At 70.6% G+C, this 57,671-nt stretch carries 49 protein-coding genes (1 of these 49 running past the window's edge); 31 read left to right on the top strand and 18 right to left on the bottom strand.

What is annotated here, in order from left to right; translation table 11 throughout:
- The 4 genes in view from IMZ11_RS06325 to IMZ11_RS06310 are tightly spaced (each overlapping or abutting the next) and all read right to left on the bottom strand, a layout consistent with a single transcriptional unit that may run on beyond the window.
- On the bottom strand, positions 1-463 hold the start of the coding sequence (locus tag IMZ11_RS06325) for a hypothetical protein (protein ID WP_228638419.1). Its footprint begins 4,427 nt before the window's first position; 463 of the gene's 4,890 nt are visible here — the first part of the coding sequence; the start codon lies at positions 461-463; its stop codon lies off the left edge, out of view.
- Positions 460-3,450 carry a hypothetical protein gene (locus IMZ11_RS06320; RefSeq protein WP_228638417.1) on the bottom strand — a complete coding sequence of 997 codons (2,991 nt, stop codon included), beginning with the start codon at positions 3,448-3,450 and terminating at the stop codon, positions 460-462. The genes IMZ11_RS06325 and IMZ11_RS06320 overlap by 4 nt, the downstream gene beginning before the upstream one ends.
- Positions 3,447-6,905, bottom strand: coding sequence for a DUF6603 domain-containing protein (locus IMZ11_RS06315; RefSeq protein ID WP_228638415.1), 3,459 nt, complete (start codon positions 6,903-6,905; stop codon positions 3,447-3,449). The genes IMZ11_RS06320 and IMZ11_RS06315 overlap by 4 nt, the downstream gene beginning before the upstream one ends.
- Complete coding sequence (locus tag IMZ11_RS06310; RefSeq protein ID WP_228638413.1) at positions 6,902-9,409, bottom strand: M64 family metallopeptidase; 2,508 nt, start codon at positions 9,407-9,409, stop codon at positions 6,902-6,904. The genes IMZ11_RS06315 and IMZ11_RS06310 overlap by 4 nt, the downstream gene beginning before the upstream one ends.
- 692 nt (positions 9,410-10,101) lie before the next feature.
- Between IMZ11_RS06310 and IMZ11_RS06305 the strand changes: the two genes are divergently transcribed.
- Positions 10,102-11,880, top strand: coding sequence for a hypothetical protein (locus IMZ11_RS06305; protein ID WP_228638411.1), 1,779 nt, complete (start codon positions 10,102-10,104; stop codon positions 11,878-11,880).
- A gap of 317 nt (positions 11,881-12,197) precedes the next feature.
- On the opposite strand, the gene IMZ11_RS06300 is transcribed toward IMZ11_RS06305, so the two are convergent.
- Complete coding sequence (locus IMZ11_RS06300) at positions 12,198-13,547, bottom strand: MFS transporter (RefSeq protein WP_228638409.1); 1,350 nt, start codon at positions 13,545-13,547, stop codon at positions 12,198-12,200.
- A gap of 330 nt (positions 13,548-13,877) precedes the next feature.
- Here IMZ11_RS06300 and IMZ11_RS06295 point away from each other — a divergent pair, with 330 nt between their 5' ends.
- A complete protein-coding gene (locus tag IMZ11_RS06295; protein ID WP_228638407.1) occupies positions 13,878-14,741 on the top strand; it encodes an LLM class F420-dependent oxidoreductase in 864 nt (287 codons plus the stop codon).
- Between the two features lie 68 nt (positions 14,742-14,809).
- Positions 14,810-16,069 carry an amidohydrolase family protein gene (locus tag IMZ11_RS06290; RefSeq protein WP_228638405.1) on the top strand — a complete coding sequence of 420 codons (1,260 nt, stop codon included), beginning with the start codon at positions 14,810-14,812 and terminating at the stop codon, positions 16,067-16,069.
- 54 nt (positions 16,070-16,123) lie between these two features.
- Here IMZ11_RS06290 and IMZ11_RS06285 read toward each other — a convergent pair whose 3' ends face one another.
- Entirely contained in the window at positions 16,124-16,903 is a 780-nt protein-coding gene (locus IMZ11_RS06285) for an SDR family NAD(P)-dependent oxidoreductase (RefSeq protein ID WP_228638403.1), read from the bottom strand.
- 135 nt (positions 16,904-17,038) lie between these two features.
- Between IMZ11_RS06285 and IMZ11_RS06280 the strand changes: the two genes are divergently transcribed.
- Positions 17,039-17,566, top strand: a complete 528-nt coding sequence (locus IMZ11_RS06280) for a MaoC family dehydratase N-terminal domain-containing protein (RefSeq protein WP_228638401.1) — start codon at positions 17,039-17,041, stop codon at positions 17,564-17,566.
- A gap of 27 nt (positions 17,567-17,593) precedes the next feature.
- Positions 17,594-18,040 carry a MaoC/PaaZ C-terminal domain-containing protein gene (locus IMZ11_RS06275; RefSeq protein WP_228638399.1) on the top strand — a complete coding sequence of 149 codons (447 nt, stop codon included), beginning with the start codon at positions 17,594-17,596 and terminating at the stop codon, positions 18,038-18,040.
- A 230-nt stretch (positions 18,041-18,270) separates the two neighbouring features.
- Here the strand turns inward: IMZ11_RS06275 and IMZ11_RS06270 are convergent, their stop codons facing one another.
- The 5 genes from IMZ11_RS06270 to IMZ11_RS06250 form a co-directional block, all read right to left on the bottom strand.
- Positions 18,271-19,209, bottom strand: a complete 939-nt coding sequence (locus IMZ11_RS06270; protein WP_228638397.1) for a VOC family protein — start codon at positions 19,207-19,209, stop codon at positions 18,271-18,273.
- Positions 19,210-19,219: 10 nt separating this feature from the next.
- Complete coding sequence (locus IMZ11_RS06265; protein ID WP_228638395.1) at positions 19,220-19,555, bottom strand: hypothetical protein; 336 nt, start codon at positions 19,553-19,555, stop codon at positions 19,220-19,222.
- A 21-nt stretch (positions 19,556-19,576) separates the two neighbouring features.
- On the bottom strand, positions 19,577-20,998 hold the full coding sequence (locus IMZ11_RS06260; protein WP_228638393.1) for a carboxyl transferase domain-containing protein: 1,422 nt from the start codon (positions 20,996-20,998) through the stop codon (positions 19,577-19,579).
- A complete protein-coding gene (locus IMZ11_RS06255) occupies positions 20,988-21,842 on the bottom strand; it encodes a 3-hydroxyacyl-CoA dehydrogenase family protein (RefSeq protein ID WP_228638391.1) in 855 nt (284 codons plus the stop codon). The genes IMZ11_RS06260 and IMZ11_RS06255 overlap by 11 nt, the downstream gene beginning before the upstream one ends.
- A gap of 67 nt (positions 21,843-21,909) precedes the next feature.
- Positions 21,910-23,079 (bottom strand): thiolase family protein, encoded by a 1,170-nt coding sequence (locus IMZ11_RS06250; protein ID WP_228638388.1) that lies wholly within the window; start codon positions 23,077-23,079, stop codon positions 21,910-21,912.
- A 226-nt stretch (positions 23,080-23,305) separates the two neighbouring features.
- On the opposite strand from IMZ11_RS06250, the gene IMZ11_RS06245 reads away from it, so the two are divergent.
- Together IMZ11_RS06245 and IMZ11_RS06240 are read left to right on the top strand one after the other, a co-directional pair.
- Positions 23,306-24,331, top strand: a complete 1,026-nt coding sequence (locus IMZ11_RS06245) for a LacI family DNA-binding transcriptional regulator (RefSeq protein WP_228638387.1) — start codon at positions 23,306-23,308, stop codon at positions 24,329-24,331.
- Positions 24,332-24,485: 154 nt separating this feature from the next.
- Positions 24,486-25,352, top strand: coding sequence for an FAD-binding protein (locus IMZ11_RS06240; protein WP_228638384.1), 867 nt, complete (start codon positions 24,486-24,488; stop codon positions 25,350-25,352).
- 19 nt (positions 25,353-25,371) lie between these two features.
- Here IMZ11_RS06240 and IMZ11_RS06235 read toward each other — a convergent pair whose 3' ends face one another.
- Positions 25,372-25,758: a helix-turn-helix transcriptional regulator gene (locus tag IMZ11_RS06235; protein ID WP_228638382.1), complete on the bottom strand. Its 387-nt coding sequence runs from the start codon at positions 25,756-25,758 to the stop codon at positions 25,372-25,374.
- A 334-nt stretch (positions 25,759-26,092) separates the two neighbouring features.
- Here IMZ11_RS06235 and IMZ11_RS06230 point away from each other — a divergent pair, with 334 nt between their 5' ends.
- The 17 genes from IMZ11_RS06230 to IMZ11_RS06150 all read left to right on the top strand — a co-directional run bounded on the left by IMZ11_RS06230 (position 26,093) and on the right by IMZ11_RS06150 (position 43,945).
- A complete protein-coding gene (locus tag IMZ11_RS06230; protein WP_228638380.1) occupies positions 26,093-27,220 on the top strand; it encodes an acyl-CoA dehydrogenase family protein in 1,128 nt (375 codons plus the stop codon).
- Between the two features lie 22 nt (positions 27,221-27,242).
- Positions 27,243-28,481, top strand: a complete 1,239-nt coding sequence (locus IMZ11_RS06225) for an acyl-CoA dehydrogenase family protein (protein WP_228638378.1) — start codon at positions 27,243-27,245, stop codon at positions 28,479-28,481.
- Between the two features lie 33 nt (positions 28,482-28,514).
- Entirely contained in the window at positions 28,515-30,029 is a 1,515-nt protein-coding gene (locus tag IMZ11_RS06220; RefSeq protein ID WP_228638376.1) for a class I adenylate-forming enzyme family protein, read from the top strand.
- A gap of 101 nt (positions 30,030-30,130) precedes the next feature.
- Positions 30,131-30,901 carry an SDR family NAD(P)-dependent oxidoreductase gene (locus IMZ11_RS06215; RefSeq protein ID WP_228638374.1) on the top strand — a complete coding sequence of 257 codons (771 nt, stop codon included), beginning with the start codon at positions 30,131-30,133 and terminating at the stop codon, positions 30,899-30,901.
- Between the two features lie 261 nt (positions 30,902-31,162).
- Positions 31,163-32,392 (top strand): CaiB/BaiF CoA-transferase family protein, encoded by a 1,230-nt coding sequence (locus IMZ11_RS06210; protein WP_228638372.1) that lies wholly within the window; start codon positions 31,163-31,165, stop codon positions 32,390-32,392.
- Positions 32,389-33,225 (top strand): NAD(P)-dependent oxidoreductase, encoded by an 837-nt coding sequence (locus tag IMZ11_RS06205; protein ID WP_228638370.1) that lies wholly within the window; start codon positions 32,389-32,391, stop codon positions 33,223-33,225. The genes IMZ11_RS06210 and IMZ11_RS06205 overlap by 4 nt, the downstream gene beginning before the upstream one ends.
- Positions 33,222-34,103: an NAD(P)-dependent oxidoreductase gene (locus IMZ11_RS06200; protein ID WP_228638368.1), complete on the top strand. Its 882-nt coding sequence runs from the start codon at positions 33,222-33,224 to the stop codon at positions 34,101-34,103. Before IMZ11_RS06205 ends, IMZ11_RS06200 begins: the two co-directional genes overlap by 4 nt.
- Before the next feature lie 29 nt (positions 34,104-34,132).
- Complete coding sequence (locus IMZ11_RS06195; protein WP_228638366.1) at positions 34,133-35,599, top strand: aldehyde dehydrogenase family protein; 1,467 nt, start codon at positions 34,133-34,135, stop codon at positions 35,597-35,599.
- 36 nt (positions 35,600-35,635) lie between these two features.
- Complete coding sequence (locus tag IMZ11_RS06190) at positions 35,636-36,496, top strand: mycofactocin-coupled SDR family oxidoreductase (protein ID WP_228638364.1); 861 nt, start codon at positions 35,636-35,638, stop codon at positions 36,494-36,496.
- A gap of 138 nt (positions 36,497-36,634) precedes the next feature.
- Positions 36,635-36,826 carry a ferredoxin gene (locus IMZ11_RS06185; protein ID WP_061252681.1) on the top strand — a complete coding sequence of 64 codons (192 nt, stop codon included), beginning with the start codon at positions 36,635-36,637 and terminating at the stop codon, positions 36,824-36,826.
- A 33-nt stretch (positions 36,827-36,859) separates the two neighbouring features.
- Positions 36,860-38,233 carry a cytochrome P450 gene (locus IMZ11_RS46100; protein ID WP_228638361.1) on the top strand — a complete coding sequence of 458 codons (1,374 nt, stop codon included), beginning with the start codon at positions 36,860-36,862 and terminating at the stop codon, positions 38,231-38,233.
- Positions 38,234-38,320: 87 nt separating this feature from the next.
- Positions 38,321-38,650: a ferredoxin gene (gene fdxA, locus IMZ11_RS06175; RefSeq protein ID WP_228638359.1), complete on the top strand. Its 330-nt coding sequence runs from the start codon at positions 38,321-38,323 to the stop codon at positions 38,648-38,650.
- Positions 38,647-40,335 (top strand): OB-fold domain-containing protein, encoded by a 1,689-nt coding sequence (locus tag IMZ11_RS06170; RefSeq protein WP_228638357.1) that lies wholly within the window; start codon positions 38,647-38,649, stop codon positions 40,333-40,335. The genes fdxA and IMZ11_RS06170 overlap by 4 nt, the downstream gene beginning before the upstream one ends.
- 58 nt (positions 40,336-40,393) lie before the next feature.
- The gene (locus IMZ11_RS06165; RefSeq protein ID WP_228638355.1) at positions 40,394-41,860 is read left to right on the top strand and encodes an NAD-dependent succinate-semialdehyde dehydrogenase; all 1,467 of its coding nucleotides are present in this window, start codon (positions 40,394-40,396) and stop codon (positions 41,858-41,860) included.
- Between the two features lie 54 nt (positions 41,861-41,914).
- Positions 41,915-42,220, top strand: a complete 306-nt coding sequence (locus IMZ11_RS06160; protein WP_228638353.1) for a hypothetical protein — start codon at positions 41,915-41,917, stop codon at positions 42,218-42,220.
- Positions 42,221-42,224: 4 nt separating this feature from the next.
- Positions 42,225-43,439 (top strand): NAD(P)/FAD-dependent oxidoreductase, encoded by a 1,215-nt coding sequence (locus IMZ11_RS06155; RefSeq protein WP_228638351.1) that lies wholly within the window; start codon positions 42,225-42,227, stop codon positions 43,437-43,439.
- On the top strand, positions 43,436-43,945 hold the full coding sequence (locus tag IMZ11_RS06150) for a DoxX family protein (RefSeq protein WP_228638349.1): 510 nt from the start codon (positions 43,436-43,438) through the stop codon (positions 43,943-43,945). The genes IMZ11_RS06155 and IMZ11_RS06150 overlap by 4 nt, the downstream gene beginning before the upstream one ends.
- Before the next feature lie 159 nt (positions 43,946-44,104).
- Here IMZ11_RS06150 and IMZ11_RS46095 read toward each other — a convergent pair whose 3' ends face one another.
- From IMZ11_RS46095 to IMZ11_RS06125, 5 genes are all read right to left on the bottom strand, one after another.
- On the bottom strand, positions 44,105-45,106 hold the full coding sequence (locus tag IMZ11_RS46095) for a DUF2889 domain-containing protein (protein WP_228638347.1): 1,002 nt from the start codon (positions 45,104-45,106) through the stop codon (positions 44,105-44,107).
- Positions 45,107-45,195: 89 nt separating this feature from the next.
- Positions 45,196-45,534, bottom strand: coding sequence for a helix-turn-helix transcriptional regulator (locus IMZ11_RS06140; protein ID WP_228638345.1), 339 nt, complete (start codon positions 45,532-45,534; stop codon positions 45,196-45,198).
- An 8-nt stretch (positions 45,535-45,542) separates the two neighbouring features.
- Positions 45,543-46,340, bottom strand: coding sequence for an enoyl-CoA hydratase/isomerase family protein (locus tag IMZ11_RS06135; RefSeq protein ID WP_228638343.1), 798 nt, complete (start codon positions 46,338-46,340; stop codon positions 45,543-45,545).
- 347 nt (positions 46,341-46,687) lie between these two features.
- The gene (locus tag IMZ11_RS06130; protein WP_228638341.1) at positions 46,688-48,139 is read right to left on the bottom strand and encodes an amidohydrolase family protein; all 1,452 of its coding nucleotides are present in this window, start codon (positions 48,137-48,139) and stop codon (positions 46,688-46,690) included.
- Positions 48,136-49,530 carry a CoA transferase gene (locus tag IMZ11_RS06125; RefSeq protein WP_228638339.1) on the bottom strand — a complete coding sequence of 465 codons (1,395 nt, stop codon included), beginning with the start codon at positions 49,528-49,530 and terminating at the stop codon, positions 48,136-48,138. The genes IMZ11_RS06130 and IMZ11_RS06125 overlap by 4 nt, the downstream gene beginning before the upstream one ends.
- Before the next feature lie 159 nt (positions 49,531-49,689).
- Between IMZ11_RS06125 and IMZ11_RS06120 the strand changes: the two genes are divergently transcribed.
- The gene (locus IMZ11_RS06120) at positions 49,690-50,739 is read left to right on the top strand and encodes an enoyl-CoA hydratase/isomerase family protein (RefSeq protein ID WP_228638337.1); all 1,050 of its coding nucleotides are present in this window, start codon (positions 49,690-49,692) and stop codon (positions 50,737-50,739) included.
- Positions 50,740-50,754: 15 nt separating this feature from the next.
- Here IMZ11_RS06120 and mftR read toward each other — a convergent pair whose 3' ends face one another.
- Positions 50,755-51,351, bottom strand: a complete 597-nt coding sequence (gene mftR, locus IMZ11_RS06115) for a mycofactocin system transcriptional regulator (protein ID WP_228638335.1) — start codon at positions 51,349-51,351, stop codon at positions 50,755-50,757.
- A 113-nt stretch (positions 51,352-51,464) separates the two neighbouring features.
- Here mftR and mftA point away from each other — a divergent pair, with 113 nt between their 5' ends.
- From mftA to mftF, 6 genes are read left to right on the top strand one after another with little or no spacing between them, the layout of a single operon-like run.
- Positions 51,465-51,581, top strand: coding sequence for a mycofactocin precursor MftA (mftA, locus tag IMZ11_RS06110; protein WP_228638333.1), 117 nt, complete (start codon positions 51,465-51,467; stop codon positions 51,579-51,581).
- A 19-nt stretch (positions 51,582-51,600) separates the two neighbouring features.
- A complete protein-coding gene (mftC, locus tag IMZ11_RS06105) occupies positions 51,601-53,190 on the top strand; it encodes a mycofactocin radical SAM maturase (RefSeq protein WP_228638331.1) in 1,590 nt (529 codons plus the stop codon).
- A 12-nt stretch (positions 53,191-53,202) separates the two neighbouring features.
- Entirely contained in the window at positions 53,203-54,384 is a 1,182-nt protein-coding gene (mftD, locus tag IMZ11_RS06100) for a pre-mycofactocin synthase MftD (protein ID WP_228638328.1), read from the top strand.
- A gap of 13 nt (positions 54,385-54,397) precedes the next feature.
- Positions 54,398-55,144: a mycofactocin biosynthesis peptidyl-dipeptidase MftE gene (gene mftE / locus IMZ11_RS06095; RefSeq protein WP_228638326.1), complete on the top strand. Its 747-nt coding sequence runs from the start codon at positions 54,398-54,400 to the stop codon at positions 55,142-55,144.
- A gap of 39 nt (positions 55,145-55,183) precedes the next feature.
- Entirely contained in the window at positions 55,184-56,023 is an 840-nt protein-coding gene (locus tag IMZ11_RS06090; RefSeq protein WP_228638324.1) for a mycofactocin-coupled SDR family oxidoreductase, read from the top strand.
- Positions 56,020-57,474, top strand: coding sequence for a mycofactocin biosynthesis glycosyltransferase MftF (gene mftF, locus IMZ11_RS06085; protein ID WP_228638322.1), 1,455 nt, complete (start codon positions 56,020-56,022; stop codon positions 57,472-57,474). Before IMZ11_RS06090 ends, mftF begins: the two co-directional genes overlap by 4 nt.
- Positions 57,475-57,671: the final 197 nt, after the last annotated feature.

Raw genomic sequence — 57,671 nt, 5'->3', positions numbered from 1 at the left:
CGGCGCCGAGCTCGACCAGCGGATTCTCGCCGGCGCGGAAACCGATGACCACGAACCGCTGCGGCATCAACAGCACCCGCGGCGCCCGAGACCAGGCGTCCTGCTTGGTTTCCACGTCGGGAAAGACCGGCGGGCCGGACGGGTTCACGGGCCGGTGCACGGCCTGCAGCCAGGTGGACCGGCCGGAACCGTGCGCGGTGACCAGCCGCCGCCAGGCCGTCCGCCGCTGGGCCTCGGTGCCGGCCTCGCGCACCTCGGTCCAGTAACGGCGTACGTTGTCCACTTCTGACGCTGTCAGCGCTTCGTCGAAGGTGGAGATGTTGCAGCCGTCCGGATAGATGCGGACCAGCAGCGTGGAGTCCTTGGCGAACCGGGTCTCCAGACGCACCGGCATCAGCAGGATCGGTGATTTGTCGTCGAGGTTGGTGATGCCCTCTCGCGGGTCGGTCGTGAGCCGGCTCATGCGGATTCCCCTGAAGACGTGGTGAGCATCTGGCTTGCGTGCACCCCGACGAGCACCGGGGCCTGGAAGAGGATGTAGGCGAGGTCGGCGGAGGTCATCGACGAATCCCACGCGACGTGGACGTCCTCGGCGTGCTGCGCCGTCTCCGGCGACCCGGCCGGAGGCGTGAGCGGCAAGGATGCCGGGGCGGTGGCGAGGTCGATGTAGCGGCCGGCCGGTCCCGGTTGGACCTCAGGCCAGGACAAGTCGTTCCACACGGTGAGCTCCGGGCTCGGCTCGGTGTCCAGACCGAACCTGGGCTCTCCGGGGCGCTCCTTGATGACGAAGAACCAGCCCGGATCCTCACCGATGTCGTCACCGCCGATGGCCTCTTCCGCGGTGAGGTCGAATCCGAGGATGGTGATGTCCGGATCGATCTTCGCGGCGTACCGCGGCGTGCGGACCGCCTCCGGATCGGCCGACAGCCGTCGCGATCCCGTCTCGTCCGGTTCCGGCCATCGCGCCCGATGCGCGTAGACGACCGCGCTCGGATAACGCTTGAGCAGCTCGCCGCGGATCACCAGGACGAGCTCGTCCCGCCCGCCGCCGGTATCGCGATGATCATGGCTGCCCAGGGCCGAGGTGACGGCCCACGCGTGCAGAGGCGGGATGTCGCGGAGTGATTCCCTGCTCGCCTCGTCGGACAGCGTGCCACGCACGTCCCAGAACTGGCGGAACGACGAACCGCGCTGGTCGGTCGGGTACTCGCGCCACAGCAACTCGCGGGCGAACTCGTGGTTGACCCCGACCAGGTAGGCCTCGATGAACCGCTGGTCGGTCTCCAGCAGGCTCACTGTGTTGGAAGCGATCAGGTTGGCGTTGGGCAGGAACAGGTCGGTGCCCAGGTCACGCAACGGCTCGTACATCGGCTGGTCGATCACCGGGTACGCCATCGGTTCGACCAGGCCGGAGCCGACCTCGTCGCGCACCATCTGGGGAATGCCGACGGTCGAGTCGATCCGGCGCGGGATGGTCACGTCCGGATCCAGCGCGTCCACCGCCGTCTGGGCCATGCCATCCAGATCGAGGTCGCGCAACACCGGTGGGCTGCCCTCCTCGACCGCGGTCTCGCGGAAGTCGAAGCTGTCCTCCAGGGCCTCCTTGAACTCCTGCGCCTCCGGGCTGTCCACACCGCCACGGCCGGGTCCGCCGGGCTTGTCGAGCGTGCCGACGGTGAATCCGGATGCTCCCGGCAGCCCCGTCACCCATGCGACGGTGAGGCTGGACTCCCGCACGATCTCGGCGGCCTGGGGGTTGACGACCAGCGTCGCGGCCGCGTCCGCGACAAGGACGCCGGGCGGCGCGAGGTCCGGTGGGGCCGGGTCGGCCTCGCCGGAGTTGACCCGGTCCAGCAGGACCAGCGGTTGGTGGTGCTCGCCGAACGGCAGCAGCCCGAGCATCCGGCCCCGCGGGCGCAGCATCCGGCGCAACGGCGCCGAGGACAGGGTCGGGGAGACCCGGGCGGTGGTCTGCGCCTGACGCAGCGTCTCGCCTTCGGACACGATCCTGCGGTGCAGCGGGGCGGTGAGGTGCAACGCCCGCTGGGACGACGACAACGCGGTGACCAGATGCCGTTCGTGCCAGACCTTGCTCACCTGCCGGCCGAACTGGGCGTTGCGAATGCGACGCTGGGCCGCGAGTACCTCGCCGATCTGCTCCCAGGCGGCCTGCATGTACCGCTCCTGGTTTTCGCGCACCGCCTTGGCGCCGAGGCCCGCGGCGATCCGGTATCGGGGATCGAGGTTCAGCCGCTGGACCCAGCCGTCCGGTGGTTCGTCGGTGCGCACCCGGGCGGTCAGCGCATGCCATCGCCCGTACAGCGGGGGCGAGATGACCGGGTCCTGGTCGGCCTCGGTGCGGTAGTCGTCGGCGAGGTTGATCAGACGGGCCAGGTCCTCTTGCAGGGGGCGCGGGAACGGCTCGTCCCAGGCCTCCCAGGGGTCGCCGGGCAAAGGGAACTCGGGTGGTCGCAACGCACCCCCGAGGCGCAGTGCGCCCCCGAGTCCCGGCTTGTCGATGCCGCGTACCCCGGAGCCGGCGTGCTCCACGTCGATGGCCCGGGTGCCGACCCGCGGGTCGATCGGGGCCGGGCGCAGCAGCCGGACCAGGGTCTCGAAGTCGCCCCGCGCGCCGGTCCTGAAGTACCAGCGGTGATACACCGGGAACCACGTGGGTTGCGGCCGCGTGCCGGTCTCCGCGCCCGGCATGGCCCAGGCCGACATGGTGGCCGGAACGTCGCCGACGTCGAGGCCCAGGCCGGCCCGGCGTCCGCCCTCGAACGTGGGCACCAGGAACGCGTGGTAGGCGGTGTCCGGTATGAGGGTGCGCGGGCACAGCAGCCGGGATCGGGCCAGGTCCGGGTTGCCGGCCAGGGCGGCGGCGAGCCGGGCCGCGACCGCCGGGCCGTCGGCTGAGACGATCTCGCCGTCAGCGGCGCCCAGGTCGCGGTCGGCGTGCACGTGCGCCCACGCCCAGAGCTGGTCGGGCTTGGGAAGCATGGCGAGATCGGTGATCTCCACCCTGGGCAGCGGGGCGCCGCCACCTGCCGGACCGTCGCGGAACTCATCCTCGGTGAGGACCAGCAGGGTGAGCCACGGCCGCAGCCTGCCGGCCGCGGCGGCCGCGGGGGTGTAGCGCCAGGGGAAGTCCTCGTCGTAGAAGTCCACGTGTGCCAGCAGGTTGGGCTCGGCGTTCGTGATCCAGGGACGCGGCTCGGTCCGCACGATCACTTTGGGGTCGATGCCCAGGATGTCGGCCGGGCCGTACAGCGAGACCTGCTTGGTGACGGGCCGGGTTTGCACGGCCCCGCCGGGGGCGCGGCCGCTCGCCGTGAGCGAGACGGTCACCCGCGGGCGGATCCGCACCGCCGGGTCGCCGTCGGCGGCGGTCACCTGGTTGGCCAGGCCCTGCCGCAGCCACGGAAGAAACGCGTAGGCAGGTGAGGTCATGACACCACCTCGAAGCTCGGAATGACGTGGACGGCATCGGCCATGGCCGGATCGTCGGCGACCATCTCCGCCCGGAACTGATGCGCGGCCGCCGCGCTGGCGAAGGCCGGGGCGAAGGCCCGGTTGTCGGCCGTGTACGCCACGCTGTAGCTCTCACCCGACACCGTCACCGTCTCACCGGGCGGACGCAGGAGGTCCCGGCTGGACCGCGACATCGGGGAGCGCGCCACCGCGTTGTCACGCAGCAGGAAGGAGAAAAGACCTTCCTGGTACGGGGTGAACCGGCGCCGCTGTCTGGTGAAGGACCTGTCGTGCAGGATCTCCTCGTAGCGGACCACCCGTTTGGCCATCCCGCTGGTACGCACGTCGGCACCGGCCGCGGCGATGTCCACCCCGGATCGCTGGGTCTCGAACGCGGGCCTGCTCAGCCTGTCCGCGTCGGACATCTCCACGAACTGGGCCGGCGCGAACTCGTCGTGCGCGTCGGCCACCCTTACCAGGGGGCCGGCGGGGGCGAGCGTCAGGTGGTCGGCCCCGACGGGACGCTGGGTGCCCACCTTGTCGAGCGTCAGCCCCAACGGCAGGGCCTTCTGCGACACGCGCAGCACGCCGTTCGGGTGCAGCGTGATGTCGCCCGGCTCGCGTACGGTCACCGCGGGCAGGCGCCCGTCGCGGGCCACGGCGCGCCAGGCCTCGGGCTTGCCGAGTTCCGACGTCAACGCGGCGAGCACGTCGATCAGCAGCTCCGGCTGGACGTGCGGGTCGCCGAAGGTGTGCTCGAAGTCGACGTCCAGGTCCCAGAAGAGCAGCGAGATCGCGCCGTGGCCCTTGACGTGCCAGGGGGAGGGGCCGTCCAGGCTGCCCCGGATCTTGACGGAGAACAGGCCGACACCGAACGCCTTCACCGACATCGCGGCGGCGATCTCGACGTCGAAGTGGAGCGGTGAGAGCTGGAGCAACGCGTCGAAGCCGATGAAGCCGGTCACGCTGAAGGCCGACACTTTGAAGTAGAGGTCGAGCCGGGCGCCGAACTGGACCGTGTTCGGGGTGATCGCGAAGTATCCCTGCGCGGTCAGCCGTGCGACCGAGGAGTTGAGCAGGCTGATCGTCACCCTGCGCGGCGTCGGGAACGGCAGCGCGGGCGGCGCGAAGTTCGGATGGAAACCGCCGAGCGAGGCGACGAAGTTCGCGTCCTCGCCCCACGCGACGAGCAGGCCGAACTCCCCGTCGAGGGGAACGGAGGCGATCCTGGAGTCGAACAGGGTGGCGTGGAAGTACAGCCGCTTCTTGTCGAACTCGATCGCGCCGGCGAACTGCACCTGGAGCAGCACGACCGGGCGGTCCTCGTGTGGCAGAGCGACCCGCAGCACGCCCACCACGGCGACGTTGCCGGGAATCTCCACGATCAGACCCATGGTGAGGTGCATCAGCCGGGGCGTGCCCCAGGCCAGCTTCGCCATCGGCCCGACGAGGAACGTTCCCGGGCGGGGCGGGAAGTAGGTGCGCAGGTCGCTGAGGATCTTCGGCGCGTTCGCCACCACGTCGCGGGGGAACATCAGCGACGCCAGCGATCCGGTACGCACCCCCTCGGTGAGGGCGGCCACGTTCATGCCCCGGTTGAGGGCGAGCAGCCCACCGACCTCCAGCAGGGTGAATCCGAACCCGACCGGCACCCCTTCGCCGAGTTCCGCGGTGACCAGCGTCATCAGGGAGAACGGGCGGGTGGTGAGCAGGCCGAGCGCCTTAAGCGAGAGCGTGTCGGCGAGTTCGAGTTCGAGCACGCCCGAGTACTCGCCCCGGTCGGCGTCGAACCGCAGATAGCCGCCTCCGGTGACGACGCCCGCGTCGATGGACAGGCCCACGCCGGACGGCGGCAGCGCACCCGTCGAAAGCTCAACCGGGCCAAGGTTGCCGTCGAGATCCGGCCGCGGCTCCAGCTCCGCTTCGAGCCCGACCCGGTCGACCACCGCGCGCACCGGACCGAGCGAGACGGCGAAGGTGGAGCCGAGCGTGACCCGCAGGCTCCCACCGGACGGCATCGCGGACACCGCGAGCGACCGGACCTCGACCGGCCCGATCCGGCGGTGCGCCGGAACGTCGATCTCCAGGTTGGAGGTGCCGCGGAAGGAGAATCCGTCCCGGTGCGAGAGCCCGACGGTCAGATCGGTCTCGAAGGCGAACCCGTCCGCCGGCAGGATCGCCGAGAGGAGACCGTCGGAGCCGTCCGGCACGATCACGAACTCCAGGCCCTTGAGCTCGAGCTCGACGTACGGGTCCACCCCGTCGTCGGCGTCCAGCCGCACCCCGCCCGCACCGCTCACGCCGCGCAGCACCAGCCGGGTACGGTCCGCGGCGCCCAGCAGCACCCGCGGCGTGCCGGTGGCGTCGCCACCGTCCAGTCTGACCTGGATCGACCCGGTCGCGTGAGTGGGCGCGGTCCCGGACCGGAAGCCCACGATCAGGTCGATCGGCTCACCGGGCCGTACCTGCAGGCCGACCCCGCCCTGCAGGTCCAGGTCGGTGCGCACGGTCGCGGTCAGGCCGCCGCCGACCGGCAGCGCGGTGTCCAGCTCGCCGTCCAGCGCGGGCACGACCGCCAGCCCGGGCTTGCCGGTCGCGGTGCCCGGCAACGGCAGCAGCCGGACGTCCCCGGTCATGACCGCCCCGTTGACGAACCCCTCCAGCAGTACGGCCTTGAGCCCGCGCGGCATGGTGCGGTCGAGCGGCAGGTCCTGCTCGGCGGGCAGGCCGAGCAGGCCGGTCGCGGTGGCGTCGTCCACGGGGCCGAACCGGATGTCGAGACCGGCGGACATCAGGAAGTCGTCGATCGCGGAGAGCAGCTCCCCGTGGTCGAAGTCGTCCCCGCCCCAGCCGAAGGCGTTCGCCAGCATCAGCCCGGGGCCGGCCAGCGTCTGCGGCAGCCGGTCCAGGTCCAGGACGGTCCTCCGGTACGGCGGCCGGTCGCCCTGGGCGGGCTCGGAGGTGGTGCGCAGCACACCCAGGGCGCGTAGCGCGAAGCCGAGCCGGGGCCGGTACGTGATCAGGTAGTCGCTCACCAGGTGGTCGATCAGCTGCCGGGGGAACTTCTCGCCGAACCCGTCCGCGCGGAGTGACTCCGGGATGACGTCGTCCGGCGCGGTGGCCAGGGCGCGGATCGCGGAAAGGATCCGGTCCATCGCGGCCAGCACCCGGGCCACGTCCCCGGGCAGCGCGGCGAGCTCGGTCGTGTCGCCGGTCACCACCCCGGCCTCGCCGTACAGCCGGCGCAGGCCCTCGGTCAGCGTGTCGAGGTCGGTACGCAGGTCGAGCAGGGGCTGCGGGACCGCCTCCGCGATCCAGCCCAGCTCGCGGAGCAGACCCAGCGCCGCCTGTGGCGACGCCAGCGAGTCCGCCAGCGGCCGCAGCGCCAGCCCCAGCTCGCCCAGGACCCGGTCGAAGGTACTCGGCTCAGTCATGGGGTTCTCCCCGATCGGTAGGTCGAGTCCAACCAGCTGTGCAGGGCGGGGTTGATCCGGTGCACGATCAGCCATTTGCAGACGAAGCAGAACTCTGCCTCGTCGCCGGCCAGGTGCTGGTTGCGCATCTTGCAGGTGCCGGCCGGGCGGTAGACGTCGACGGAACTGTGGCCGCCGCCCTCGTAGACGCCGATGGTGCTGCTGGCCGGTGAGGGGGGAACGAAGCCGGCGATCCGCACGGGCGTGTCAGGGGCGTCGCTCGGCACCGCCGAGATCACGGCGTTGAGCGGATCCCCGCCGACCAGGTCTTGGGCCGGGGGAGGGTCGATCAGCAGGTGGGCGCGGACCGGATCCTCGATCAGGTAGCGGGGGACGCCACCGGAGCCGGTCTGCGGGATGAACAGGACGGATCCCGGCCCGAAGAGGAACTTGCCCTCCGGCGGCACCGGCCCGGTCAGATCGAGAATCGGGAAGTCGTCCAGGACCCTCCCGCGTAGATCCTCGATCAGGGTGGGGTCGACGTCGGGCCCGTCGACGGTGAACGGCAGTTGCCGCCCGGTGCTTCTAGGCCGGCTGAGACAGACCTTGGTGGTGGGGGTCTGGGTCAGGGCGTTCTCCCAGAGCACCCGGTCCTCGGCCGGAACCTCGACCAGAATGCCACCCCCGCCAGGGGACCGCGTCACCGCCACAACCCGGGAGGCCAGTCTGACCCGCCGCAGGTTGAACCATTTCACCTTGTTCGCGTCGAACTTCGAGGGTCTCTGTCCATGCTGGATGAAGTCCCGCGTCGTCAGGTTGTCGTACTCGTACCATTCAACGCGAGCCTGGCCGGTCGTCTCGTACTCGTCGCCGAGTCTGAAGCTGTGACCGAGCTCGTGTGCGACGACGTCGGAGAACTTGTCCTTGTCGAAGGGAATGCCGTCGACCGGACGGAGGCGCCGCATCGCCGGCGGTGCCGGATCACCGGCGAAGGCATGGACCCTGGGGCTGTCGTACAGGGTGAGGCAGGCCAACCCATTCTCGATGTTCTCCCCGCCCTGCTTGTCGTCGTAGGCGACGATGACCACCAGTCCCCGGCTCGGCTTCAGCCGCTCCTCGACCGGCACCCATTGCTCGCCCACGTTCCGGTGCGGTGCGTCCCGCTCGGCGAGCCCGCCGATGTAGCGGTAGACGGACGTCAGCGGGTTGTCCGCGCCCGGCCAGTACAGCTCTGGTGGGTGCCGCCGCGGGTCCAGGTGCATCGTCTGGGAGGTGCGGATATTGAAGAAGGAGTAGAGCCGTTGCACGAACTTGCGTATGTCGTCCTCTGAGGCGTTCGGGGCCGGCTTCGACACCTTGCCTAGGCGCGGGGTCTGGTCGGCGAGGCGCTGACCCAGGTGCAGGCCGAAAAAGGTGTCGCGGGTCTGGAGTGGGCCAGAAAACTGCTGCGCCTTCCACGCCTCCACCACGTCCTTATGCACCCGGTCGCCGTCGAAGTCCAGATGCTGGCTCGCCCATTCGGCCACCAGCGCGGCGCGGTCGCGGGACTCGTCCCGTTTCGGCAGGCCGACCCGGTGCACGAGTTCCAGTACCTGGTAGTACCGCGGAACACGTGTATCGTCCTTTCCGTCGATCTTTTCAAGGATCTCGAACGGCACCGGCTTGGCCAGGTGCTTGCCAGACTGGTAACACACCCGGTAGCCGCAGGTGAGCAGCTCCTGGGTGGAGTCGGGGGCGGCCTGGTAGACGTTCATGCCGCGGAGCAGCCGGTTGAACGGCGCGTGGCGGGGCTTGGCCAGCCGGCCGCGGGCGATGAAGGCGGCGTGGGTGAAGTCCGGCTGGTTGAACGCCCGGAAGCCCTCGCTGAGGAAGAGCAGATTCGGCGCCTTGGCCGGATCGTGGACGCGGGAGTGCTCGACCCGGTCCAGGACCTCCCGGCGCTTGCCGTAATCCACCACCCGGACCGGGAGCCGCCGCTGCTTGTTGAGGAAGTCGCCGATCAGGTCGACCGGGTGCGCAGTCTCGGCTGTGCCGCGCAGCCGGCCTTCCGGGGCGACCTCCACCGCCGGCCCGGTCGATGTCAACGGCACGTAGCCGTGCCCGGTGATGTCTCCGACCAGGTCGGTGCCGGTGTCGTCAGAGGTGAACCGGGCGTATATCGTCGGCTGCGCGTGGGCGAACTCGGGGTCCAGCGCGGTGGTGATCGAGTCGTTGCCGAACCACCAGTCCTCGAACCCCGAATGCACCTGCAACCGGCCGACGATCGAGTACTCGTTCGCGCTGCACTGAAACAGATAGATCCCCGGCGTGGTAGCGGTGATCTCTCCGTTGCTGATCGTGGGCGGGTTGTCGAAACGATGGCCGATCGGCGCGTACGGGGCGTAGAAATCGAATGTCGGATCGGTGACATCGTCAAACCGGTGCGGCTGATCATATTCGCCGTCGCGGCGGTACTTCACCTTGATCTTGAGTTTCTTGCCGACCACCATGTGCAGATCGCAGTGCGGAAACAGAAGAAGACTCAATATGCTCCCCCCCGGGAATTGGCTGTGAACGGCCGACCGGGGTTCCATCCGGTAGCGGCCGGCCGCCTGCCGCGCCCGCGGACCGGCCGGCGACCCCTTTTCCTATATGCGTTCCATCCGGTTCCATCGGATGGAACGGAATGCGTCGTCATACGGCGGAGGCGCGCAGTTTCCTGATGAGTTCATCCGGAGTTCCGGGTTCGGCGGCGCGTTCCTTCCGGCACGTCGGGGAGAGCGACGGAGGCCGGGGCGAGGACTGCGGTCCTGGTGGGGAGCGTAAGGACGGCCTCGGGGGATGTCCTTGGGCGCAGATCACGGAAAATGTTCCGCGTTGTTCCATTCGGTCCCTAGGTGGACATCTCGGTCTTGCGCCTATTTTGGCGATGGACCGCGAAACGGGTCTTCACACGGTCGCGGTTGGCTTTCATTGTGGACGTGGAACCTGTGTGCTGCCGATCTCGCCGCTGTGGGATGGGCGCACTGGGCGGGGGTTGTGAAGGCGCATCCGTGTGCGATCTCAGGGGGTGTTGTTGACCACGGAGGGGTTGCCGACGGGGTATGGCGGGATGGGCGTGGATGACGTACTGCTGAAAGGAGAGTTCGCGCTCCACACCAGGGGCGATCTGCGGCGCAGCAGGCGGCTGCTGGATGAGGCATACCGCGAGGCGGATCGGCAGGGGGACGGCCCGAGGTTGGCCCGCGCGGCGTTGGGGCTGGGCGGTGTCTGGGTCCATGAACACCGCGCGGCAGCGGAGGCGGGGGTGGTCCGTGCCCGCCAGCTCCACGCTCTGAGCGTGATCGATCCGCGATCGTCACTGGCACTGCGCCTGCGCGTCCGACTGTGCGCGGAGGACGATTACCGGAGCGGCCGGCATGACCGGATCCTTGAGATCCTGGCGCAGGTCAGAGGCACGGGTGACCCAGTGGCACTGGCGGAGGCGTTGAGCCTGGCCCACCACTGTGTTCTCGGTCCGGCAGAGGGCGCCATCCGTCTGGAGCTGGCCGAGGAACTGATCAGCCAAGCTGCTCATACGGCCCGGCGCGGGGATCTGTTGATGGGCCTGATGTGGCGAACCGCCGATCTGTTCATGGCCGCCGATCCGCACGCGGAGCGCAGCCTGACGGAGCTGCGTTCCGTCCTGGCGGGAGGCGAACACCTGGCGGTCGGATTCGTCGCCGGAGCGATGGAGGTCATGCTCAGCATCCGCGCGGGACGATTCGCGCAGGCGGAGTCGATGGCGGCTACGTGCGCGGAACGCGGGGACCTGGCAGGGGATGTCGACGCTCTCGGCTGGTACTGCGAGCACCTGGGCACGATCCGGTGGTATCAGGGCCGTATCGGTGAACTGGTAGAAGTGATCTCCGATCTGGCGCATTCCCCCATACACAGCGCTGTGGACAGCACCTATCTCGCCGCCTTGGCCGTGGCCGCCGCCACCGCGGGAGAGTACCGATTAGCCGTCCACATGCTGGCGCGCGTGCTCGGGCGGGATCTGTCCGATCTCCCCCACTCCAGCAGTTGGCTCCCCACGATGTACTGCGTCGTCGAGGCGGCATATCTGCTTCACGACACCGAGGCCGCGGCCCGCGCCTACACTCTGCTCAGCCCGTTCGCCGATCTCCCGGTCATCAGCAGCCTTGGGGTCACCTGTCTCGGGTCCGTCCACCACTCCCTGGCCACAAGCGCCCTGACAGTCGGCGATGTGGATCGTGCCGTCGACCATTTCCGCAAGGCCATCCGCGCCAACCAGGCGCTGGGCCACTGGCCTGCGGCCATCCTGTCCCGCTGGCGACTCGGACACGCGCTCGCGCGCGGGCACGGGTCAGGCCATGGCGGCGAGGCCCGGCGGGAGTTGGCTCGGGCTGAGCAGGAGGCGCTCAGTCTCGGCATGGAGTTGCCCTCGGAGAAGGATCCGCCCGCCGAGGATGCGGTGGCCATCTGCACCTGCAGACGTCGGGGGCGCGCGTGGCAGATCGAGCTTCAGGGCCGGGCCGTGGTAGTCGAGAACCGCATCGGGATGCGGCACCTGGCGACTCTTATCGCCAACCCTGGCCGGGAGATCCCCGCAGCCGACCTGGCCGTCGGGGCGGGCGCGGTACCTCACGATTCCTTCTCATCCCAGCCGATCATCGACTCCGTGGCGAAGCGCACGTTCACAGATCGGTTGGCGCAGCTGCAGGAGGACATCGACGACTCCGAGTCGATGAACGACCTCGAGCGCGCCACGTCGTTACGCCGCGAACGCGACTGGCTGATCGATGAGTTGACTACCGCCACCGGTCTCAAAGGACGGATGCGCGAGTTCACCGGTAGCGATGAACGGGCCAGGGTCGCGGTGAGCAAAGCGGTCAAGCGGGCGATCAGCCGAATCACGGAGATCGATCCAGTGGTCGGCGCGCACCTGGACGAGACCGTGGAGACCGGGCACCGCTGCTGTTATCGCCCTCGGTTGGACAGGCGCGGCGCCTGATCTCCGAGGTCCGACCGCAAGTACGTGTTCGAAACCGGGACTTCGCATGCCCGGTGCCGATACTCGTCCATGGCCCCGGCCTTCGGTTTCGTGTTGGTCTCAAGCAGCTCGGTGATATTCGCGAACCAGGACAGACCGCGGGCACCGCCGCAGCACGCGCGCTGGACGAGCGGCCTGCGACCGCTCGCCGGGGCCGAACCCGCCGACGGCCGTTTCGACCGCGCCGCCGCGCTGCTCGGCGCGCCGAAAGGATCGACCCCGCGAACCGGCACGACGTCGTTCCCGACCCCGTGCTCCCGACGGTCCCACGCGACCGGCTAGGCCGGGGCGGCGCCCGCTGCGGTCTCGTCGCCCGCGTCGGCGGGGGTGGTTCCGGCGACGAACTGGACGCTCCGCATCGCCAGCGCGGCGAAGGCGATGACGCACACCACGGCGACCCAGATCGCCGGGCCGAGCGAGGAGCCGGTCGCGGCGAAGATCAGTCCGCCGACGAGCGGGGCGATGCCGCTGCCGAGCACAGTCCCGATGTTCTGGCCGAAGTTCGCACCGGTGTAGCGGACGTGGCGCGGGAACAGTTCGGCGATGAACGTAAAGGCGGGCGCCTGGACGAGCGCCGCCAGGACCCCGTAGAGGAAGGTCGCGACGACCAGTCCGGCGACGCTGGTCACGGTTCCGATCAGGTACAGGACCGGGACACTGAGGACGAGGTACCCGCACAGCACGGCCGCGAACATCTTCCGCTGGCCGATCCGGTCGGTCAGCCAGCCGGCGAGCGGAGCGAAGCCTATGGTGAGGAACGAACTCAGCGCCATGGCGACGAAGACCGTGCTGCTGGGCAGCGCTCGGTTGCCGGCGAGGTAGGTCGCGAACCACGCGGACAGGCCGGGCGCACCGTTGGCGGCGATGGCCACCCCGCCCGCGATGAGTATGTTGCGCCGGTGGGCCGTCAGCACCTCGCGAAGCGGGCTGCGGGTGATTTCGCGGTGCGCGACCATCTCGGTGAATTCGGGGGAGTCCTCCAACCTCTTCCGGACCAGCAGAGCGACAACGGTCAGCGGAGCGGAGATCAGGAAGGCGATACGCCAGCCGTAGACGGCCATGTCCTCCCGACTCAGGATGCCGCTGAGCAGGGCGACGACCACGCCACCGACGCCTCCGCCGGCCATGGCGCCCATCGGTGTCAGCGACGCCATGAGGACCCGCCGCGAGCGCGGGACCGACTCGAGCACGTAGGTGATCGATCCGAGCATCTCGCTTCCGGCGGAGATGCCCTGACCGAGCCGGAGCAGGACGAGCAGGGCAGAGGCCGCGATTCCGATGCCGGCGTAGGTCGGCAGGATGCCGATCAGGGTGCTGCACACACCCATGAGGATCACGCTGAAGATCAGCGCACTGCGCCGGCCGTTCCGGTCACCGAGCCGTCCGAACAGGATCCCCCCGATCGGCCTGGCGAAGAAGCCGGCGCCGAACACGGCGAGCCCGGTCAGAAACGAGGTCGACGGATCGTCCGCGGGAAAGAACAGCGGCGAGAGGTAGACCGTCAGCGTCGCGTAGAGGTTGAAGTCGAAGTACTCGATGAACGTGCCGACGAACCCCGCGAGCGCCGCTCGGCGGGCGGTGGGGGACAGGGGCTCACGGGCGGTGGCGGTGGATGGGTGTCGCTGCATGGTGACTCCCGAGTGGGGGGTGGGCGAAGTGCGCGGGCCGGGTCGGGGGTGGATCGGTCTCGTCGCCTGGACCGGGGTCGCTCGCCGGGGAAGATAGTGGCGCACCACATATCGATAGAATTAAACGTACTAAACTGATCTCTCGCCTTCAAGGCCTCACGGGCGTCTCTCCTCAACCCATGGATCGGGTCTGGTCCGCGCCCGGTGCGGCCTGCCTCGAAAGCCTCCCGGTGGGGTGCCCGGGTATTGCGCCCGCTCGGCGTTCACGCAATGATGTATCGATAGGTTTCGAAGAATAGAAGTCTGAGTGAGGACGGTTCGGAGCGGCCGATGAGACTCGCACTGCACATCAACGACTACTCGGGCCTGGGCGCGCCGCGCGAGATGGCTTCGGCGTTGGCCCGGATCGCGAAGACGGCCGAGGACGTCGGGTTCGCCCGCCTCAGCCTGACCGATCATCTGTGGCAGATCAGCATGCTCGGCGAGGAGTACGAGCCGATGCTGGAGTCGTACACGACCCTGGGCTATCTGGCTGGGCAGACGCGGACGATCGAGTTGCAGACTCTCGTCACTGCGGCGCCCTATCGTCCCCCGGGGTTACTCGCCAAGATCGTGACGACGTTGGACGTGCTCTCCGAGGGTCGCGCCTGGCTCGGGATCGGCACCGGCTGGAACGAGGAGGAGGCGACCGGTCTCGGGCTGCCGTTCGGGTCGTCCGGCGAGCGTTTCGCGCACCTGGAGGAGGCCATCCAGATCTGCCGGCAGATGTGGAGCACGAGTCGCGAGTCCTTCGTGGGGGAGCACTACAAGCTGGCCAGCACGCTCAACTCGCCGCAGCCGGTGGCCCGGCCCCGGATCCTCATCGGCGGCGGCGGCGAGCGGGTGACGCTGCGGCTGGCCGCCCGCTACGCCGACGCGTTCAACGTGTACGGCGGCCCGGACGCCGGTCAGAAGGTGGAGCGGCTGCGCGAGCACTGCGAGAAGGTCGGCCGCGATGTGAACGAAATCGAGAAGACCGCCGTGCTCCCGCTCCCCGCGGACGGCGCCGACAGCGTGGAGCACCTCCTGGAGGAGCTGCGGCGGCTGCACGAACTGGGCTTCACCACGGTCTACAGCGCTGTTCCCGACGTCGGCACGATCACGCCGCTGGAGACGCTCGGCGCGAAGGTGATCCCCGAGATCTCCGAGTGGTGACCGGCCGGACCGGCCGACCATGACCTGATCAACAGGATTTTCGGAACCAGATTCAGACAGGAGACGGGATGAACGTCGAAGACATGATCTTGGTCAGCATCGACGACCACGTGGTCGAACCTCGCGAGATGTTCGATAACCACGTCCCGGAGAAGTACAAGGACCAGGCGCCGAAGTCCATCATGGACGAGAACGGCTACGAGAAGTGGTGGTTCCAGGGCATCCCCAGCGTCTCGAGCAGCCTCAACGCCGTCGTGGGCTGGCCGAACGAGGAGTGGGGGATGAACCCCTCCACCTTCTCCGAGATGCGGCCGGGCGCCTATGACATCCACCAGCGGGTGCGGGACATGAACCGCAACGGGATCCTCGCCTCGATGTGCTTCCCGTCGTTCGCCGGCTTCAGCGCGCGCTTCTTCCAGGAGGCCCAGGACAAGGATCTGGCGCTGATCATGCTGAAGGCGTACAACGACTGGCACATCGACGAGTGGGCGGCGACGTATCCCGGCCGTTTCATCCCCATCGCGCTCGGCCCGGTCTGGCACCCGGAGGAGCTCGCCAAGGAGGTCTACCGCGTCGCCGCGAAGGGCGTCCGCGCCATGACGATGCCCGAGCTGCCTCACCTGCAGGGGCTGCCCAGCTACCACGACCTCGAATACTGGGACCCGTTCTTCCGTGCGGTCTCCGAGACCCAGGTCGTCATGTGCCTGCACATCGGGCAGGGATTCGGGGCGATCAAGGGCGCGCCCGACGCCCCGATCGACAACCTGATCATCCTCGCGACCCAGGTGTCCACGTTCGCGGCCCAGGACCTGCTCTGGGGCGGCGCGATGCGCAAGTACCCCGACCTGAAGATCGCCTGGTCGGAGGCGGGTATCGGGTGGATCCCGTTCTACCTGGACCGCTGCGACCGGCACTACACCAACCAGCGCTGGCTCGGCCACGACTTCGGCGGCAAGCTGCCGAGTGAGATCTTCCGGGAGCACTCGCTGGCCTGCTATGTCACCGACCCCACGGCCCTCAAGGTCCGGCACGACATCGGCATGGAAATCATCGCGTGGGAGTGCGACTACCCGCACTCGGACTCGATCTGGCCGGAGGCCCCCGAGTTCGTGCTCAACGAGATGAACGGCGCGGGTGTGCCCGACCACGAGATCAACATGATCACGTGGGAGAACACCTGCCGCTTCTTCGGGTGGGACCCCTTCAAGCACATCCCGAAGGAGCAGGCGACGGTCGGCGCCCTGCGCGCGCTGTCGCCGGACGTCGACGCGACCATCCGGTCGAAGCACGAGTGGCGCCGGCTGTACGAGCTGGCCCACTCCTCCTGATCGCCCCGCCACGCGAATCGGCGCCCAGCCTTCGGGCTGGGCGCCGATTCGCGTTCAGAACGAGAAGGAGTAGCCGCCGTTGATCGGATAGGTCTGCCCGGTCACCCAACCGGCCTCCGGCCCGGAGAGGAAGGCCACCAGCGCGGCCACCTCGCCCGGTCGGCCGATGCGCCGGATGACGTACCGGCTGATCGACTGGGCCAGCCCGGGGTCCTTGAGGTATTCGTCGGACGGCTCCTCCGGTCCGACAGTTCCGAGCGACACGGAGTTGACGGTGACACCGTGGCGGCCGACCTCCCTGGCCACGGCCCGGCCGAACCCGGCTGCTCCCGCCTTGGCCGCCGAATAGGCCGCCATCGTCGGCTCCCCCACCCGGCCGGCGTCGGAGATGATGGTCACGACGCGCCCCCAGGACTTGTCGATCATGGCGGGCAGGAACGCCCGGACCGTGTGCATCACCCCGTACAGGTTGACGCGGAGGTAGCTCTCCCAGTCGGCCGGAGCCGTCTCGACGAAGGGCGCGAAATCCCCTCGCGTCAGCGACGTCACCCGGCCGGCGTTTCCTGCGTTGTTGACCAGGATGTCGACCGGGCCGGCCGCCTCGGCCGCCTGCCGCACCGCGGGCCAGTCCGTGACGTCGAAGACCGAGGGTACGGCGCGGCCGCCGGCTGCCGCGATCTCGGCGACGACGGCGCCGGCCCGGTCGTCGACGAGGTCGTTGACGACCACCTCGGCCCCCCTGCGCGCCAGCTCGTGCGCGATGGCACGTCCCACGCCCTGACCGGCGCCGGTCACCAGCGCGCGCCGGCCGGCATGCGTGTGCTCGTCCGTCATCCGGGGCTCCTTCACGTCCCTGGGAGGTAGCGGTCGATCCCGCATCCCCAATAATACGAAACTTCTATATATGTCTATCTATCATGTATCCTTCTTCATGAACAGTTGGTGCGGGAACCCGAAGGTGGCAGGCACATGAGCGGACTCGGTCTCATCCGGCCAGATATGTTGGAGATCGTCGGCCGGCCCTACGCGCGTCAGATCTCCTATCCGATCAGCGCGTCCGACATCCGCAAGTGGTCGCTGGCGGTGTACTTCCCGGAGGCGCCGCCTGCGCCGTACACCGACCCCTGCGCCGCCGGCGAAGGCCGCCTCGTCGCTCCGCTCGACTTCAATCCGTTCGCCTGGGGAGCCGCTGAGAAGGCGCCGACGGGATGCGAGATCGCTCCCGACCCCGTCTACCGGAGCTCGGGTGCCATGGAGCACCACCTCGGCATCGCACCGCCGGATCTCCGCCGGGCGCTCAACGGCGGGGTGTCGGCCACGTACACCGGCGCGCCCATGCGGCCCGGCGACGTCATCACCGCGGAATCCGCCATCGCCGGCTACTCCGAACGGGAAGGACGGCTGGGCGCCATGTTGCTGACCGACGTCGCCACGACCTGGACCAACCAGAACGGCGAGGAGATCAAGACCTACCGCATGACGCTCATCCGCTACTGACCCCGACGACCGACCAGGAGGAACCCGATGACCGATCTCGCCGCAGACCTGCCCGGCACGCGGACGCCGGAGTTCGACGTGGGCGCCGCCGTCCCGCCGTTCGTCCGGCCGGCCGGGCTGGAGGCGTGGAACCGCTACGCCGCCGTGAACGACGAGTTCGTCCCCATCCACATGGACGACGAGGCCGGGAAGGCCGCGGGCTATCCCGGCGCCTTCGGCATGGGCAACCTGCTCTGGGCGTGGCTGCACTGCGCGATGGAAAGCTGGCTCGGCGACCGGGGCCGCGTCGAGCATCTGGAGTGCCGCTTCCGAGCTCCGGCGCTCAAGGGCGACGAGGTCACCTGCGGTGGCGTCATCACCGGCCGGAAGGCCCGGGAGGACGGCAAGACGGTGCTGGAGCTGGACCTCTGGGCGGACAGGCAGTCGGGGGACCGCCTCGTCACGGCGAAGGCCCAGGTCGTCCTCCGGGGATGAGCCGCCTGGACGTCCTCCGGAGACGGTGATCCGGTCCGGCTCGCGCCCACTGATGACAGCCGGACGCCAAGCCGGCAGGGCGTGCTCCCGAGAGACGCGCCTTTCGCGACGCGGCTCTGCCTGCCGCGGGTTCGGCAGACCGGATACGTCGGATCCCACACGGTGACAGCCCGATGGGCGGGCTCTTCCCCATCAGGAGGAGCCCGCCCACCGGACGTTCGGACGGCGTGTCAGTCGTCGGCGAAGGGGTCGCCCTCGATGGTCTCGGCGCTGAAGAAGATGGGCGCCCCGAAGGTGTCCTCGACGTCGGTGACGATCAGTTGCTCGCTGATCCGCGTCGTCCGGACGTTGTTCTTGTTCAGCCAGATCTCGGCCGAGTCGAGGTCGGCGACCTTGAAGCGGAGGCTGTAGATCATGTTGCCCCACTTCTCGACGTGCCGGCCGAGGTCGGATTCGGCGTCCAGCGGCTCGGCGAGCTGGAGGAGGCAATCGCCGAGCTGCAGGATCGCGGATTTCGCCCGCAGGTCGCCGTCCGTACCGATCTTGATCGGCACCGCCTGCATGGTGTCGACGTAGATCTTGATGGCCGCTTCCAGGTCGCGGACGCCCAGGGTCACGTGGGAGAAGCGCTTGATGGTGAGCGGGTGGGACCGCCACAGGCGCACCAGCGACGACCACGTCTCCTGGTCACGCGGATCGTCCGGCATGTCCAGCTTGCACAGCTCCACCATCAGGCCGGCGGTGTCGCGCGGACTCGGGAAGAAGTACGGCGTGTCCGGGTCGAGCTTGTCGATCTTTCCGCCGCCGGGCTTGCCGATGTAGACCCCCCGCTCGAGCAGCCGGTCGGCCAGCCCGACGAGGTCGTCCACCTTGTACCCCACCGAGTGCAGGTGGCGTCCGTACTTCGTGTAGAACTTGCCGACGGGAAGCTGGGGATTGGCCGGCATCTTCGGTGCCATGACCTCCACGCACAGGTCGCCGACCATCAGCAGGGCCGCGTAGCGGTCTTCCCAGGGGAGGTAGTTCGGCTCGTCGCCGCCCATGTACACGAAGCCGCCCAGGACGTCCTCGTAGAACCGGCGCAGTTCCTCCACGTCGTCGCACATGTGGACGACGTGGATCATCTGCCCGATGCCGTGATCTCCAGTTACCTTTACCTGCTTCTTCACCAGACTCTCCTCACAGAGCGCCGGAATCGCGGATGTACCACTGGATGACCGGGGGATCGGTCACCAGGTCCATGGAGGAGGACGGCTCCAGCTCACCGGCCTTGGCCGCCTCCGCGAGGCTCGCCGACGCGTCGGCCACGTCGACCTCCCCGAGGTCGTAGAAGGTGAGGAACCGGGGCTGCCGCTCCGGGTCGGCCGGATCCACGAGGCGGTAGCGGACCACCTCCTCGATCGAGGGGATCGCCGCCCGCACCTGGGGAATGTGGACGTTCTCGTACCACTCCACGAACTCGGCGGTGCGGTGGGGCACCGGGCTGGCCCAGGCCAGTAGTGCAGCTCTGCTCACTTTCACTCTCCTTTGAGGGAATCACTGATTCGCGACCGCGGCGGCCGTCGCCAGATGTGGACGGCTGTCCTTCGTCCCCGCCCGCGCCTGGGTCAGCGCCTCCGTCACCGCGGCCCGGACCGATGCCACGTCCTCCGGGAGCACGCGGTCCACGACGCGGAGGCGCAGCAGCTCATCGGGGGTCAGCCGGAGCGATCGCGTGAGCTCGGGGACCCGGGCCGGATCGCGGTAGAGGATCGCGGCCCCCGCCTCGGGGCCGATCACGGAGAACACCGCGCCGTCCAGGACGAACAGCTGGTCGGTGTGCGCCAGCGCCACGGCGCCGCCGCTGCCGCCTTCTCCGACGACCACGCTGACGCTGGGCGACGCCAGTTCGGCAAGGGCGAGCAGGGTCCGCGCGATCTCACCCGCGAGGCCACCCGCCTCCGACTCCGGGCTCGGCTCGGCCCCGGGCGTGTCGACGAGGGTGAGCACCGGAAGCCCCAGCCGGTCGGCGAGCCGGACGGCCCGCTGCGCCAGGCGATAGGCGCCGGGACCCGGCGCCCCCGGCCGGAACGCCCCGGCGAACCGGTCCATCGCGACGACGACGACCCGGCGGCCGTCGACGGCCGCCAGTCCGGCCCGCACGGCCGGGTCGGAGCCGCCGATCTCCACCCACTCATCGGTAAGCCACGCCGCCCACTCCAGGCCGGAAGGCCGCCCGCTTCCGCGGGCGCGCAGCAGGTGCTCGTACGGATCCTCCGGCCGGGCGGTGGTGTCGGGCCCGTGTGGGCGCCCCGGAGGCGGCACGAGGGGACCGGCGGTGACCGCGCCCACGGCCGCGGCCAGCCAGTCCCAGCAACGCGAGGGGTCGACGATCGCGTCGATCAACCCGTGCCGGAGTGCCGACTCCGCGGTGTGCGAGGTCGGCGGCGGGTAGGCGCCGGTGACCTCGGCGACGACTCTGGGGCCGCCGAAGCCGATGGTCGCCTCCGGCTCGGCGGCGCGCAGGTCGGCCACGGAGACGAAGGAGGCGAACACTCCGCCGGTCGCCGGCGACCGCAGGTACGCGGCCGACCGCAACCCCGCGGCCGCGTGCCGCGCCGCGGCCGACACCGTGCGGGGCATCTGCAGGAGGGAGAGCATTCCCTCCTGCAGCCGTGCGCCTCCGGTTGAGATCGTCTCCACCACGGGCACGCCCATCTGGGTGGCGCGGTCGAAGGCGCGGACGATGCGTTCGCCGGCGACGGCGCCCATCGTCCCGCCCACACGGCGGAAGTCACAGTCGATCCATACGGCGGGTCGCCCGCCGAGCTCGACGAGTGCCGTCCGGACCGACTCCTCGGAAGACGCCGGGGCGGTGTATCCGGGGAAGTCCAGCGGGTCGGTCGAGCGGAGCGCGTCGTCCCACGCCGCGACGACACTGGCGGCGGCCTGCGCCGGCGCGAGCGGCTCAGCCGTCATAGGTGTAGAAGCCCCGTCCGGTCTTACGCCCCAGCCAGCCCAGCCGGACGTACTGCTTGAGCAGCGGCGGCGGGAAGTACCTCGGGTCCTTGTACTCCTCGTACATGGACGCGGCCATGTCGTGGACGATGTCCAGGCCGATCAGGTCGCTGAGCCGGAACGGCCCCATCTTGTGGTTGAACCCCGACGTGATCACGGAGTCGATCGACTCCTTGTCCGCCACGCCGCGTTCGAAGGCGCGGATCGCGTCGAGCAGGTACGGCACGATGAGGAGATTGCCGACGAACCCGGGCACGTCGTTGACGACGACGGGCGATTTGCCGAGCCTTCTCGTCAGCTCCGTCACCGCGTCGATGCACCCCTGCTCGGTGACAGGAGTCTTGATCACCTCGACCAGGCGCATCGCCGGCACCGGGTTGAAGAAGTGCAACCCGATGACCTGCTCGCGCCGCGACGTCGCCGCGGCGAGGATGACCAGCGGGATGGTCGAGGTGTTCGACGCGATGAGCGTCTCCGGGCCGACCAGCCGGTCGATCTCCCCGAGCAGCCGCTTCTTGAGCTCGACGTCCTCGTACACGGCCTCCACGACGAGGTCCGCCTGTTTGATCTCCGTCAGGTCGGTCGTCAGCGTGTAGGAGTTCCGCGCCTGCTCGGCCCGCTCCGGGCTGATCTTTCCCCGGCTGAGGCCGGCCTCGAGACCGGCGTCGACGCGCCGGTGGGCGGCGTCGATCCCGGACTCGCTCGCCTCGACACCGATGGCCTCGAGGCCGTTCTGCGCGGCGAGTTGGACGATTCCGGCGCCCATGGTCCCGCAGCCGACGACGGCGATCTTCTTGATGGTCATGTTGAGACTCCTCTGGAGGGGCGGCGGAAGAAGAGCGATGCGGCGAACGGCGGCCGGGATCGACTCCCTAGGAGACCTCGATGAGAACGGCTCCGCCCTGCCCGCCGCCGGCGCACATGGTGGCCAGGCCGATCCCGCCGCCGCGGCGGCGCAACTCATGGGCGAGCGTCGTCACCATGCGAGCTCCGGACGCGGCGACCGGATGGCCGAGGCTGCACCCGCTGCCGTAGATGTTGACCCGCTCCTCGTCGAGATTCAGCACCTGGCAGGCGGCCACCGGAACCGAGGCGAACGCCTCGTTGATCTCCCAGAGGTCGACGTCGGCCGTCGTCAGCCCGGCCCGCTTCAGGACCTTGACCGCGGCGTCGACCGCGCCGACGCCGGTGTACTTCGGTTCGACGCCGGCCGCGGCCCAGGCGCGTACGGTGGCGAGCGCCTCGAGGCCTTCCGCGCGAGCCAGATCGTCCGCGACCACGGCGAGCGCGGCCGCGGCGTCGTTGGAGCCGCTGGCGTTGCCCGCGGTGATCGAGAACCCCTCGATCTCCGGGTGGAGCGGCGGCAGCGACGTCAGCTTCTCCATCGAGGTCGTGGGCCGCGGGTGCTCGTCCACGGCGAACTCGATCACGGAACCGTCCCGCCGGGTCACCTCGATCGGCGCGATCTCGTCGGCGAACACGCCCGCCTCGGTCGCGGCGACCGCGCGCCGGTGTGAGCGCAGCGCCCACGCGTCCATCCGCTCGCGCGTGATCCCGTACTTCTGGGCGACGTTCCAGCCGACGCTCAGGGTCACGTCGTCGGTGGCGTCTTCTGTGTAGGGGAACGTGGGGGCGTTTCGCCGCTCGGTGTCGTCGCTCAGCGGGATCCGCCAGGTGAGGGACGGAGTGGTGGAGGACGACTGCACGCCGCCGGCCACGATGGCGCGGTCCATGCCCGCCCGGATGCTCGCGGCGGCCATTCCGACGGTGGCGAGGCTGCTGGCGCAGTGCCGGTTCACCGCCACGCCGGGCACCTGGGTCATGCCCACGGCGACCGCGGCGTGCCGGGCCAGATCACCGCCGCCGTACATCACCTCCCCGAAGATCACATCGTCGAACCGTTCGGGCGCCAGGCCGGAACGGCGAACGGCCTCCCGGAGGATGTGAGCCGCCAGCGCTTCGGCGGGGGTTTCGGTGAGGGTGCCCTTGCGGGCGGTCCCGATGGGGGTTCGGACCGCGCTGACGATGACGGCTTCGGGCACAGGACCACCTCACTGTCTCAAGGAACGGGGTCGCCGGGCGCGGAGCCAGTCGGGCGACTGTTAGACGATATCGAATACTTCTAAATTCGTAAATGAATCGAACTGAACCTGCTCCGGCCTGCTTCGGCCTGCTCCGGGCGGAGGCGTGCGGACCAGCCGCTCTGCCGTACCGTGAGCAGCAAGCCCTACTCGGGGGGCGCCTCTTCGACCTCTTGGGAGAGACGACGTGTCCAGGCGACCGGTGGACAAGAGCCCGGCCACATCTCGGGGCTCGCGTCCGGCGACCAGCGGTGACGTCGCCCGGCTCGCCGGAGTCTCCCGGGCCACGGTGAGCCACGTCCTCAACGATCAGGTCGAGCGGTTCAGCGCCGAGACGGTCGAGCGGGTGCGCAGCGCCGCGGCCGAGCTCGGTTACGTCCGCTCGGCGGCCGGCCGCGCACTGGTCATGGGACGCAGTGACTTCATCGTCCTGGTCATGCCCTACGCGACCGTGACCAGGCTTCAGGACGTCGTCGAGGTCATCTCGGCCGACGTCGAGGAACTCGGCTTCACCGTGGTCGTGCACTTCAGCGGCGCGCAGGGGAAGAACGAGAAGTCCAAGCGGTTGCGGCACATGATCGAGACGTTGCGTCCCGCCGGGCTCATCGACCTGGGCGGCCTGACGCCGCAGGACCTCGAGTTCGTGGAACGGGTCGGCTGCCCCCTCTTCCCCGGGGAGGGGACTCCCCAGGTCAACGATTGGATCGGGGCCCTGCAGGCCCGCCACCTGCATGATCGTGGCTACAGGGAGCTCGCCTACGCGTTCCTCATCGACATGCGTGAGGACCCGTACGGGCAGGAGCGCGCGGACGCCGTCGCCGAGTTCTGCGCGGCTGAGGGGCTGGCCCCGCCCTCCTACATCCATGTGCCCGTCGACCGCGAAGGCGCGCAGCTGGCCCTCGAGCAACTGCTCGCGCTGCGCGGCCGGCCGGTGGGGGTCGCCTGCTACAACGACGAGGTGGCCCTCGCCCTGGTGTTCGCCGCGAAGAGGCTCGGACTGAGGGTGCCGGACGACGTCGCGGTGGTCGGCGTCGAGCGCATGGCGGTCGGGCAGCTGGTCTCGCCCCGGGTGACGACCGTTTCTCCCGACGTATCAGCGGTCCTGGGGCACATCCGGGAATCGCTGGCGCATGCCTACGGCGGTCGGGCGCCTGCCGGCAGGCGCCCGACCACGCACGAGGCGTTCACGATCCTCCTCGGCGAGACGACATAGCCCGATCGGGGTCGTAGGCACGCGGCGCGTGCGGGCGTTAACGGGGGCGTAACACCGTTGACACGTGTCACCTGCCTTCGTAGTGTGGGCCGCGCCGACGAGGACCTTCAGGGGAATGCTCGCCTGGGGGATGTGCTGGCGAGGAGGCTGGCCGATGTCGCTGGACGAACACGTCGATGTGGTGGTCGTCGGATTCGGTGTCTCCGGGGCCGCGGCGGCCCTGGCGGCGGCTGAGGCCGATGCGCGCGTGCTGGTCCTGGATCAGCGCGTCCCGGTGGAGGGCAGGCGTGTCGCGTCCGGTGCCGACCGGTCCCGAGACGAGCTGAGAGCCGGCTTACGGGCGGCCGCGCGCGCCGCCGGGGTGGAAGTGCGAGCACAGTCCCGTGTGCACGAACTCGTGATGGACGCCGGGCAGGTGTGCGGTGTCGGATACGCGACGCTCCCCGCCGGGGGAGCGGCCGCCGCGAGACACCGGTGGCTGCAGAGGGTGGGTGATCGGGTGCCGGCGTTCGCCGCGCCCGTCCTCGCCCGAGCCGCCGAGACGGTGTGGCGGGCGGGCTTCCGGGTCGGCGAAATCAGCTGTTCCTCGGTCGTTCTCGCGCTGCACCCGCGCCATTGGGAGTTCGTCGGGCCCGCCATGTGGGCCGCGGCACGCGTGGGGTCCGGCGCCGGGGTTTCGATGGAGGCGGCCCGGCGCCGTCGGGCGGACACGGTCCCCTCGACGGCCGTCTGTGTGTGGTCGACACCTGAACTGACCGTCCGCACCTGGTGCGCACTGCGCGAACCGGCCTCTTCGGCGGCCGTACAGCAGGCGGAACTGCACGTTGACGAGATGACCGGGGCTGTCCTCGTCAGCGAAGGCCGGCCCGTGCCTGGCCTCTACTCGGCCATCCGGACGCGCCACACCGGTCCCAGCGACCAGCGGACCTGCGCCGAAGTGATCGTCGGCAGGCGTGCCGGGCTCGGCGCCGTCGGCACGCGGGCGCGGCACGCCTGGACCGGGCTCCGTTTCGCCGTGTGACGGGGAAGACCGGCTGGACCTACCAGGTCAGGAGAGGGGCGTCATTGTCACTCGATGTCTCGGCGTGCGAGGGCCGCCGCGGCTGCCGGGCTTCGTCCTCGGCGGTGCTCCCGACCTCAGGGCGGTCCCCGGGCGCCAGAGTCCACAGCTCGTCGATCACTTCACGCACGACATCTCGGCGCAGTGTGTAGAAGTAGTTGCGGCCCCGCTTGCGCACCTCGATCACTCCGGCCTGCGTGAGGATCTTGGTGTGGTAGGAGATGGTGGGCTTGGAAACGGGCAGCATGTCCTCCAGGATGCTGCAGGCGAACTCCTCCTCCTGAGCCACCTGCTGGACGATGCTCCACCGGATCGGGTCGCACAACGCCTTGAAGACTTCTGTCACGGCGACGGGCTCGCGGGACATGGTCCTACTCCTCTCCTGCCATCCAGCACGCTTTCAGTATTCGCCAAACATGAATCTAGCCCAAACGTACCCGCATGGGCTGATCCGTGCCCACGTGAGACGGCACACAGGCGTCGGCGCCGCGCTTTTCGGCGTCCGGGCCGCCTGCCCGGACGGCGGCATCGCGAAAACAAAACTTCGATACATTGACAACTGTTCTTCAGTGCTGTTCAGTGAGATGCGCCCCGAGTGCCGGCCGGACCCGGCCGTGACTCCGTGACCACGCGACTTCGCACGCCTTGAGGCCCGGCGTCACCCGGCCGGCATTTCCCCTGACATGTGAGAGGAAGTCTCGATGGAGCTGGAACTCTCGTCGGACCAAAAGATCTTCCAGGCATCGGCCAGAAGACTCCTCGAGAAGGAGTATCCCCTGGACCGCATCCGCGGGATGGCGGACGGCGAGCCTCGTTGGAGCCGGGACTGGTGGCAGAAGGGCGCCGAACTGGGCTGGACCGCGACCATCGTGCCGGAGGACCTCGGCGGTGGAAGCGTCTCGGGCGAGGGTGTGCGCGATCTGAGCCTTCTCGCCGAGGAACTGGGCGCGGGTGTGGCCCCGGGGCCCCTGCTGCCGGTCAACGTCGTCCTCGCGGGCCTGGTCGAGGCGCAGGGCATCGGCCCCGACCACAGCGCCGAGATCGAGTCGCTCGTCGCGGGGGAGAGCATCGCGAGCTGGGCGGTCTATGAGCCCGGCGTCGTGTGGTCGCCGCTGGAGCCCCGTCTCACGGCGACTCCGGCGGACGGCGGTTTCGTCCTCAACGGGGCCAAGGACCGCGTCGAGGACGCCGAGCAGGCGGATCTCCTCCTGGTCACGGCCATGACCCCCGACGGGGTCGCGCAGTTCCTGGTTCCCACCTCGGCCGAGGGCGTCTCGGTCTCCCCGCAGTGGTCCCTGGACCTGTCCCGGTCGTTCGGCGAGGTCAGCTTCGACGACGTCCGGGTCGGGGCCGACGCGCTGGTGGGCGCGCCGGGAGCGGTCGAGGTCATCGAGCGGCAGCTCCAGATCGCCGTCGTCATCCAGTGCTCGGAGCTCTGTGCCGCTCTGGACCGGGCGTTCGCCCTCACGGTGCAGTGGGCCTTCGACCGATACTCCTTCGGCCGGCCGCTGGCGTCCTACCAGGCGCTCAAGCACCGGTTCGCCGACATGCGCACCTGGCTGGAGGCCTGTCACGCCACGACCCAGGCGGCCGCGGAAGCCGTACAGAACAGATCGGCGGACGCCGCAGAACTCGTCAGCGTGGCCAAGTCGTACGTGGGGGAGCGGTCCCTCCCGATGCTCCAGGACTGCGTGCAACTGCACGGCGGCATCGGCGTGACCTGGGAGCACGACCTTCACCTGTACCTGCGGCGCGTCACCCTCGACCAGGCCCTGTACGGGACGCCGGAGGACCACTTCCTCCGCCTTGCCGACCTCGCCTCCCTCTGAGATCCCGAAGGACTGATCCGCGATGACAGCGATTGAGAGCGTCGAGTCTTTCCGCAGCCGGGCCCGGGCGTGGCTGGCCGGCAACATGCCGCGCCTGGCGGACGCCGCGCCGCCGTCTACGGAGGGGGATGAGGACGAACAGCGGTGGCAGCGCGCCCGCGAGCTGCAGAAGAAGCTGTACGCCGGCGGCTTCGCGGGCATCTGCTTCCCGGCGGAGTACGGCGGGCTCGGCCTGACCCCGGCTCATCAGCAGGTCTTCAACGAGGAGAGCGACGGCTACGAGCTGCCGGTGGTGCTGAACATCCCCTCGTTCAGCATCTGCGCGGCGACGCTGCTCGACATGGGCTCGGAGGAGCAGAAGCGCGAGCGGATCGGAGCGGCGATCCGGGGGGAGGAGGTGATGTGCCAGCTCCTGTCGGAGCCCAGCGGCGGATCGGACCTGGCCGGTGTGACCACCCGGGCGGAGCGTGACGGGGACAACTGGATCCTCAACGGCGCGAAGTGCTGGAGCTCCTCCGCCTACGCCGCCGACTGGGGGCTGTGCCTGGCCCGGACCAACTGGGACGTGCCCAAGCACCAGGGACTGACGATGTTCCTCGTCCCGACGAAGGCTCCGGGCGTCAAGATGAACCGCGTCCGCATGTCGGACGGCTCCGCGGAGTTCTGCGAAGAGTTCTTCGACGACGTGGTGCTTCCCTCGTCGGCGGTGGTGGGCGAGGTCGACGACGGATGGTCCGTCGCCTCCCGGCAGCTTTTCCACGAGCGCAACTCCATGGGCGGCGGCTCTCCCTACATCAGCGGCGGGAGGTACGCGCCGGCCACCCGCCAGATGACCCCGCTCGACATCGCGCGAGCCTCGGACCGCGCGGGCGACCCGCGGGTCCGCGAGATGATCGGCAGGTTCCTGGCGATGGAGAAGGTGTCCGAGCAGACGGTCGGCCGGGTCTCGCGCGCGATGGCCACGGGCGCACTTCCGCCGACGGCCGCGTCCATTCTGCGGCTGCTGCACGCCGAGTCCAACGAGATGGCCGCCGACATCGCCGTCAAGATCGCCGGATCGGGCGCGGCGACCGGCGCCGGCGCGGACCAGGGGATCGGCGGCCAGGCGGGCCTCCGCTTCCTGGTACGCCAGGGCGGAAGCCTCGGCGGTGGCAGCACCGAGATGGCGCGGAACGTCATCAGCGAGCGGGTGCTGGGGATGCCCAGGGAACTCGCCCTGGACCGGGACGTTCCTTTCAAGCAGGTCAAGCGCGGCCGCTGATCGAGCCACGACGAAACAGGTGGTGGAACTGCGATGAATCTCGCGATGATCCTCGACATGGTGGCCGACGGCATGCCCGACCGTGTCCTCATCGGGGACCGCGCCACCGGTCTCACCGGCGCGGACCTGCGCACCCGGGCACTGGCCGGAGCCGGCCATCTGGCCGCCGTCGGCGCGCGACGCCTGGTTTACCTGGGCGCGAACGGCCGGGCGTTCCCGGTCGCGCTGTTCGCCGCCACTCTCGCCGGGGTGCCGTTCCTGCCGGTCAACTACCGGCTGGGCCATGAGCAACTCGCCGACGTGATGGTCCGCCAGGAGTCCCCGCTCGTCGTGACCGACACACCCGAGCGCGTGCCGGGCGCGGCGACCGTCGGCATCGAGGAGTTCCTGGCGCTCCCCGCGGTCTCCGTCTCGTCCGACGCGGAATCGTCGGACGCGGCGGCCACGACCGACCCCGACTCCGTCGCCGTGCTGCTCATGACGAGTGGCACGACCGCCGCGCCGAAGAGCGCCGTGCTTCGCCATCGGAACCTCACCGCGTACCTGTTCGGATCCGTCGAGTTCGGCTCGGTGCCCGACACGGACGCGACGCTGGTCAGCGTTCCCCCCTACCACATCGCGGCGGTGGCGAACGCCCTGTCGAACCTCTACAGCGGGCGGCGGATCGTCTACCTGGACCAGTTCACTCCCGGGGAGTGGCTGGCCACCGTGGAAAGCCAGCAGATCACGCACGCCATGGTCGTGCCCACGATGCTCGCCCGGATCGTGACCGAACTGCGGTCCCGGGGAGCGCGGGGACCCGGCTGCCTGAAGTCTCTCTCCTACGGAGGCGCGAAGATCGCGTCCGAGGTCATCGAGGAGGCTCTCGGGCTGTTCCCGGACACCGGGTTCGTCAACGCGTACGGGCTGACGGAGACCGCTTCGTCGATCGCGGTGCTCGGCCCCGACGACCACAGGGCCGCCGCCGCCAGTTCCGATCCGACGGTGCGGGCGCGACTGGGCTCCGTTGGGCGTGCGCTGCCGTCCGTGGAGATCGAGGTGCAGGACGAGCAGGGTCTCGCGTGCCCCGCCGGCGTCGCCGGAGACATCGTCGTACGCGGCCCGCAGGTGGCAGGGGAGTACCTCGAAGCCGGCAGCAGGGTGCGCGAGGACGGCTGGTTCCCCACCAGAGACTGCGGTTACCTGGACGAGGAGGGCTATCTCTTCGTTCGCGGCAGGACCGACGACACGATCATCCGCGGCGGCGAGAACATCGCGCCCGCCGAGATCGAGGACGTGCTCGCCGGTCACCCCGCCGTCCTGGAGTGCGTCGTCGCCGGTGTGCCGGACGTTGAGTGGGGCCAGCGGATCGGCGCGTTCGTCATCGTCCGTCCCGGAGCCGCCGTCGACGCCGAGGAACTGCGGACCTGGGCGCGGGAGCGGCTCCGCGGCTCGAAGACCCCCGACCACGTCCTCTTCGTCGACGAGTTCCCGACGAACCCCACCGGCAAGGTCCTGCGCCGGGACCTCGTCGCACTCGTGCGCGAGGACGAGGCTCTCACCGCGTAGCGGTCCCCTCTCACCCGGGGCATAAGACGCCCCAGCCTTCCGGCGTCCTTGCCCGGACGCCCTTCATCGGGGCGCATGCCCTGGATCACAAGGAGGATGAAATGCATCTCGACGGTACGTCGGCGTTGGTCGTGGGTGGCGCGGGTGGCTTCGGCGAGGCGACCGTGCGGCGGTTGGCCGAAGCCGGCGCCAAGGTACTGATCGCGGACCTGGCCGAGGACAAGGGCAAGGCGCTCGAGGCGGACCTCGGCGGTGACCGGGTGCGCTATCTGTCGACCGACGTGACCCGGGAGGACTCGGTGGCCGCGGCGGTGGCGGCGGCCCGCGAGTTGGGCACGCTCCGGGTGGGAGTCGTCGTCCACGGCGGTCCGGCCGCGGCCCGCCGCATCGTCAACCGCGACGGCGAGTTCTACCCGCTCGAGACGTTCCGGCGCACCATGGATGTGTTCCTGGGCGGTACATACAACGTGCTGAGTCAGACGGCGGCCGCCATGACCCGGAACGAGCCGCTGGACTCCGGCCAGCGCGGGGTCGTCATCATGACGGCCTCGATCGCCGGTTTCGAGGGCCAGGTCGGGCAGACGGACTACGCCGCGGCCAAGGGCGGCGTCATCAGCCTGACCCTCACCGCCGCCCGCGACCTGGCGCCGACGGGGGTGCGGGTCATGACGATCGCGCCCGGCACCTTCTTCACTCCCGCCTTCCAGATGAGGGAGGAGGAGGCGCAGGCGAGGTGGGGGCACGGCGTGCCGAACCCCAAGCGCATGGGCCGGCCGGACGAGTACGCCAGGCTCGCCATGCACATCGTGGACAACGACTACCTCAACGGCGAGGTCGTCCGCATCGACGGAGCGTTGCGCTTCAACATCTGACCCGTGGCGGCGGTTCCCGCCGCGCTCCCGCTCGACGGCCTGCTCTGCCGTGCCCCGGGAACACCGCATCATTCGACACTCTTCGATTCTTGGCGGTTCCGGCAGGGTATTGCTGGCAAACACTTTGATGATTAGTGTTCTATCTAACTTTTCGGCCATGCCGGTGCCGGCACCGACGATCACCGGTTCCGAATGGCCCTCCGCCCCATGGAAACCGCTGGCTCCCCAGAGGCCAGTGTCAGGAAAACGAGGTCTCGTCCTGTGTTCAAACCGATGCAAGGCGTCCGGGTAGTCGAGGTCGCCCAGTTCACGTTCGTGCCCTCCGCCGGCGCCGTTCTGGCGGACTGGGGTGCCGATGTCATCAAGATCGAACACGCGGAGAAGGGGGACGCGCAGCGTGGCCTGGTCAAGGCCCTCGGGCAGGACGTGATCTCCAAGGGATCGAGCTTCGCGCCGATCATGGACGGACCCAACCGCGGCAAGCGGAGCATCGGTCTCTCCCTGGAGAAGCCCGAGGCCAAGCGCGTCCTGCGCGAGCTGATCCGCACTGCCGACGTCTTTCTGACGAACTTCCTGCCCAGCGCACGGACGAAGCTGGGCATCGACGTCGAGGACGTGCGGGCGATCAACCCGAACATCATCTACGCGGCCGGCACGAGCTTCGCGCACAGCGGCCCTGAGGCCGACAAGGGCGGATACGACGGCACGGCATTCTGGGCCCGCGCCGGCAGCTCCGACAGCGCCACCCCACCAAGCGCGTCCCACCTGGTTCAGCAGCCGACCGGTGCCTACGGCGACAACATCGGCGGGATGACCATCGCCGGCGGAATCGCGGGGGCCCTCTTCGCGCGGGAGCGCGGCCTCGGCGCGGCGACCGTGGACATCTCCCTGCTCGGCGTCGGCGCCTGGGCCACCCAGCTGAACGTGAACCTGGCCCTGATGGCGGGCGGGCCCCTGCCGAAGCACGACCCGGCGGCCGGCAACGTGAGCAATCCGCTGACCGGCATGTACCGGGCCGCGGACGACCGGTGGCTGTCCCTGGTCATGCTCCAGCCCGGACGCTACTGGCCGGAGTTCTGCGAGAAGGTCGGCCGTCCCGAGCTGGCCACCGACGAGCGTTTCGACTCGGCCGAGAAACTGATGGCCAACGCCGCGGAGGCGGCCCGCATCGTCGCGGAGGTCATCGCAAGCCGTACCAAGGACGAATGGGTCGCCGCCTTCGACGGCATGGAAGGCCAGTGGGCGGTCGTGCAGAACACCTACGAGGTCGGCCAGGACCCCGCCCTGCGGGCGATCGGCCTGATCTCCGACGTGGTCGACGCCGAGGGAGGGACCCGGCAGCTCGTCGCCAACCCGGTCCAGTTCAACCGGGAGGCGGCGCAGCTCAAGCGTGGCCCCCTGTTCGCCGAGCACACCGACGAGATCCTGCGCGAGCTGGGCTTCAGCGACGAGGAGCTGATCAACATCAAGATCACTGGCGCTGCCACATGAGCGGGGAAACCGTGCGGCGCGTCGGCTTCGTCGGTCTCGGCAGCCAGGGCGCGCCGATGGCCCACAGGATCATCGAGGCCGGCGTGCCGACCACGCTGTGGGCCCGCAGGCCGGAGACGCTCAAGCCCTTCGCCGGCACCCCGGCCGACACGGCCGGCTCGGCCGCCGAGCTGGGCGCGGCATGCGACCTCGCCTGTGTCTGCGTCCTCGACGACGACGGCGTCGAGCAGGTCGTCGCGGGGCCCGCGGGCCTGCTGGAGGGCATGCGGCCCGGCGGGGTGATCGCGGTGCACAGCACCGTGCACCCCGACACCTGCCGGCGGCTCGCCGTACAGGCCGCGGAACGGGGCGTCACCCTCATCGACGCCCCGGTCAGCGGCGGCGGACCGGCGGCCGAGAAGGGCAGCCTCCTCGTGATGATCGGCGGAGAGGACGCCGCGGTGGAGCGCAGCCGGCCGGTCTTCGAGACCTACGGCGATCCGGTGGTGCACCTGGGGCCGGTCGGCGCCGGGCAACGCGCGAAGCTCATCAACAACCTGCTGCTGGCGGCGAACCTCGGAGTCGCCGAGAGCGCGTTCGCGCTGGCCCGCGGGCTCGACATCGACCCGGCCCAGCTCTCCGTCGTGCTGGCGCACGGCTCCGGTTCGAGCTTCGCGGCGGGCATCATGCGACAGCCGGACTTCTCGCTGGCCTCGATGGCCGGCATCACCGGTCCGCTGCTGCAGAAGGACGCACGGATCGTGGTCGCCCTGGCCGAGGCGTCCGGAGTCGCGGCGGGAACCGTACTCGGAGCCGCGGACGCCGCCCTGGAGTCGATGGGATGCCCCCGATGAGCGCCGACGAGAAGGTGCGCGTCGGCTTCGCCGGCGCGGGCCGGATGGGCCGGCCGATGGTGCGGCGGCTGCTCGCGGCCGGGCACCCGGTCACGGTCCTGGAACTGTCGGAGGCCGCGCGCAAGGAGCTCGCCGCCGACGGCGCCGACGTCACCTCCGACGTACGGGACCTCGCCACCGTGGAGGTGGCCGCGGTGTGCGTGTTCACCGACGCGCAGGTGCGGGACGTCTGCCTCGACGGCGGGTTGCTGGACACCATGCCGCCGGGCTCGGTCCTGATCGTGCACACGACGTGCAGCCCGCTGACCATCGAGCTGCTCGGCGAGTACGCCGACCGGCGCGGGATCGCCGTGGTCGACGCGGGGATCAGCGGCGGTCCCCACGACATCGCGGCCGGGCGGCTCACCCTCTACCTGGGTGGGGAGGCGGACGCGGCGGACCGGGCACGTACCGTCCTCGCGGCCTACGGCGACCCGATCCTGCACCTCGGGCCCCGGGGCACCGGGCAGCGGGTCAAGCTCCTCAACAACGCGGTGTTCGCGGCGAACATCGGGATCGTCGCCCAGGCGGTGGCCGTGGCGGCGGAACTCGGTGTGCCGGAGGCGAGCCTGCTCCAGGGCCTGCGGCACGGCAGCGGGTCCAGCCGCGCGCTGGACGGTGTCGCCTCGGCCGGATCCGTGGCGGGGTTCACCGGGAACGTGGGGGAGTTCATCGGCAAGGACCTGGCCGTCGTCCGGCAGACCACGGCCGAGCTCGGCGTGGATCTCGGCGCACTCGGCGACGCGCACCGGGTCCTCGCGCACCTGCTCGAACCCGCGCGGGACCACTCGGGGGCCGAGTCGGCCGCCCGGCCCGACGCGGCCCCGGGGCCGCAGTAGTCACACCCCTACGAAAGGGAGTCCCCCTGATGGCCATTCCGAACGACCGCATGCTCATAGACGGCGAGCTCGTCGCCGCCGGCCGCGGTCGCACCTTCGACAACATCAACCCGGCGACCGAGGAAGCGGTCGGCGCCGTGCCGGACGCCGACGCGGCCGATGTGGAGCGCGCCATCGGCGCCGCCCGCCGGGCCTTCGACGGCACCGACTGGTCGACCAACGTCGAACTGCGGCGCCGCTGCCTCGTGCAACTGCGCGACGCGCTGCGCGCGAACGTCGAGACGCTGCGATCCCTGCTCGTGGCCGAGACCGGCTGCCCGGTGTCGTTGACGCCGGGGATCCAGCTGGAGCAGCCGATCTCCTACATCGACCACTACATCGACCTGCTGGAGCGCTACGAGTTCGAGCGGACGCTGCCCACCAAGAACATCATGGGCATGCCGACCGACCGGATCATCCGGCGCGAGGCCGCCGGCGTGGTCGCCGCCATCACCCCGTGGAACTACCCGTTCTACCTGAACATCTGCAAGGTGAGCGCCGCGCTGGCGGCCGGCTGCACGGTCATACTCAAGCCGGCTCCGGACACCCCGTGGAGCGCGCTCGCGCTGGGCGCGATCGCGGCCGAGCACACCGACATCCCGCCGGGCGTCCTCAACGTGGTCACCACGAGCGACAACAACGTCGCCCAGCTGCTGGCCACCCACGAGGACGTCGACGCCGTCACGCTCACCGGATCCACCGCCACCGGGCGCAAGGTCATGGCGGCGGCCGCCGACACGGTCAAGCGGGTGACGCTCGAACTGGGAGGAAAGTCCGCGGCGCTCCTGCTCGACGACGCTCCCCTGGAGGCCATCGTCCCGGGTCTGGCCGGCGGGGTGTGCTTCCACGCCGGCCAGGGGTGCACGCAGCTGACCCGCCTGCTGGTGCCGCGGCCCCGCCTGGACGAGGCGCTCGCCCTCGCCGTGGCCGCCATGAAGAACGTCTCCTGGGGTGACCCGACCGACCCCACCAACATCATGGGGCCGGTCGTCAACGCCGCGCAGCGCGACAAGGTGCTGAGCTACTACGAGTCCGCCGCGCGGGACGGGCGCGTCGTGCTCGGTGGCAAGCCCACCGACCGGTTCGAGCGCGGCTACTTCGTCGAGCCCACACTGATCACCGACGTGGACCCCAAGGCCGCCGTCGCGCAGGAGGAGATATTCGGGCCGGCGCTGGTGGTCCTGCCGTACGACGACGACGCCGACGGCGTCCGGATCGCCGACAGCACGATCTTCGGCCTGTCCACGGCGGTCTTCAGCGCCGATCAGGACCGGGCGATGGCCATGGCCCGCCGTTTCCGCACCGGAACGGTCAGCGTGAACGGGGGCCAGTGGTTCGACGTCGAGTCGCCGTTCGGCGGCTACAAGCAGAGCGGCCTCGGCCGCGAGTGGGGGACCGAGGGCCTGGAGGACTTCCTCGAGGTCAAGACCATCGCTTTTCTCGCGGCCGCCGGCTGAATCGGCGCTGACGACAACCAGGAAAGAGGTTCCATCATGGGTCGAGTAGAGGGCAAGGTCGCCTTCATCACCGGTGCCGCGCGCGGCCAGGGCCGCAGCCACGCGGTCCGGCTGGCCGAGGAAGGCGCCGACATCATCGCCGTCGACATCTGCCGCGACCTGCCGACGAACAAGTACTCGCTGGCCAGCTCGGACGACCTGAAGGAGACCGTCCGGCTGGTGGAGCAGCACGGCCGGCGGATCGTGGCGGTCGAGGCCGACGTGCGCGACCGGGCGCAGCTGGCCGCCGCGCTGGAGCAGGGCATCGCCGAGCTGGGCAGGCTCGACGTGGTGGTCGCCCAGGCCGGCATCATGCCGCTGGGCGGTGAGCCGGCGATGCAGGCGTGGACCGATGTGATCGACACCAACCTGCTCGGCGTCATCAACGCCATCCACGCGTCGATTCCGCACCTCACCGAGGGCGGCTCGATCATCGCGACCGGATCGGCGGCGGCGTTCATGACGGGCATCTCGGTCGCCCAGCCGGGAGTGGACCCCGGCGGCGCCGGCTACTCCTACGCCAAGCGGGCGCTGTCGGACTTCGTCCACGAGCTCGCGCGCAACCTCGCCCCGCGGATGATCCGGGCCAACGTCGTGCACCCGACGAACTGCAACACCGACATGCTCAACAGCGAGCCGATGTACCGGGCGTTCCGGCCGGACCTGGAGAACCCCACCCGTGAGGACGCGCTCCCGGCCTTCCCGGCCCAGCAGGCGATGCCCATCCCCTTCGTCGAGCCGCTCGACATCAGCAACGCGGTGGTCTACCTCGCCTCGGACGAGTCGCGTTACGTGACCGGTCTGCAGCTGCGGGTCGACGGCGGGTCGTACCTCAAGTTCCACGACTTCCACGTCTGATCCGGACGCGAAGGTCGCGTCGGCCCTCGGCCCGCCCTGGCCACGAGACCGTGTGAGCGGGTCTGCGGCCGAGGGCCGACAACGGGGTCCTCACCTCGAGTTCCACGACTTCCACCTCTGATCCACCAGGAGACTCCAGTGAAGGTTCGCGTCGATCCGCAGATCTGCCAGGGCCACACACTGTGCGCGATGATCGCGCCCGACCTCTTCGCCCTGCGGGATGAGGACGGCCACTCATATGCCATCAGCGAGGACGTGCCCGCCGGGAAGGAGGACCTGGCCAAGGAAGCCGCCAGGTCCTGCCCGGAGCAGGCGATCCAGCTGTTCTGACCCCCCACCGACCTCGGGCTGGAGAAGCACGCCGTGAGCACTGAAGAAACGCACGTTCCGGACGCGGAACGCAAGAAGGACACCATCAGCCTGGACCGGCACTCCCCCCGGTACCGCATCGATTTCGAGCAGCTGGCGGACGAGTTCCACGCGAAGTGTCCGGTCGCCTGGAACGAGACCCACGGGGGCTACTGGTTCGCCAGCGGCAACAAGGAGCTGTTCGACGTCGCCCGGCGAGCCGACGTGCTGTCCAACGACAACGACATCAGCGGCACCAAGCGGGGGTACGTCGGGATCAGCATCCCGCACGTTCGCGATCCGGAGCGGCGGACCCGGGGCGGCTTCCTGGAGATGGACCCGCCGGAGCAGCGCTACTACCGCCAGGCGCTGAACCCGTACCTGTCGCCGGCGGCGGTCGCACGGTGGAAGCCGGTGGTCGAGGAGCTGACCAGGGCGTGCCTCGACGAGGTCATCGAGACCGGCCGGATCGACTTCGTCGACGACCTCGCCAACGTCGTGCCCGCGGTGCTCACCCTGGCGATGCTCGGCATGCCGCTGAAGCACTGGGAGATCTACTGCGAGCCCACGCACGCCTCCGTTTACACCCCGCCGGACTCGCCGGACTACCCCCGGGTGCAGCAGCTCTCGCTGCAGATGGGCATGCACATGATGCAGACCATCCACGAGATCCGGGCCAACCCCCGCCCCGGCCTGATCAACGAGCTGGTCACCGTCGAGATCAACGGCTACCGGCCCGACGACATGGAGATCCTCGGCGTCGTCATGCTGCTCATCGGCGGCGGCTTCGACACCACGACCGCGCTGACCGCGCACTCCCTGGAGTGGCTGTCCGAGCACCCCGACCAGCGTGAGCGGCTCAGCCGGGAACGGGAGACGCTCCTCGACAGCGCGACCGAGGAATTCCTGCGCTTCTACACCCCGGCGGTGGGCGACGGACGCACGATCTCCCAGGACTGCGAGATCAACGGCACCCGGTTCAAGGAAGGGGAGCGGCTCTGGCTGTCCTGGGCGATGGCCAACCGGGACGAGAAGGTCTTCCCCGACCCGCACACCATCCACCTGGACCGGACCGGCAACCGGCACAGCAGCTTCGGGCTGGGCATCCACCGCTGCATCGGGTCGAACGTGGCGCGGGCCATCTTCAAGATCATGCTCACCGCGGTGCTGGACCGGATGCCGGACTACGTCTGCACCCCGGGTGGCGCGGTCCACTATGACACGACCGGCGTCATCAACGGCATGAAGAACCTGCCCGCGACCTTCACCCCGGGCAGGAGGCTGGGCGCCGGCCTCGCCGAGACGATCGACAGGATGCAGCGCATCTGCGACGAGCAGCGGCTCGCCGAGCCGGTCACCGTCCGCGCCGCGCGGGCGGAGCTCGACTGACCTCGACTGACCGCGAACTGATCGCGAACTGATCGCGAACTGACCGCGAGCGCTGCGTCTTCAGTCCTGAGAACCAAGGAGTGCGTGGTGGCCTACATAGTGGCCGAACCCTGCGTGGACGTCCTCGACCGCGCGTGCGTGGAGGAGTGCCCCGTCGACTGCATCTACCAGGGCGAGCGGATGGCGTACATCCAGCCCGACGAATGCGTCGACTGCGGGGCGTGCGAGCCGGTGTGCCCCGTCGGGGCCATCTACTTCGAGGAGGACCTCCCCGAGGAGTGGAGTTCCTTCACGAAGATCAACGCCGACTTCTTCGCCACGGCCGGCTCACCGGGCGGCGCGTCCGGCCTGGCGCCGGGCGGCCTGCCGGACCCCGAGCAGGTCACCCGGCTGGCGAGGCGGGAGGCCGGGCGATGAGCGCGCAGGGCCGGCCGCTGCCGTTCGTCACTCCCTGGAACAAGTTCTACTGGACCTCCGGCGCCGATGACCGGCTCCGGTTGCAGGAGTGCGAGTCCTGTTCGGCGCTCATCCACCCGCCGAAGCCGGTGTGTCCCTACTGCCGTGGCTCGCGACTCGGGGTCCGCGCGGTGTCCGGCTTCGCCACCCTGTTCGGGTTCACCGTCAGCCATCGGTTCCACCTGCCGGGGCTGCCCTCGCCGTACATCGTCGCCCAGGTGGCGGTCGAGGAGGACCCGCGCGTCCGGCTGACCACCCGCCTGGTGGACTGTGAGGAGGGCGATCTCCAGCTCGGAATGCGGATGGAGGTCACCTTCGAGCAGGTGGAGGACGTCTGGCTGCCCCTGTTCCGGCCCGCGGCCGAGCAGCCGGAGCCACCGGAACAGTACGCGCGGCCGGCTTCACTCCCGCCGGACGAGGTGCCGGCGGAGCGGGTCCGCACCCTGGTGCGGCCCGCTCCGCGCGGCCGGAAGTTCGAGGACGACGTCGTCCTGTCCGGCATCGGCCATTCGGCGATCGGCCGCAGGCTGATGGTCGACCCGCTCTCCCTGACCGTCGAGGCGTGCCAGGCGGCCGTGGCAGAGGCGGGCCTGACGATGGACGACATCGACGGGCTCTCGACGTACCCCGGAGGCGGGCTGGAGCACGGCATGGGGGAGGGCGGGATCACGGCGCTGGAGGCGGCGCTGCGCATCCGCCCGACCTGGTTCAACGGCGGCGGGGAGACGTTCGGTCCGGGCGGCTCGGTGATCGCGGCGATGCTGGCGGTCTCCGCGGGGCTGGCTCGGCACGTGCTGTGCTTCCGCACCGTCTGGCAGTCGACCCACGACCACCTGCTGCGCCAGGGCCTGCTGGGCGGGGGAGGATTCGGGCGGGTCGCCGGCGACATGGGATGGGGCATGCCGTTCGGGGCGACGTCGGCCGCGCACGTCCTCGCGCAGACCGCGCAGCGGCACTTCCACCGCTACGGGACCACCCGCGAGACGCTCGGCTGGATCGCACTCAACCAGCGGGCCAACGCGGCACTCAACCCCACGGCGGTCTACCGCGAGCCGCTGACGATGGACGACTACCTGAGCGCCCGGATGATCACCACGCCGTTCGGGCTGTACGACTGCGACGTCCCCTGTGACGCCGCGGTCGCCGTCGTCGTCTCCGCCGCGGAGACGGCCGGCGACCTACGGGTACGGCCGGTCCGGGTGGAGGCGGTCGGCACCCAGATCATCGAGCGGCTGGAGTGGGACCAGAGCACGTCGACGCACGAGCCCCAGGTCCTGGGACCGGCGGCGCATCTGTGGAGCCGCACGACGCTGCGACCCGGCGACGTGGACGTGGCCGAGCTCTACGACGGCTTCACGTTCAACTGTCTGTCCTGGATCGAGGCACTGGGCTTCTGCGGGATCGGCGAGGCCAAGGACTTCCTCGACGGCGGGAAGAACATCGCCAGGGACGGCGTGCTGCCGCTGAACACCCACGGAGGGCAGCTGTCGCACGGACGCACCCATGGCATGGGCCTCCTCCACGAGGCGGTCGTGCAGCTCCGCGGCGAGGGAGGGGCCCGGCAGGTCGAGGGCGCCCGCGTGGCCGTGGTGAGCAGCGGGGGCCTGACCCCCAGCGGGGTCATGCTGCTGCGGTCGGATGGCTGATCACACGACGGTGCCGCTTTCGAGCACCCCGGCAATTGACGATGTGAGGAACGCGTAGATGTCAAATGGAGCAGGTGTGCGGGACGGGGACACCCTGTTCATCGACGGCAAGTGGCAGCCGGCCGACGGCGGGCGTACCTTCGATGTCACCGATCCCAGCACCGGTGAGCTCATCGGCCAGGCGTCGGACGCCGGGGCCGCGGAGACCGACCGCGCGATCGCCGCGGCGAAGGAGGCCTTCGCTTCCTGGAGCAGGGAGACCGCCTACCGGCGGGCGGAAGTCCTGTGGGCCGCCCACGCATTGATGATGGAGCGGCTGGACGACCTCGCCGGGCTCATGACCCTCGAACAGGGCAAGCCGCTGAAGGCCGCCAAGAACGAGGTTCGCTACGCCGCCGACTTCCTCAGCTGGTTCGCCGAGGAGGCCAAGCGGGTCTACGGCGGCTCCATCCCCTCCGCGCGCCCGGACCAGCGGCTGTCCGTGCTGCGCCAGCCGGTGGGGGTGGTGGCGGGGATCACTCCGTGGAACTACCCCATCTCGATGATCACGCGGAAGGTCGCGCCTGCCGTGGCCGTCGGCTGCTCCATCGTGCTGAAGCCGGCAGAGCAGACGCCGCTGTGCGCGGTCGCCGTGTTCGAGCTGCTGGAGGAGGCGGGACTGCCGCCCGGGGTGGCGAACCTCGTCACCACCAGCCGGCCACGGGAGGTGGGGGACCGGCTGCTCGACTCGCCCGCTGTGCGGAAGCTCACCTTCACCGGCTCCACCGAGGTCGGAAAGGAGCTGACCGCCAGGGCGGCGGCGACGATGAAGCGGGTCTCGATGGAGCTGGGCGGGCACGCGCCGATGCTGGTCTTCGACGACGCGGATCCCGCCCACGCGGCCAAGGGGGCCGCCCTGGTGAAATTCCTCAACACCGGGCAGGCCTGCATCTGCCCCAACCGCATCTTCGTCCAGCGGTCCGTCCTCGACGCCTTCACCGACGAGCTGGTGGCCCGGGTCGGCGGGATGGTCGCCGGGCCCGGCGACCGGCCGGGGGTGAGCATCGGCCCGCTGGTCGACGACGCGGCGCTGGAGAAGGTGGCCGGACAGGTCGAGGATGCCGTGGCGAAGGGCGCGCGCCTGCTGGCCGGGGGGCGGCGGCTGACGGAGGGCGGCCTCGGCGCGGGCAGGTTCTACGCACCCACCGTCCTGGCCGACGTCGACGAATCCATGCGGATCTATCACGAGGAGACTTTCGGCCCGGTGGCGGCGATCATCCCGTTCGACGACGAGGACGAGGCCGTGCGGAAAGCCAACGACACCGAGTACGGCCTCGCGTCGTACGTGTACACCAACGACCTGGGGCGTGCCGTGCGCGTCTCCGAGGCGTTGCGGTTCGGCATCGTCGGGGTCAACGACATCAACCCCACGGCGGCCGCGGCGCCGTTCGGCGGCGTGGGGATCAGCGGGGTGGGCCGTGAGGGCGGAGCCCAGGGCATCGACGAGTACCTCGACGTGAAGCTCGTCGGGCTCGTCGTTCCATGATCAGGGCCTCGTCGTCCTGTGTGTCTGTACGGATGGAGAAATAAGGAGCGCGCGATGAAACTGCGAGTGGGACAGACCTTGAAGAGCCTTGTGGACACCACGGGACTGGTGGTGGTCCGATGCACTGACCAGGACCTTTCGGTCACCTGTGGTGGTCATGAGATGTCGCCGGACGCGCCGGGCGAGCGAGTGCCGGCCGTCGGGGGCCCGAACGGTTCGGGCCTCCAGCTGGGCAAGCGCTACACCGTGGACGGGACCGACGTGGAGCTGCTCTGCGTCCAGGGTGGTGAGCATTCCGTGGCCGTCGACGGCACGGAGGTGGTGCAGAAGAGCGCCAAGCCCCTGCCCGCGTCGGACTGACGTGATGTCGGCATCCCATCACGTCGTGGTCGTGGGCGCCGGGCTCGGCGGCCTGCGCACGATCGAACAGCTGCGCTCGGGTGGTCACCTCGGCCCGATCACGCTGGTCGGCGCCGAGCGGCACGTGCCGTACGACCGCCCACCGCTGTCGAAGCAGATCCTGAACGGCCTCTGGGAGCCGGAGCGGGTGATCCTGCGCGACGGTGCCGGCCTGGCCGAGCTGGACGTGTCGGCGCGCCTGGGCACCCGGGCGGTCGCGCTGCGCGGTACGACCGTCGACTTGGACGACGGCGGCGGCGTCACCGGTGACGCCATCGTGATCGCGACGGGTGTGGTTCCCCGCAGGCTGCCGGGCCAGCCGGACGGGGTGGTGACGCTTCGCACCCTCGACGACGCCCTGGCCCTGCGGAAGGCGCTCGACTCCGCCCGCTCGCTGATCATCGTGGGCGCCGGCTTCATCGGGGCGGAGGTCGCCTGCGCCGCCCGCCGCAGGGACATCGCGGTCACCGTGCTCGAGGCGGCGCCCGTACCGTGCGAGCGGGCACTGGGGAGACAGGTCGGCGCGCTCGCGGCGCGGTTGTTCACCGAGGCGGGGGCCGACCTGCGCTGCGGGGCGCGGATCGCCCGCCTGGTCGACGACCACACGGTCGAGTTGGAGGACGGGGCCGTGCTGTCGGCCGATGTCGTCCTCGTCAGCGTCGGCGCGACACCGGACCTGGCGTGGCTCGACGGAGCGGGACTACGGAACCGGAACGGACTGGCGTGCGATGACCGCGGCCGCGTCGTCGGCACGGACGGCGTCTGGGCCGTGGGAGACGCCGCGGCCTGGTGGGATCCGGTTGCCGGAGACCATCGTCGCAGTGAGCACTGGACCACGACGATCGACCAGGCCGCGAAGGTGGCCTGCGACATTCTGGGAACCCGGCTCCCCGCGGCCAAGCCGCCCTACGTGTGGTCCGACCAGTTCGACCTGAAGGTCCAGACGATCGGGCGGACGAGTACGGCGGACGAGGTGGTCACCCTGCACGGCGGGGGCATCGAGGGCGGCGCCGTCAAGGGCACCGTCGTCGGCTACTTCATTGACGGCGCGCTGACCGGCGTCGCGTCATTCGGCGCTCCGGCCCTCTTCGTGCGCTACCGCTCGCTGGTCGAGTCCGGCGCGGACCGTGGCGCCGTGCTCGCACAGGCTGGACGCGGCACGACTGGGGAGTCACGTTGATTGAAATCGATCTGGCCGCGACCGTGCTGAGGGTGGCCCTGGGTACCACGATGATCGCTCATGGCTGGAACCACGCGTTCGGGGGCGGCAGGCTCCCGGGAACGGCTCGGTGGTTCGAGTCCATCGGCATCCGCCCGGGACGTCTGCACGCCCTGCTGGCGACGCTCACCGAGCTGGGAGCCGGCGCCCTGCTGCTCATCGGCCTGCTCAACGCCCTGGCAGCCGCCATGGTGGTCGGAACCATGACGGTGGCCTTGATAGCCAACCACATCAAAAACGGATATTTCATCTTCCGGCCCGGGGAAGGGTACGAGTACGTCCTGTTGATCATCCTGGCCGCGTGCGGCCTCGCGGCACTCGGCCCGGGCCGCTGGTCCGTGGACCACCTCGTGGGACTCGGCCTGGACGGTCCGCTCGGCCTGGCCGTGGCGGCGGTCGCCGGCGGAGGCGGAGGCCTGCTCCTGCTGGCCGTCTTCTGGCGGCCGGGTGCCCGGCCGCGAGGATGATCTGAGCCCGGACCGGATCCGGCGTACACGCCTCATGCCCCCGGCTCGGCCGACCGGGCCGGGGCTCTTCCGCCCACCGCCCCGGTGACGCACCCGATGGTCGGGCGTCCCCGGGGCGTCGGCGTCATTCCTTCGAACCGCGTCACGCCTTCGAACCGGTCACTCCGGCAGTTGGGAGAGCAGGGCAGGAAGGTCCGCCAGCGACCGGTACTGGTCGTTGAGGTGGGTGCAGGTGCCGATCCCCTTAAGGTTCTGCCGTACGTGGGCGCGGAGCTCCGCGACGGGCACGCCGACCAGCCGGTCACCGCTGCCGGTCGCAGGGGGGCATTCCACGAAGGGCAGTACGTGTGCCGTCGTGGCGACCTCCAGTACGGTCAGCGTCACGGAGTCCACCCACACGGAGACCCGGTACTCATGCACGACCTCCTCGAAGCCGTCCGCGTCGACGTGACTGTCCCTGAAGTGGCTCTCCAGCAGCAGATCCGACCCGTCGCGCTGCAGATCGAGGCAGCGCGACCGGCGCATCGAATGCGGCGGCAGCCCGGGAAGGTCGTGCCAGGCGAGCGCGTCCGACGCGCTCAGCAGGCTCGGTGCCTGCGGTCCGACGACGTTCGGCGGGAAACCGGAGCGATCGATCTCGACCATGATGGTCCCGCCGGTCCGCCAGCCCGAGCAGAGATCCGAGGTGGGCCGGTAGCGGTGCCCGGCAGGACTCGGACGGACACCGGCGGAGATCATGGCGTGCCCGGAGACGAGCGCGGCCACAGGGACGTCGTCGAGCATCAGGTGGAGCAGCGACGCGGACCGCACATGATCGGGAACGACATCGGCGAGTGTCGACCTGAAACCGCGCCACGTCTGGGTGCCCACAAGTCCTCGCAGCCGGGATTCGTCCGGGTCGGAGCGCAGCGCGGTCATCGTGCGTCCTCCCATGAAGTCGACCTCGGCGGTGAGCGCCGCACGCCCGCTCACCGTGCCGTTCCCGTCGGCGTCCGTCACGAGGTCGCGGGCGGCGCCGCGCAGGTGCAGCGGACCGGTCAGCCCCTCGGGCCGGAGGGTGTCGAGCGTGGCGGTACGGCGGACCGAGCCGGGCAGGCGGGTCGAGGGAGTCCGCAGCGGATTGTGCGGACCCCGCCGGGGGTGCAGGGTGCGGTTGTCCACGAGGAGGCTCCTCACGTGATGTGCGTCGTCGTCCGGCGCACCGGCAGCCGGGGCCGCCGCGCCGGCCCCGAGAAGATCTATGGGATGGATCACCAGGTCAGCAGGACGAGTTCCCGCCCCGCTGCGTCGACGCGCGCCGGGGCATGCTGGACCGGGCGCGGCCCGGGCGCCAGCGTCCGGAGTTCGTCCATGAGGTCCCGCAGCACCCGGCGGCGCAAGGTGTAGTAGGAGTTGCGCCCTTCCTTGCGGACGTCCACCAGGCCCGCCTGGATCAGAAGCTTGGTGTGGTAGGAGATCGTGGGCTTGGAGACGGGCAGCGTGTCTTCGAGGGTGTTGCGGGCGAGCTCGTCCACCATGGCCATCTGGCAGACGATCTGCCACCTGACGGGGTCGGCGAGGGCTTTGAGGACTTCGGTTCCTGAGCTCACCGTAGTGATCACCTACCGGTGAACGTGGGGGGGCGCCGTTCCCGCTTCGCCTGGATCCCCTCGTGGACGTCGGAGGTGGCCAGAGTGACCGGCTGCGCCAACGCCTCCCACTGGAGCGAGGCGGCCAGTCCGTTGGCCGACTGTTCGAGTCCGGCCTTGGTGAGGCGGGTGGCGATCGGTGCGGCGGTGGCGATGTGCTGCGCCATCTTGATGGAGTGGTCGAGGACGTCGTCCACCACCGCCGAGACGAGCCCCCATTCGAGGGCTTCCTCCGCGCTCAGTTCCCGGCCCGTGTAGAGAAGATCGCGGGCACGGGGGACCCCGATCGCCTCGGGGAGCAGCCAGGTGGCGGCCATCCCGCCGTGTGTGCCCAGGTAGATGAAAGGCGCGCTGAAACGCGCCGTGGCGGCGGCGTACCGGAGGTCGCAGGCGAGGGCGGCGCAGAGTCCGGCCCCGATCGCCGGCCCGTTGACGGCCGCGATCACGGGGAAGGGCAGCTCCCGAGGAGAGAGCCAGGTGCGGTAGAACGGGAGCATCCGGTCACGCATCTTGTCCGGCGTGTTGTCCTGGGACGATCCCTGATCCAGCCAGGACAGGTCGGCGCCGGAACAGAACGAGCTCCCGGCGCCGGTGACCACGAGCACGCGGACGTCCGGATCCCCGGCGAGCTCGGTCATCGCCGCCGCCCACGCGGCGGTGACCTCGGTGGTCATCGCGTTGCGCACCTGCGGCCGATTGAGAGTGATCAGCCGGACGCCGGGCGCGGGCTTGTCCAGCAGAACCGCATCGTCCGAGCTCGAGCTCATCGATATCTCCTCCGTCAGGCGCCGGGTGCGATGGCCCCGGTACTGCGGCTACGGTGCGGCGGGCACGTCTCGGCCGGCGGGGTCGGCGCCGAAGTGATCGGGGCACCAGCTACTTTAGCGCCGCCCCCCACACGCGGATCCGCGAGTGCGGGCGGCGTCAGCCCGCCTGGAAGAGCTCTCGGGACAGCGACCATCCTCGGCCTCCAGACAGTCGACGTTCAATGCGTTCCGGACGGTGTCCACGGATCCGCGTGCCATCCGCGACAGCCGGGTTGAGCTGGACCAACTCTATCACCATTATTTGATAGATTCACAAGTATCTACATCAGGTTCGTCCCCGCGACGTCTCATCGGACCGCGAAACGGCCGTCGATGAGCACGGAGCGGACGAGCCCGGACGCGAGTTCGTTGAGCGCTGCCGCCAGGGGTACACGCAACAGCACGAGGTCGGCGGGCAGGCCCGGCCGTACCCGCCGAGCGGGTCCGCCCGGATCGTCGGGCGGGGCGAGGTAGGCGTCGAGGGCGCGGGCTGGTGTGAGGCGTTCCGCCGGGCCCGCCACCCGCCCGGCCGGGGTGCGGCGTCGCACTGCGGCGCCGATCACCGTCCAGGGGTCGAGAGGGCCGTACGGCGCGTCGCTCGACAGGGCCAGCGGGACCCCGGCCCGGACGAGGGACGCGCAGCGGTAGAGGTCGACGTGGTCGTATGCGGGGAGGTCGCGCAGGTAGTCGTCGCCCCGGTGGGCGAGGAACCCGGGCTGGGTCACCACGCGCAGGCCTCGGCGGGCCAGTTCGGGGACGAGTTCGGGCGGGACGAGCGCGGCGTGCTCGACGCGGTCGCCGGGCCGTACGCCCGCCTCGCCGAGGGCGGCGAGCAGGATGACCAGCGCCTCGCGGGTGACACAGTGCGCGGCGATCGCGCGCCCGGCCGCGTGCGCGGCGCGGATTCGCTCGGTGAGATCATCGAGGGAGGGCAGCCCCGAGTCGGCTATCACGATCTTGTGCGGCCCGGCCGTGGGCAGGCGGCCTTCTCCGTCATCGGGGGCCGGGCCGCTGGAAGGGGGCGCCAGCGGCGCGCCGAGCAGGTGCACCCGCTGGGGAAGCGCGCCCCCGCGCATGGCCGCGGTGATCGCCGCGACCGCGTCGGCGTCGAGGTCGGGGGTGGCGTCGGTGACCGCGGTGATGCCGAGACGGGTGAGGGCGGCGCCCACCGAGGCGAGATCCGGTGGTCCGGCGGGCGGCAGCCGTTCGCGCAGCCAGTCGTCGGCCCGCCAAAGCCGCCCGGTCGCGGCGCCGTCGTGGTCCCGCTCGATCCCGGGGCGATCCCCGGGACCGATGCCGGCCGCCGCCAGGGCGGCGGTGTTGAGCATCCAGAGGGCGCCGCTGCGGTGCTGGATCCGCACCGGCCGGTGCGGATGCAGGTGATCGAGGGCGGCGGCGTCGAGATCCCCGGCGACGGTCTCGACGTACCCGACGCCGCGGATCCAGCCGTTTCCGTCAGGGCGGGCCGCTGTGAGCGCCGCGGCGAGGCCGTCGCGATCGGTCACCTCCGGCGGTCCACAGCGTACGGAGCGGTCCAGCGCGGCCAGGGCGTTCAGGTGGAGATGGTGGTCGCAGAGCCCGGGCAGCAGCGCCCCGCCCCGGCAGTCGTGCTCGACCTCCCCGGGGCGCCGGGTGAGGCCGGAGCCGATCTCCGTGACCAGGCCGTCGTGGACGCGTACATCGACGCGGGTGCGGCCGTCGAGCTCCGCGTCGCGCAGCAGCACACCTCTCACCCCGCTCCCGTCGGCGGCGGAGGTCATGGCACCGGGATTCCGAGTTCTCGCAGCACCTCGACTGTGTGCTCCCCGCTGTCCGGCGCCCGTCCACGGGCCCGCCGCCGCCGGGGCGCGGCGACCGGAACCCGGCCGGACGAGGTGTCCACCACCCATTCGCCGTTCCGCCGGCGCGGGGCGGGGGAGCGCGGCGCCGTGCCGCCGGGGGCCGGGGTCGGATCGCGGGGCGTCAGGGTCGGGTCGCGGGGCGTCAGGGTCGCGGCGACGACATCCGACATGGCGATGTCCCAGAGCACACCCGCGCCGTCGGCGGGCGCGGTCGCGGCGAGGACGGCGGCGGTCAGCCCGGTGAGCGGATCGGCGATCGCGTCACCACAGAACACCGGAGTGCCGTCGGTGTCCCGTGCGACGAGGCCGCTCGCGGCGGCGACGTCGTCGCCGAAGCCGATCCGGCCGTACGCCCGGCCGTACGCCGTGATCGACACCCAGGTGGTTCCGGCCGCCACCGCGGCCTCGGCGTCGAGCCCGAAGCCCGCGAGCGCACGGGGCCGGGAAGCCTCGATGACGATGTCGGCCGCGTCGACCAGGTCGGCCAGCGCGTGTCGTCCGCGTGGGGTGGCCGGATCGAGGACGACCGAGTGATGGCCCGCGTGCAGCAGCCGGTAGAACTCGGCGTTCCCGCGACGCGCGCCGTCCGGCCGCTGGGGAGTCTCCACCTTGACGATCCGCGCGCCGGCGAGGCCGAGCAGGTGGGCGCAGAGCGGCCCGGCCCACAGCGCGCTGAAGTCGACCACCAGAAGCCCGGCGAGCGGACGGGGCCGCAACGGCCGCGGCAGCGTCGGCGGACTGGTCGGCGGACTGGTCGGCGGCCGGACCGGTCCGGCCGCGACGCCGAGCAGTCCGGCCCGCTCGGCGAGCTCGGCGCCCGTGTGCTCGCGCAGCCAGCCGGTGACCGCGGGCCACGGGTCTTCTCCTACATCGGAGCAGGTCAGGGCGCCCAGCAGTGCGGGATCGTCGGGGCGGGCGCAGGAGACCGCCGCCCAGCCGTCCGCGGTGGGCAGGAGCCGGCAGGCGCCGCCCGCCGACACCGTGCCGCGACGCCGGTGGCCGGTGAACGCCGCCCGCTCGGCGAGCAGGGCCGCCCCGTCCAGCCGGACCGCCCCGTCCAGGACCGCCCCGTCCACCCGAGCCGTACGGGCGGTCGTACTGTCCGGTGACCCCGATGTGAGCTCGGCGAACCGGTCCGACAACGCGCGGGCCACGCTCGCGGCCCGGCCCGGCGGTACCAGCGGCGGCCCGTCCGCTCTGCCGGTGAGCGCGACAAGCCCGCTGCTCGCCCAGTCGGCCACCGGATCGTCGCCGACCCGGTCGGCATTGACATGTCGGTCATTGCGGACATTATGGGCGTCTGTCGGCACGCCCCGAAGATACACTTCCGGACGTGTCCGACTCCGCCGGTGCTGAGACAGGCCGGTGCCGAGACAGACCCGGTCCCGGACAGGTTCCTCCCCGGGGAGACGCGGGTCCGCTGGGCACGGGAGAGGTGAGCATGATGACCCGCCCGACGGTGGGCGCCGATGAGTGACCTGCCGATCCTGTCCGTCGCCGACCTCGCGGACGGCGCCGCCGACGGGCCGCTGCTCGACGCGGAGGGCCGGATCTCCGATCCGCTCATGGCCGTACGGCTGGACGGTGCGGCGGACGCCGTGACCCTGGACCGGGCCGTGGCGCGGGCCGCGGTCCGGGATCGGCTCCTGGTCGGCATCGCCGCGGGGCCGCCGCCCGCGCGGACAGCCGCACTCCTTGGCGCGCTGGATGTCACCCTCGCCGGGGCAGCCGATGGGGCCGTGCGGGAGTGCGTCACGGTTCGCGATCCGGAGGAGCGGCTGTTCGTCCTCTCCGCGGCGGCGACACGCAATCCGCACGCGTCGACGGTCCTCGGGCAGGTGCTCAGGGCGGGAGCGACGCTCACGGTCGGCCGCGCGCTGGATGTGGAGTCGTTCGCCTACTCGACGCTGCTCGGCGGGCCGGAGTTCCGCCGCTGGCTCGATGGCCGCCGTCGTCGCGACGTCCCGCCGGTCGTCCACGATCCGGTGCTGGTGGACCGGGACGGCGACCGGCTGCTGATCACGCTGAACCGGCCGGAGCGGCGCAACGCCTACGGCAAGGAAGTGCGCGACGCCCTGGTCGACGCCCTGCGCATCGCCGTGTTCGACGACACGGTCGTCCGGGTGGTGCTTGACGGGGCCGGGCCGTCCTTCTGCTCGGGCGGAGACCTCGACGAGTTCGGCACCGCCCCCGACCTCGCCACCGCTCACCTGATACGCACCCGGGCGGGCGCCGGCCGGCTCATGCACGAACTCGCGCCGCGGATCGAGGTGCGGGTGCACGGGAGCTGTGTCGGCGCGGGGATCGAGCTGCCCGCCTTCGCCGGGACCGTCGTGGCGGACCGCCGGACCACGTTCCGGCTGCCCGAGGTGGGGATGGGGCTGATCCCCGGCGCGGGCGGCACGGTCGGCATCCCCCGGCGCATCGGCCGCTGGCGGGCCCTCGACCTGGCCCTGTCCGGTCTGCCGGTCGACGCGGAGACCGCCCTGGCCTGGGGTTTGATCGACCACATCGCCTGATCGCCGGCCGGAGCGCTACGGGCGGGTCAGGTAGCTGCGGAGGCCGCCCAGCGAGGAGTCGAGGAGCCGGGGGAGTGAGCTGTCCTCGTCCTCCAGCCACTGCTCGTACGCCGAGAGCGCCAGTGCCAGGCTCACATGCCCGATGGTGCGCGGCAGCAGGGCGTCGGCGGTCGTTCCGCATCTCCCGGCGACGTACTCGGTGATGACGTTCCGCCATGCGGCGTACTTGAGCGCCGAGTGGGCCTGCAACGCCGGAGTGGTGAGCAGCAGCCGCATCCGCTGGCGATGTTGCGGGATCGCGGCTTCGTCCAGGTGGTTGAAATCGAGGATGGCCCGGTGCACCGCCTCGTACAGCGGGACGTCGGGCGGGGAGGCCGCCAGATGGGCATGCAGGCGGACCAGGCCGGCCTCGAACCGCCCCCAGGGGATGTCGTTCTTGGAGGGGTAGTAGCGGAACAGCGTCCGCCTGCCGATGCCGGCCGCCTCGGCGATGGCGTCGACCGTGGTCTCCTCGAACCCGCGCTCGCCGAAGAGGCGGAACGCCGCCTGTTCGATCGCGGAGTGGTCGGTTGTCGGGGGGCGACCCCGCTGGTGTGCGGATGGGCTGGTCACAGGAACGTAAAGCTATCAGCCGTCGGGGCTTCCCTTTTGGCACTCGATGCCCTTAAATGTTTAAAAGTTTCTGCATTCGGTGCCGTTAATACGGCATCAGTCGAGGAGTCGTCATGCGAGACAGCACCATCCCGGCCACGCCGCACGCGAACGAGATCGCCCCCGAGGAGGTGACGGCGGAGACGCTGATCGAAGAGGTGTCGATCGACGGCATGTGCGGCGTCTACTGATCGGCGGTCGGATCAAGTGATGACGAACCCGCTCGACGAGGCATGGGAGCTGTCTCCCAGTGTGGCGTTGCGGCCGGAGCCGTTCGGTGCGCTGGCGTACCACTTCGGCAACCGGCGGCTGACCTTCCTCAAGCGCCGGGAGCTGGTCGCGGTCGTGCGCGGCCTCGGCTCCCACGCGGACGCGCGAGGCGCGTTGCGCGGTGCCGAGGTGCCCGCCGACCAGTGGCCGGCGTACGCCGAGGCGCTGCGCGGCCTGGCGTCCGCCGACATGATCCGTCCGCGTACGGCCCGCGAGACGGCGGCCGCCCCCCTGGAACCGGCCGCCGCCCTCCGGACCGTCTCGCCCGCCGGACGGGCCGGGTCGGCGACCGGGTCGCTCGTCGAGCGGTTCGAGTACGGCCTGGCCGCGCCGATCTGCCTGACCTGGGAGCTGACGTACGCGTGCAACCTGTCGTGCGTGCACTGCCTGTCGTCCTCAGGCCGGCGCGATCCCCGGGAGCTGACCACCGCACAGTGCGAGGCGGTGATCGACGAGCTGCGGGCCATGCAGGTCTTCTACGTCAACATCGGCGGTGGCGAGCCGACGGTCCGGCCGGACTTCTGGCACCTGCTGGAGTACGCCGTGGCCAATCAGGTCGGGGTGAAGTTCTCCACCAACGGAGTGCGCATCACCCCCGAGCGTGCGCGGTTCCTGGCGTCCACCGACTACGTCGACGTGCAGGTCTCGCTCGACGGCGCCACCGCCGAGGTCAACGACCGGGTGCGCGGCCGCGGGTCGTACGCGACGGCGATGCGGGCGCTGGACAACCTGGCCGAGGCCGGGTTCGCCGACGCGAAGGTGTCGGTGGTGGTGACCCGCGAGAACGTGGGCCAGCTCGACGAGTTCAAGGCGATCGCCGACGCGCGCGGGGCGACGTTGCGGCTGACCCGGCTGCGCCCGTCCGGCCGCGGCGCGGACGTGTGGGATGAGCTGCACCCCACGGCCGCACAGCAGCGTGAGCTGTACGAGTGGTTGCTGCGGGCAGGGGAGAACGTCCTCACCGGCGACTCGTTCTTCCACCTCGCCGGATACGGCGAGACGTTGCCGGGGCTGAACCTGTGTGGGGCGGGCCGGGTGGTCTGCCTGATCGACCCGGTCGGGGACGTCTACGCGTGCCCGTTCGCGATCCACGACACGTTCCACGCCGGCAACGTGCTGAATGACGGCGGGTTCGCCGGGGTCTGGCGCACCTCGGAGCTGTTCGGGGGGCTGCGGTCCCCGCAGACCTCCGGCGCCTGCACGAGCTGCCACTTCTTCGACTCCTGCCGTGGCGGATGCATGGCGGCGAAGTTCTTCACGGGCCTGCCGCTGGACGGCCCCGATCCGGAGTGCGTGCAGGGCCACGCCGAGCAGGCGCTCGCGGCCGCCGGACGCATGGCGCCCAAGCCCGGTCAGGACCATTCCCATCGCACTGTTCCGCGGCAGCCCGTCCGCCCGGGACGGGCCGAGCCGGTTCTGCTGCAGATCGGGTCCGGGCCGGCCCCTGCCGCTCCGCCGGTGCGCGCCTGCGCAGAAAGCCCGCTGGCCGGGTTGACCGTACCCGCGGGTTCCTCCACGGGCGCGCAGTAGAGAGAGGTTGTCGTGTTCGGAAACTCATGGTTCGAGACAGTGGCCGAGGCGCAGCGCCGGGCTCGGAAGCGGCTGCCGAGGTCGGTGTACAGCGCGCTGCTGGCCGGGTCGGAGAAGGGCGTCACCTACGACGACAACGCGGCCGCGTTCGCCGAGCTCGGCTTCGCGCCGCATGTGGCGGACCTGCCCGCCAAGCGGGATCTGACCACGACGGTGATGGGCCAGGAGATCGCGCTGCCCGTGCTCATCTCCCCGACCGGGGTGCAGGCGGTGCATCCCGATGGGGAGGTGGCGGTCGCCCGCGCGGCCGCGGCACGGGGGACGGCCATGGGGCTGAGCTCGTTCGCCAGCAAGCCGGTGGAGGAGGTCGTCGCGGCCAACCCGCGGACCTTCTTCCAGATGTACTGGATGGGCGACCGCGATTCCATGGTGCGGCGGATGGAGCGGGCCCGCGCGGCCGGGGCCAAGGGCCTGATCGCCACGCTCGACTGGTCGTTCTCCAACGGCCGGGACTGGGGCAGCCCGTGGATCCCCGAACGGCTGAACCTCAAGGCGATGGTCCGGTTCGCCCCGCAAGGGCTGAGCCGTCCGGGGTGGCTGTTCGACTACGCCAGGACGCGCCGGCTGCCGGACCTGACCACCCCCAACCTCGCCGACGCCGGGCAGCCGGCCCCGACGTTCTTCGGCGCGTACGGCGAATGGATGGGCACGCCGCCTGCCACATGGGAGGACGTGCGATGGATGCGCGAGCAGTGGGACGGGCCGTTCATGCTCAAGGGCATCTGCCGGCTCGACGACGCCAAGCGCGCTGTCGACGCGGGGGTCACGGCGATCTCGGTGTCCAACCACGGTGGAAACAACCTGGACGGCACCCCTGCGTCGATCCGGGTGCTGCCGGGCATCGCGCAGGCGGTCGGCGACCAGGTCGAAGTGCTGCTGGACGGCGGTGTACGGCGTGGCGGCGACGTGGTCAAGGCGCTCGCGCTCGGCGCCAGGGCGGTGATGATCGGGCGCGCCTACCTGTGGGGCCTGGCGGCGAACGGCCAGGCCGGGGTGGAGAACGTGCTCGACATCGTGCGCGGCGGGATCGACTCGGCCCTGCTGGGGCTCGGCCGCGCGTCGATCCACGATCTGACGCCCGGCGACGTGGTGATCCCGCCCGGATTCACCCGGGCGTTCGGCGCAGACTCCTAGCGCCGTGGAACCGATGACGAGCCGCGACCTGGCGGACCTGCCGTGGCCGGCGCTGCCGCCGTCGCCGATGGTGTTGGTGCCGCTGGGGTCCACCGAGCAGCACGGCCCGCACCTGCCGCTGCACACCGACACCACCATCGCCATGGCGGTGGCCGAGGGGGCGGCAGCCGGTCTCCGCGTCGCCCGGCCGGACCGGGCGCTCCTGGTGGCGCCCGCGGTCGCCTACGGCGCCAGTGGCGAGCACCAGGGCTTTTCCGGCACCGCGTCGATCGGGCACGAGGCGCTGCGGTCGCTGCTGGTCGAGCTGGTGCGGTCCCTGTCGCTCTGGGCCGGACGCGTCGTCTTCGTCAACGGCCACGGCGGCAACCTGCCGACGGTCGCCGCCGCGATCTCGCAGCTGCGGTACGAACGGCATGACGCGGCCTGGGTGCCCTGCGCGGTCGAGGAGATGGACGCGCACGCGGGGCATGCCGAAACGTCCCTGATGCTGCACCTGGCGCCGCGCCTGGTGCGCATGGGCCAGGCCGAGGCGGGGAACTGCACCCCGCTCACCGACCTGATGCCCCGGCTCGTGGCGGAGGGCGTGGCCGGTGTGTCGCCCTGTGGCGTGCTCGGCGATCCGACCACGGCCACCGCCGGGGAGGGGCGGCGGATCCTGACCCGGATGATCGGCGATGTGGTCGCCCGCGTCGAGCACGGGCAGGTGGACCGGCACGGTTGCCTCCTGTCATCGGACCCGGCGGCGTCGGGCCTCAAGTGAGCGACCCAAGTGAGTGGACCTCAAGTGAGCGGGGCACAGGTGAGCGGACCGATCGGAGCGACTTCGGCCCGGGAGACGCCGGCGGAGCGGGTCGCGCTGGTGACCGGGGCGGCTCGGGGCATCGGCGCGGCCACCGTCAGCGCCCTTGCCTCCCGGGAGTACCGGGTGGTGGCGGTCGACTCGTGCGCGGGGGAGGGGCCGGGGCGTCCCGAGGGCGTCGCCTACCCGCTCGCCACCGCCGACGACCTGATGGCGCTGGCGGACGCGCACCCCGGCCGGGTCCTGTCGTACGTCGCGGACGTGCGCGACCGAGACGCGCTTGCGGCGGCGGCCTCGCTTGCCGTCGACCGCTTCGGCCGGCTGGACGCCGCCGTGGCCGCGGCGGCGGTCATCGCCGGCGGCCTGCCGTTGTGGCGGACCCCGCCCTCGCACCTGCGGTCCCTGTGGGAGGTCGACGTGATGGGCGTGTGGAACACCGCCGCGGTGTGCGTCCCGCACATGCTGGCCGGCCCCGATCCGAGGGGATGCCGGTTCGTCGCCGTCGCTTCGGCCGCCGCCTCGCACGGACTGTTCCACCTGTCCGCCTACAACGCCGCGAAACACGCGGTGGCCGGGCTGGTCCGCGGCCTGGCGGCCGACCTGGTGGGGACCGGTGTGACCGCGGCCGCCGTCTCTCCCGGCTCGACCCGCACGCCCATGCTCGCCGCCACCGCCGACCTGTACGACCTGGACGGTGTCGACGGCTTCGCCGCCTCCCAACTCATCCGCCGACTGATCGACCCCACCGAGATCGCCGAGGCCATCGCGTTCTGCTGCTCCCGTGAGGGCGGCGTGGTGAACGGATCGGTGATCTCGGCGGACGGAGGATTCACCCCGTGACCACACCCCTGCCCGAGGGTTTCGTCGTCCGGCTGAACCGCAACGTCCGCGTCCGCGACGGCGGGCGGACGCTCGTGGGCGGCGCCCCCACTCGCATGGTCACCCTGTCGCCGACGGCCAGGAGACTTCTCGCCGACCGGACGATCAGAGTCCGCGACCGCATCTCGGCCGTGCTCGCCGACCGGCTGCTGGAGACCGGGATGGCCGACCCCGTCGTGGCCGAGCTCCCCGGCCTCGACGCGTCCCAGGTGACGTTCGTCGTACCGGTCCGCGACCGCCCCGCCGCACTGGATCGGCTGCTGACCAGCATCGGCGACCGCAACCGTGTGATCGTCGTCGACGACTGCTCGCACGATCGGGCGGCCGTCGCCGAGGTGGCCGCCGCCCACCGTGCCGAACTCGTCGCCCTGCCGGTCAACGTCGGGCCCGCCGCCGCACGCAACGAGGGCCTCAGGCGGGTCACGACCCCGTTCGTCGCCTTCACGGACTCCGACATCGTCCTCGAACCGGACACGGTGTCGATCCTGCTCAGGCACTTCAACGACTCCCGGGTGGCGATGGCCGCCCCTCTCGTGCTGGCCCTGCCTGACGATCGTGTGGCTCGACGGCCGGAAGGCTGGGTCGGCCGCTACGAGGAGGCCCGTTCCTCTCTCGCCCTCGGGCCGGACCCGGGGACCGTACGGCCCCGCGCGCCCGTCTCCTGGGTCCCCAGCGCCTGCCTGGTCGCCCGCGTCGACGCTCTCGAAGACGGCTTCAGCGCCGACATGCGCGTCGGCGAGGACGTCGATCTGGTGTGGCGGCTCGCGGAGCGGGGCTGGCGGGTCCGCTACGAGCCCGGTGCGACCGTGCGACACGAGCACCGGACGGCCGTCTCCGACTGGCTCGGGCGCAAGGCGTTCTACGGCACGGGCGCGCACCTGCTGGCCCAGCGGCACGGCAGCGATGTGGCGCCCGCCGTGCTGGCCCCGTGGAGTGCCGGATTCGCTCTCGCGCTGCTCGCGCAGCGCCGCTGGTCCCTGCCGGTCGCCGCGGTGATCTTCGCGGCGGCCGCGGCGCGCATCTCGGCGAAGGTCGAGGGGAGCGACCACCCGGTGCGGTTCGCCTTGTCCCTGACGGCGAGCGGATCCGCCGCAGCCGTCTGGCAGACGACGGGCCTGCTGCTCCGCCACTGGTGGCCCCTCGCCGCCGTCGGATGCGTCTTCTCCCGGAGGATGCGGCGGGCGGTGGCCGCCGCGGCCGTGCTGGACACGGTGGGGGACTATCGCCGCACGCGACCGCGTCTCGACCCGTTCCGTTTCGCGATCGCGCGCCGTCTCGACGACGCCGCCTACGGATACGGCGTGTGGTGGGGCGCCATCAAGGGTCGCTCGCCGAAGGCCCTGCTGCCGGACATCCGGTGGACGACGGCCGGACGATCAGGCCGGTCGGCGTCCACCGGCACGTCGAGTTGACCCGACCATTCATCACTGGAGGAACAGATGCCCGGAAACAGCTCCGGCATGGATAGAGGAATGCGCGCCGGGCATGGCGGCCTTGGCGCGTCGGGGAGGACTGAGCAGCTGTGACCAAGCAGGTTCAGCGACTCGATCGCGTGATCATCCGGTTCGCCGGCGACTCCGGCGACGGAATGCAGCTGACCGGCGACCGT

Origin of the sequence: Microtetraspora sp. AC03309 (assembly GCF_020826795.1) — a bacterium.
Lineage (GTDB): Bacteria > Actinomycetota > Actinomycetes > Streptosporangiales > Streptosporangiaceae > Microtetraspora > Microtetraspora glauca.
This window is presented reverse-complemented; position numbering and strand designations above follow the sequence as displayed.

Bases quoted from the DNA above. Each gene is read 5' to 3' on its own strand.
- mftC (WP_228638331.1), top strand. From the start codon at position 51,601: ATGACGAACCCGCTCGACGAGGCATGGGAGCTGTCTCCCAGTGTGGCG.
- IMZ11_RS06135 (WP_228638343.1), bottom strand. From the start codon at position 46,340: ATGAGCTCGAGCTCGGACGATGCGGTTCTGCTGGACAAGCCCGCGCCC.
- IMZ11_RS06160 (WP_228638353.1), top strand. From the start codon at position 41,915: ATGAAACTGCGAGTGGGACAGACCTTGAAGAGCCTTGTGGACACCACG.
- IMZ11_RS06205 (WP_228638370.1), top strand. From the start codon at position 32,389: ATGAGCGGGGAAACCGTGCGGCGCGTCGGCTTCGTCGGTCTCGGCAGC.
- IMZ11_RS06320 (WP_228638417.1), bottom strand. From the start codon at position 3,450: ATGACCTCACCTGCCTACGCGTTTCTTCCGTGGCTGCGGCAGGGCCTG.
- IMZ11_RS06240 (WP_228638384.1), top strand. From the start codon at position 24,486: ATGTCGCTGGACGAACACGTCGATGTGGTGGTCGTCGGATTCGGTGTC.
- IMZ11_RS06230 (WP_228638380.1), top strand. From the start codon at position 26,093: ATGGAGCTGGAACTCTCGTCGGACCAAAAGATCTTCCAGGCATCGGCC.
- IMZ11_RS06200 (WP_228638368.1), top strand. From the start codon at position 33,222: ATGAGCGCCGACGAGAAGGTGCGCGTCGGCTTCGCCGGCGCGGGCCGG.
- IMZ11_RS06165 (WP_228638355.1), top strand. From the start codon at position 40,394: ATGTCAAATGGAGCAGGTGTGCGGGACGGGGACACCCTGTTCATCGAC.
- IMZ11_RS06130 (WP_228638341.1), bottom strand. From the start codon at position 48,139: ATGACCTCCGCCGCCGACGGGAGCGGGGTGAGAGGTGTGCTGCTGCGC.
- IMZ11_RS06155 (WP_228638351.1), top strand. From the start codon at position 42,225: ATGTCGGCATCCCATCACGTCGTGGTCGTGGGCGCCGGGCTCGGCGGC.
- IMZ11_RS06300 (WP_228638409.1), bottom strand. From the start codon at position 13,547: ATGCAGCGACACCCATCCACCGCCACCGCCCGTGAGCCCCTGTCCCCC.
- IMZ11_RS06220 (WP_228638376.1), top strand. From the start codon at position 28,515: ATGAATCTCGCGATGATCCTCGACATGGTGGCCGACGGCATGCCCGAC.
- IMZ11_RS06255 (WP_228638391.1), bottom strand. From the start codon at position 21,842: ATGACCATCAAGAAGATCGCCGTCGTCGGCTGCGGGACCATGGGCGCC.
- IMZ11_RS06285 (WP_228638403.1), bottom strand. From the start codon at position 16,903: ATGACGGACGAGCACACGCATGCCGGCCGGCGCGCGCTGGTGACCGGC.
- IMZ11_RS06235 (WP_228638382.1), bottom strand. From the start codon at position 25,758: ATGTCCCGCGAGCCCGTCGCCGTGACAGAAGTCTTCAAGGCGTTGTGC.
- IMZ11_RS06215 (WP_228638374.1), top strand. From the start codon at position 30,131: ATGCATCTCGACGGTACGTCGGCGTTGGTCGTGGGTGGCGCGGGTGGC.
- IMZ11_RS06225 (WP_228638378.1), top strand. From the start codon at position 27,243: ATGACAGCGATTGAGAGCGTCGAGTCTTTCCGCAGCCGGGCCCGGGCG.
- IMZ11_RS06120 (WP_228638337.1), top strand. From the start codon at position 49,690: ATGAGTGACCTGCCGATCCTGTCCGTCGCCGACCTCGCGGACGGCGCC.
- IMZ11_RS06190 (WP_228638364.1), top strand. From the start codon at position 35,636: ATGGGTCGAGTAGAGGGCAAGGTCGCCTTCATCACCGGTGCCGCGCGC.
- IMZ11_RS06170 (WP_228638357.1), top strand. From the start codon at position 38,647: ATGAGCGCGCAGGGCCGGCCGCTGCCGTTCGTCACTCCCTGGAACAAG.
- IMZ11_RS06275 (WP_228638399.1), top strand. From the start codon at position 17,594: ATGACCGATCTCGCCGCAGACCTGCCCGGCACGCGGACGCCGGAGTTC.
- IMZ11_RS06195 (WP_228638366.1), top strand. From the start codon at position 34,133: ATGGCCATTCCGAACGACCGCATGCTCATAGACGGCGAGCTCGTCGCC.
- mftA (WP_228638333.1), top strand. From the start codon at position 51,465: ATGCGAGACAGCACCATCCCGGCCACGCCGCACGCGAACGAGATCGCC.
- IMZ11_RS06295 (WP_228638407.1), top strand. From the start codon at position 13,878: ATGAGACTCGCACTGCACATCAACGACTACTCGGGCCTGGGCGCGCCG.
- IMZ11_RS06260 (WP_228638393.1), bottom strand. From the start codon at position 20,998: ATGACGGCTGAGCCGCTCGCGCCGGCGCAGGCCGCCGCCAGTGTCGTC.
- IMZ11_RS06280 (WP_228638401.1), top strand. From the start codon at position 17,039: ATGAGCGGACTCGGTCTCATCCGGCCAGATATGTTGGAGATCGTCGGC.
- IMZ11_RS06315 (WP_228638415.1), bottom strand. From the start codon at position 6,905: ATGACTGAGCCGAGTACCTTCGACCGGGTCCTGGGCGAGCTGGGGCTG.
- IMZ11_RS06290 (WP_228638405.1), top strand. From the start codon at position 14,810: ATGAACGTCGAAGACATGATCTTGGTCAGCATCGACGACCACGTGGTC.
- mftE (WP_228638326.1), top strand. From the start codon at position 54,398: ATGACGAGCCGCGACCTGGCGGACCTGCCGTGGCCGGCGCTGCCGCCG.